The sequence below is a fragment of the Pseudomonas reactans genome, assembly GCF_013385825.1.
Classification (GTDB): Bacteria; Pseudomonadota; Gammaproteobacteria; order Pseudomonadales; family Pseudomonadaceae; genus Aquipseudomonas; species Aquipseudomonas reactans.
Genome location: NZ_JACAPG010000023.1, coordinates 112,341 through 160,366, shown reverse-complemented (window position 1 = coordinate 160,366; position 48,026 = coordinate 112,341). Strand labels below are relative to the sequence as shown.

General features: G+C 58.7%; 42 protein-coding genes. 15 read left to right on the top strand and 27 right to left on the bottom strand.

Annotated features, from left to right (window positions below; all coding sequences use genetic code 11):
* Positions 1-156 precede the first annotated feature (156 nt).
* The 8 genes from HX868_RS27230 to HX868_RS27195 all read left to right on the top strand — a co-directional run bounded on the left by HX868_RS27230 (position 157) and on the right by HX868_RS27195 (position 7,044).
* Positions 157-780, top strand: coding sequence for a CDP-alcohol phosphatidyltransferase family protein (locus HX868_RS27230; protein WP_061434689.1), 624 nt, complete (start codon positions 157-159; stop codon positions 778-780).
* An 11-nt stretch (positions 781-791) separates the two neighbouring features.
* Complete coding sequence (locus HX868_RS27225; RefSeq protein ID WP_177004978.1) at positions 792-2,540, top strand: bifunctional alpha/beta hydrolase/class I SAM-dependent methyltransferase; 1,749 nt, start codon at positions 792-794, stop codon at positions 2,538-2,540.
* A 2-nt stretch (positions 2,541-2,542) separates the two neighbouring features.
* Positions 2,543-3,841, top strand: a complete 1,299-nt coding sequence (locus tag HX868_RS27220; protein WP_177004977.1) for a phosphatase PAP2/dual specificity phosphatase family protein — start codon at positions 2,543-2,545, stop codon at positions 3,839-3,841.
* Positions 3,831-4,274 (top strand): hypothetical protein, encoded by a 444-nt coding sequence (locus HX868_RS27215; RefSeq protein ID WP_177004976.1) that lies wholly within the window; start codon positions 3,831-3,833, stop codon positions 4,272-4,274. Before HX868_RS27220 ends, HX868_RS27215 begins: the two co-directional genes overlap by 11 nt.
* Before the next feature lie 9 nt (positions 4,275-4,283).
* Positions 4,284-4,904 carry a lysophospholipid acyltransferase family protein gene (locus HX868_RS27210; RefSeq protein ID WP_061434693.1) on the top strand — a complete coding sequence of 207 codons (621 nt, stop codon included), beginning with the start codon at positions 4,284-4,286 and terminating at the stop codon, positions 4,902-4,904.
* A 1-nt stretch (position 4,905) separates the two neighbouring features.
* Positions 4,906-5,838: a phosphatidate cytidylyltransferase gene (locus HX868_RS27205; protein WP_177004975.1), complete on the top strand. Its 933-nt coding sequence runs from the start codon at positions 4,906-4,908 to the stop codon at positions 5,836-5,838.
* A gap of 163 nt (positions 5,839-6,001) precedes the next feature.
* Positions 6,002-6,466, top strand: coding sequence for a helix-turn-helix domain-containing protein (locus HX868_RS27200; RefSeq protein WP_177004974.1), 465 nt, complete (start codon positions 6,002-6,004; stop codon positions 6,464-6,466).
* Positions 6,457-7,044: a mobile mystery protein B gene (locus tag HX868_RS27195; protein WP_177004973.1), complete on the top strand. Its 588-nt coding sequence runs from the start codon at positions 6,457-6,459 to the stop codon at positions 7,042-7,044. Before HX868_RS27200 ends, HX868_RS27195 begins: the two co-directional genes overlap by 10 nt.
* Before the next feature lie 27 nt (positions 7,045-7,071).
* Here the strand turns inward: HX868_RS27195 and HX868_RS27190 are convergent, their stop codons facing one another.
* Positions 7,072-7,593: an Lrp/AsnC family transcriptional regulator gene (locus tag HX868_RS27190; RefSeq protein WP_177005078.1), complete on the bottom strand. Its 522-nt coding sequence runs from the start codon at positions 7,591-7,593 to the stop codon at positions 7,072-7,074.
* Positions 7,594-7,728: 135 nt separating this feature from the next.
* On the opposite strand from HX868_RS27190, the gene HX868_RS27185 reads away from it, so the two are divergent.
* The 3 genes from HX868_RS27185 to pbpC all read left to right on the top strand — a co-directional run bounded on the left by HX868_RS27185 (position 7,729) and on the right by pbpC (position 16,515).
* Positions 7,729-8,358, top strand: a complete 630-nt coding sequence (locus tag HX868_RS27185; protein WP_177004972.1) for a LysE family translocator — start codon at positions 7,729-7,731, stop codon at positions 8,356-8,358.
* A 77-nt stretch (positions 8,359-8,435) separates the two neighbouring features.
* Positions 8,436-14,234, top strand: a complete 5,799-nt coding sequence (locus HX868_RS27180; protein ID WP_177004971.1) for an MG2 domain-containing protein — start codon at positions 8,436-8,438, stop codon at positions 14,232-14,234.
* Positions 14,215-16,515 (top strand): penicillin-binding protein 1C, encoded by a 2,301-nt coding sequence (gene pbpC, locus HX868_RS27175; RefSeq protein ID WP_177004970.1) that lies wholly within the window; start codon positions 14,215-14,217, stop codon positions 16,513-16,515. Before HX868_RS27180 ends, pbpC begins: the two co-directional genes overlap by 20 nt.
* Here the strand turns inward: pbpC and HX868_RS27170 are convergent, their stop codons facing one another.
* From HX868_RS27170 to rpmH, 25 genes are all read right to left on the bottom strand, one after another.
* Positions 16,516-17,682, bottom strand: coding sequence for a hypothetical protein (locus HX868_RS27170; protein ID WP_177004969.1), 1,167 nt, complete (start codon positions 17,680-17,682; stop codon positions 16,516-16,518). It abuts the gene before it with no gap.
* Complete coding sequence (locus tag HX868_RS27165) at positions 17,679-18,260, bottom strand: LemA family protein (RefSeq protein WP_177004968.1); 582 nt, start codon at positions 18,258-18,260, stop codon at positions 17,679-17,681. Before HX868_RS27165 ends, HX868_RS27170 begins: the two co-directional genes overlap by 4 nt.
* A gap of 116 nt (positions 18,261-18,376) precedes the next feature.
* The gene (locus HX868_RS27160; RefSeq protein WP_246355600.1) at positions 18,377-19,579 is read right to left on the bottom strand and encodes a Fic family protein; all 1,203 of its coding nucleotides are present in this window, start codon (positions 19,577-19,579) and stop codon (positions 18,377-18,379) included.
* Positions 19,580-19,688: 109 nt separating this feature from the next.
* Entirely contained in the window at positions 19,689-20,072 is a 384-nt protein-coding gene (locus HX868_RS27155) for an avidin-fold protein (RefSeq protein WP_177004967.1), read from the bottom strand.
* Positions 20,073-20,132: 60 nt separating this feature from the next.
* Positions 20,133-21,965 carry a glutamine--fructose-6-phosphate transaminase (isomerizing) gene (gene glmS, locus HX868_RS27150; RefSeq protein ID WP_177004966.1) on the bottom strand — a complete coding sequence of 611 codons (1,833 nt, stop codon included), beginning with the start codon at positions 21,963-21,965 and terminating at the stop codon, positions 20,133-20,135.
* Between the two features lie 10 nt (positions 21,966-21,975).
* Entirely contained in the window at positions 21,976-22,743 is a 768-nt protein-coding gene (locus HX868_RS27145; protein ID WP_177004965.1) for a DeoR/GlpR family DNA-binding transcription regulator, read from the bottom strand.
* Between the two features lie 129 nt (positions 22,744-22,872).
* Positions 22,873-24,240, bottom strand: a complete 1,368-nt coding sequence (gene glmU / locus HX868_RS27140) for a bifunctional UDP-N-acetylglucosamine diphosphorylase/glucosamine-1-phosphate N-acetyltransferase GlmU (protein ID WP_095014085.1) — start codon at positions 24,238-24,240, stop codon at positions 22,873-22,875.
* A 123-nt stretch (positions 24,241-24,363) separates the two neighbouring features.
* On the bottom strand, positions 24,364-24,780 hold the full coding sequence (locus HX868_RS27135) for a F0F1 ATP synthase subunit epsilon (RefSeq protein WP_003177061.1): 417 nt from the start codon (positions 24,778-24,780) through the stop codon (positions 24,364-24,366).
* A gap of 44 nt (positions 24,781-24,824) precedes the next feature.
* Positions 24,825-26,201, bottom strand: a complete 1,377-nt coding sequence (gene atpD, locus HX868_RS27130; protein WP_010207684.1) for a F0F1 ATP synthase subunit beta — start codon at positions 26,199-26,201, stop codon at positions 24,825-24,827.
* Between the two features lie 27 nt (positions 26,202-26,228).
* On the bottom strand, positions 26,229-27,089 hold the full coding sequence (atpG, locus tag HX868_RS27125) for a F0F1 ATP synthase subunit gamma (protein ID WP_177004964.1): 861 nt from the start codon (positions 27,087-27,089) through the stop codon (positions 26,229-26,231).
* Positions 27,090-27,139: 50 nt separating this feature from the next.
* Entirely contained in the window at positions 27,140-28,684 is a 1,545-nt protein-coding gene (gene atpA / locus HX868_RS27120) for a F0F1 ATP synthase subunit alpha (protein WP_010207686.1), read from the bottom strand.
* A 21-nt stretch (positions 28,685-28,705) separates the two neighbouring features.
* The gene (locus HX868_RS27115) at positions 28,706-29,242 is read right to left on the bottom strand and encodes a F0F1 ATP synthase subunit delta (protein WP_010207689.1); all 537 of its coding nucleotides are present in this window, start codon (positions 29,240-29,242) and stop codon (positions 28,706-28,708) included.
* A gap of 12 nt (positions 29,243-29,254) precedes the next feature.
* A complete protein-coding gene (locus tag HX868_RS27110) occupies positions 29,255-29,725 on the bottom strand; it encodes a F0F1 ATP synthase subunit B (protein WP_008439543.1) in 471 nt (156 codons plus the stop codon).
* A 56-nt stretch (positions 29,726-29,781) separates the two neighbouring features.
* Complete coding sequence (gene atpE / locus HX868_RS27105; RefSeq protein WP_002555987.1) at positions 29,782-30,039, bottom strand: F0F1 ATP synthase subunit C; 258 nt, start codon at positions 30,037-30,039, stop codon at positions 29,782-29,784.
* A 134-nt stretch (positions 30,040-30,173) separates the two neighbouring features.
* On the bottom strand, positions 30,174-31,043 hold the full coding sequence (gene atpB, locus HX868_RS27100) for a F0F1 ATP synthase subunit A (protein WP_177004963.1): 870 nt from the start codon (positions 31,041-31,043) through the stop codon (positions 30,174-30,176).
* A 16-nt stretch (positions 31,044-31,059) separates the two neighbouring features.
* Complete coding sequence (locus HX868_RS27095) at positions 31,060-31,467, bottom strand: F0F1 ATP synthase subunit I (RefSeq protein ID WP_010565865.1); 408 nt, start codon at positions 31,465-31,467, stop codon at positions 31,060-31,062.
* 148 nt (positions 31,468-31,615) lie between these two features.
* On the bottom strand, positions 31,616-32,488 hold the full coding sequence (locus tag HX868_RS27090; RefSeq protein ID WP_016970690.1) for a ParB/RepB/Spo0J family partition protein: 873 nt from the start codon (positions 32,486-32,488) through the stop codon (positions 31,616-31,618).
* Between the two features lie 9 nt (positions 32,489-32,497).
* A complete protein-coding gene (locus HX868_RS27085) occupies positions 32,498-33,295 on the bottom strand; it encodes a ParA family protein (RefSeq protein WP_016978715.1) in 798 nt (265 codons plus the stop codon).
* Between the two features lie 18 nt (positions 33,296-33,313).
* Positions 33,314-33,958, bottom strand: coding sequence for a 16S rRNA (guanine(527)-N(7))-methyltransferase RsmG (gene rsmG / locus HX868_RS27080; protein WP_033900490.1), 645 nt, complete (start codon positions 33,956-33,958; stop codon positions 33,314-33,316).
* Entirely contained in the window at positions 33,955-35,847 is a 1,893-nt protein-coding gene (mnmG, locus tag HX868_RS27075) for a tRNA uridine-5-carboxymethylaminomethyl(34) synthesis enzyme MnmG (RefSeq protein ID WP_177004962.1), read from the bottom strand. The genes rsmG and mnmG overlap by 4 nt, the downstream gene beginning before the upstream one ends.
* A 551-nt stretch (positions 35,848-36,398) precedes the next feature.
* The gene (gene mnmE / locus HX868_RS27070) at positions 36,399-37,769 is read right to left on the bottom strand and encodes a tRNA uridine-5-carboxymethylaminomethyl(34) synthesis GTPase MnmE (RefSeq protein ID WP_016978718.1); all 1,371 of its coding nucleotides are present in this window, start codon (positions 37,767-37,769) and stop codon (positions 36,399-36,401) included.
* Between the two features lie 79 nt (positions 37,770-37,848).
* Positions 37,849-39,531 carry a membrane protein insertase YidC gene (gene yidC / locus HX868_RS27065; protein ID WP_177004961.1) on the bottom strand — a complete coding sequence of 561 codons (1,683 nt, stop codon included), beginning with the start codon at positions 39,529-39,531 and terminating at the stop codon, positions 37,849-37,851.
* Between the two features lie 2 nt (positions 39,532-39,533).
* The gene (gene yidD / locus HX868_RS27060) at positions 39,534-39,779 is read right to left on the bottom strand and encodes a membrane protein insertion efficiency factor YidD (protein ID WP_003213574.1); all 246 of its coding nucleotides are present in this window, start codon (positions 39,777-39,779) and stop codon (positions 39,534-39,536) included.
* Positions 39,772-40,176 carry a ribonuclease P protein component gene (gene rnpA, locus HX868_RS27055; RefSeq protein ID WP_016978720.1) on the bottom strand — a complete coding sequence of 135 codons (405 nt, stop codon included), beginning with the start codon at positions 40,174-40,176 and terminating at the stop codon, positions 39,772-39,774. Before rnpA ends, yidD begins: the two co-directional genes overlap by 8 nt.
* Positions 40,177-40,192: 16 nt before the next feature.
* Positions 40,193-40,327, bottom strand: a complete 135-nt coding sequence (rpmH, locus tag HX868_RS27050) for a 50S ribosomal protein L34 (RefSeq protein ID WP_003213577.1) — start codon at positions 40,325-40,327, stop codon at positions 40,193-40,195.
* 584 nt (positions 40,328-40,911) lie between these two features.
* Here rpmH and dnaA point away from each other — a divergent pair.
* Genes dnaA through gyrB form a run of 4 tightly spaced genes read left to right on the top strand, consistent with a single transcriptional unit; the run spans position 40,912 to position 47,111 of the window.
* Positions 40,912-42,423, top strand: a complete 1,512-nt coding sequence (dnaA, locus tag HX868_RS27045; protein ID WP_177004960.1) for a chromosomal replication initiator protein DnaA — start codon at positions 40,912-40,914, stop codon at positions 42,421-42,423.
* Between the two features lie 38 nt (positions 42,424-42,461).
* Positions 42,462-43,565, top strand: coding sequence for a DNA polymerase III subunit beta (gene dnaN / locus HX868_RS27040; RefSeq protein ID WP_016970682.1), 1,104 nt, complete (start codon positions 42,462-42,464; stop codon positions 43,563-43,565).
* Between the two features lie 20 nt (positions 43,566-43,585).
* Entirely contained in the window at positions 43,586-44,689 is a 1,104-nt protein-coding gene (gene recF, locus HX868_RS27035) for a DNA replication/repair protein RecF (protein ID WP_177004959.1), read from the top strand.
* Between the two features lie 4 nt (positions 44,690-44,693).
* On the top strand, positions 44,694-47,111 hold the full coding sequence (gene gyrB, locus HX868_RS27030) for a DNA topoisomerase (ATP-hydrolyzing) subunit B (protein WP_016978723.1): 2,418 nt from the start codon (positions 44,694-44,696) through the stop codon (positions 47,109-47,111).
* Positions 47,112-47,217: 106 nt separating this feature from the next.
* Here gyrB and HX868_RS27025 read toward each other — a convergent pair whose 3' ends face one another.
* Positions 47,218-47,940 (bottom strand): response regulator transcription factor, encoded by a 723-nt coding sequence (locus tag HX868_RS27025; protein WP_095014090.1) that lies wholly within the window; start codon positions 47,938-47,940, stop codon positions 47,218-47,220.
* Positions 47,941-48,026: the final 86 nt, after the last annotated feature.

Genomic DNA, 48,026 nt, shown 5'->3' with positions numbered 1-48,026 from the left:
CGCGAGCAAGCCCGCTCCCACATTTGTTCTTCAGCGCGTTCGATATCGTGACTAAACCCCCAGAAACACACGCCATCACTGGTGCAGGCCAGGCTGAATCGGGCACACTCCAGAACAGTTTTTCGCGGGTTCACGGACAAGGAAGCGTCACTCCCCATGATTTCGATCTATCAGCTCAAGCCGCGTTTTCAAAACCTGCTGCGCCCTCTTGTGCAGCGCCTCTATGACAATGGCACCACCGCCAACCAAATCACCGTGCTGGCCGGCGTGATTTCCTTACTGGTCGGCCTGTTGATCGCCAGCTTCGCCCAACACCTGTGGCTGTTTGCGCTGATCCCGCTGTGGATGATCCTGCGCATGGCGCTCAACGCCATCGACGGCATGCTTGCCCGTGAATTCGGCCAGCAGTCACGCCTGGGCGCCTACCTGAATGAACTGTGCGATGTGATCGCTGACAGTGCGCTGATCCTGCCGTTCGCACTGATCCCCGGCGTGAGCCTGGCGCCGGTGCTGCTGGTGGCGCTGCTGGCGGTGTTCAGCGAATACGCCGGCGTGCTGGGGCCGATGGTGGGGGCATCGCGGCGCTATGACGGGCCGATGGGCAAAAGCGATCGCGCGTTCGTGCTCGGCGTACTGGCCACTGGCGTGGCGCTGGGCTGGCTGGGCGCGGGTTGGGTCGATGCCGTTATGTGGCTGGTGGCTGCCCTGCTCGCCTACACCTTGGTCAATCGGGTGCGCCAGGGCCTCAAAGAACAACAAGAAACCTCACCGATTGCATAAGGATTTTTGCGATGCGCGAACAGCAACAGCACACCTTCAGTACCCATGACGGCGTCGAGCTTTTCTACCGGCACTGGCCGGCCACCGAGACTACCGGGCCGCGCAAGGCAATCGTGTTGTTCCATCGCGGCCATGAACATTCGGGGCGTATCGCGCACCTGGTGGATGAGCTGAACCTGCCGCAATTCGACTTCTTCGCCTGGGACGCCCGTGGTCATGGCCAATCTCCCGGCGAACGCGGTGACAGCCCCAGCTTCGCCACCAGCGCCCGCGATGTGCAGACCTTCTGCGACCACATCGGCGCCACCTATGGCATCGAGGAGGAGAACTTCGCCGTCATCGCGCAAAGCGTCGGCGCGGTGATTGCCGCGACGTGGGTACACGACTACGCGCCGAAGATTCGCGCGCTGGTGCTCGCGTCCCCCGCGTTCAAGGTCAAGCTCTACGTCCCCTTTGCGCGGACGGGCCTGGCGCTGATGCGCAAGTTCCGTGGCAACTTTTTCGTCAACAGTTACGTCAAGGCCAAGTTCCTCAGCCATGACCCGGAGCGCGTCGCCTCCTACGACAGCGATCCGCTGATCACCAAGGCCATTTCGGTGAATGTGCTGCTCGGCCTGTACGAAGCGGCCGACCGGGTTGTCGCCGATGCCCAGGCGATCCAGGTGCCGACGCAACTGCTGATCTCGGGTTCGGACTTTGTGGTGCACCGCAAACCCCAACAGCAATTTTTCGACCGCCTCGGCAGCCTGAAAAAAGAGCTGCACATTCTCCCCGGTTTCTTCCACGACACCCTGGGCGAACGTGACCGCGCCTCCGCTGTGAGCAGCGCCCGGCGTTTCATCCTGCAGAACTTCGAACACCCGCTGGACCGCGCCTCGCTGCTGGATGCCGACAAGCTGGGCGCTACTTGCGCCGAGTCCGAAGCCCTGGCCGCGCCGCTGCCGCGCAACTCCTTGCGCGACCTGTACTGGCGCATGACCCGCGCCAGCATGGGCCTGGGCAAGAACCTGTCGGACGGCGTGAAGCTGGGCTTCGACACCGGTTTCGACTCCGGCAGCACCCTCGATTACGTGTACCGCAACACGCCCACCGGCAAGGGCGGGCTGGGGCGGATGATCGACACCAACTACCTCAACTCCATCGGCTGGCGCGGCATTCGTCAGCGCAAGTTGAATGTCGAAGAACTGTTGCGCCTGGCGATGGCCAAGTTACGCGGGGAAGATCGCGAAGTGCGTATCGTGGATATCGCCGCCGGTCATGGCCGCTACATCCTCGAAGCCTTGCAGGGCGTGTCTCCGCTGCCGGAATCGATCCTGCTGCGTGACTACAGCGACATCAACGTACGCGACGGTGGTGCGCTGATTCGCGAAAAAGGCCTGGGCGACATCGCGCAATTCGTCAAAGGCGATGCTTTTGACCGTTTGGACCTGGCTGCGCTGGACCCCAAGCCGACGCTGGCGGTGGTGTCCGGGTTGTATGAGCTGTTTGCCGATAACGGCATGGTCGGCGGTTCGCTGGCGGGCCTCGCTGAGGCCGTAGAGCCCGGCGGCTATCTGGTCTACACCGGCCAGCCATGGCACCCGCAACTGGAGCTGATCGCACGCGCACTGACCAGCCACCGCCAGGGCCAGGCTTGGGTGATGCGCCGCCGCAGCCAAGCGGAAATGGATCAACTGGTGGAAGCCGCCGGTTTCCGCAAGATCACCCAGCGAGTGGATGAGTGGGGCATTTTCACCGTGTCCCTGGCACAGAAGATCTGAGCATGCGCGAACCCGGCTTATTGAAACCCGCGTTCCTGTGGCTACTGCTGTTGGCGCCGCTGTTTTTCAGCACCTACGGCTTTGCCACCTGGGTCACCAGCCAGCGCAGTGACGTCGGCACGCTGGTGTTCGGCTGGGAAACCCATATGCCGTTCTGGGCCTGGACCATCGTGCCCTACTGGTCCATCGACCTGCTCTACGGGTTTTCTCTGTTGCTACCCAACACTCGGCATGAACTGAAGCAACATGCGCTGCGTCTGCTGAGTGCCCAAGTGATCGCCGTGAGCTGCTTCCTGCTCTGGCCGCTGCGCTTCACCTTCGAGCGGCCGGAGCTGGACGGCGTATTTGGCTGGCTGTTTGCGGTGCTGGCGGGGTTCGACAAGCCGTTCAACCAGGCGCCGTCCCTGCATATCGCGTTGCTGGTGATCCTATGGGTCATGTACCAACGCCATACCCAGGGAATCTGGCGTTGGCTGGTGCATGGCTGGTTCGCGTTGATCGGCATTTCGGTGCTGACCACTTATCAACATCACTTTATCGACTTACCCACAGGCGCCCTCGCCGGGTGGCTGTGTGTGTGGTTATGGCCGCTGGAACATCCGAGCCCGTTGTTGAATGCACGGCTGACGCGGGATCCCAAGCGCTGGCGGTTGGGTGTGCGCTATGGCGTGGGCGCCTTGGCCTTGGCGATCCTTGCATTTGTGATGGGTGGCGCATGGCTGTGGATACTTTGGCCTGCGGTTTCCCTCGCCTTGATCAAGGCCAATTACTTCGTGCTCGGCGCTGCGGGCTTCCAGAAACGCGCCGACGGCCAACTTACACCTGCCGCGCGTTGGCTGTACGCGCCCTATCTGGCCGCTGCCTGGGTCAACTCGCGCCTGTGGACACGCAAGCATCCACAACCTGACCTGATTGTGGATAACGTCTGGCTTGGGCGTATTCCTACAACGAGCGAGCAAGAACCCTTCAAGGCCATCGTCGATCTCAGTGCCGAATTGCCGATTAATCCACAGGGCCGCGCTTACCAATTGATTCCCGTGCTGGACCTGATTGCCCCGAGCCCCACTGAATGCCTGCAAGCCGCGCAAGCCATCGAGCGATTGCGCGCAAGTGGCCCATTGCTGGTGTGCTGCGCTCTCGGCTACTCGCGCAGCGCCACTGCCGTCGCGGCCTGGCTACTGCACACCGGGCGCGCCGCGACGATAGAGGATGCGCTGTCTATCATTCGTACAGCGCGGGCCGATGTAGTCCTGCACACCGCACACCGTGAAGCTTTGGAGGGTTTACCCCATGCCCGCTGATATGGAACTGCAGGTTGTCGCCAGCTTGTTGCGTCGTGGTCGCTCGCTGGATCAGTTATCCACAGGCCTGACCCTGGTTGGCGTACTGTTCGGCCTGGCTCAACTGCTGATGGCGAGTATTGCGCCAATCTGCCTGCTGCTGAGCCTGTGGATGATTATCCTCGGACTGCTGCAAAAGTACTGGGCGCTGCGCGTGGCCTTCGACGCCGACCTGTTCGCGCTGCTGGCCCGGGACATCGACCGCACCCCGGACCTCGACCAGGCCTTGCAGACCCTTGGCCTGCAATCGGCCAAGCGCGTTGGCCGGCCCTGGACCGAGCGCCGTCGTGGCGCGCTCAAACTGTTGCGCAAACAAGCCTGGCTGCTGGGCGCGCAAGCGCTGCTGACCCTGGTCGTGATCCTCGCCAGCCCTTGGCTGCCTTTCGCCGGATAAGGAATCCCCATGTTCGAACCCGTGGTCGCCACGTTGATTACCTCCATGGCCCGCACCGTCACCGGTGCCCGCAGCCTGTGGCTGGGGTGCGCGCCGGTGCCGGTGCAACGCATCTACTTCGCCAACCACAGCAGCCACGGCGACTTTGTGTTGCTGTGGGCCTCGCTGCCGCAGAACCTGCGCAAATTCACGCGCCCGGTGGCCGGCAGCGATTACTGGAATACCAGCGCCCTGCGCCGCTACATTATTAACCGCGTGTTCAACGGCGTGCTGATCGACCGCGAACGCAAGGACCCTGTGGATAACCCTTTGCAACCCATGCTCAACGCCCTGGAAGGCGGCGATTCGCTGATCATCTTCCCCGAAGGCACGCGCAACCTTGAAGACGGCCTACTGCCGTTTAAAAGTGGCTTGTATCACCTGGCGAAAAGTTACCCACAGGCCGAATTGGTACCGGTGTGGATCGCCAATCTCAACCGGGTCATGCCCAAGGGCCGCGTGCTGCCGCTGCCCCTGCTGTGTACCACCAGCTTCGGCGCGCCGCTGCAATTGGAAGACGGCGAAGACAAAACCGCCTTCCTCGCCCGCACCCGCGACGCCCTGCTCGCCCTTGCCCCGGAGCCTGTCTGACATGGATAGCCAAACCCTGATGTTGTTCGGCGGCATCGGCGCCATCCTGGTGCTCGCCTCGCTGATCGGCCTGATCCTCAAGCTGCGCACCCGTGGCAGCCCCAATGCCGTCATCGAGAACCTCAACGCCCGCATCAACGCCTGGTGGGTGATGGTGGTGGTGATCGGCATCGCCTTCTGGCTCGGCACCGGCGCGGTGATCCTGCTGTTCTACGCGGTGTCATTCTACGCCCTGCGCGAATTCCTCACCCTCACGCCCACCCGCCGCAGCGACTACCCGGCGCTGGTCGCCGCGTTCTACCTGGCGCTGCCGCTGCAATACCTGCTGATCTACTCGGATTGGTACGGGCTGTTCTCGATTTTCATCCCGGTGTACGTGTTCCTGCTACTGCCGATCCTTGCCTCCCTGGGTGGCGACAGCACGCACTTCCTGGAACGCGCGTCGAAAGTGCAGTGGGGCCTGATGATCGCAGTGTTCTGCGTATCCTTCGTGCCCGCCCTGCTCACCCTCGACATCCCCGGCTACGAAGGCCGCAACCTGCTGCTGATTGCCTACCTGGTGATCGTGGTGCAACTGTCGGACGTCTTGCAGTACGTGTGTGGGAAATTGTTCGGCAAGCACAAGATCGCGCCGAACCTTTCACCGTCGAAAACCGTGGAAGGCTTTGTCGGCGGCATCCTGCTCTCATCCCTGATCGGCGCGGCGCTGTGGTGGACCACGCCGTTCAACCCGTGGCAGTCGTTCTTGATTGCACTGCTGATCAACCTGCTCGGGTTTGCCGGCGGCATCGTGATGTCGGCGATCAAACGCGATCGCGGCGTGAAGGATTGGGGCCATATGATCGAAGGGCACGGCGGGATGTTGGATCGGTTGGATTCGGTGTGCTTTGCAGCGCCGATTTTCTTTCATCTTGTGCGGTATTGGTGGACGTAAATTTCGTTGCCATTAACAATTTGAACGAATTTGTAAGCCTATAGGCAAACAAAATTATGTATTTTGTTAGCCCATAGGCTTATTTTTTAATTTATTTGTATGCCTATAGGCTAATATTAATTACAAACTCGATAGCCTATAAGCTTACAAAAGGTCATTCACCATGAGTGCTTCCAAGCTCTACAAACTGCGCCTTTCTCAGGTAGAACGTGCCATTGCGCCGTTTAATAACGTTAAAAATGCGGCGGTTCCACCAGGCGGTTGGCTGCGGGCTATCCGAGAATCATTAGGCCGCTCATTAAAAGCGCAGGCCGAAATTGCCGGCATATCCTCAGGGACGTTGACCAAGTCCGAGCGCTCCGAGGCTGAAGATCGGATATCACTCGCACAGCTAAGAAAGCTAGCAGCAGCACTGGACTGTGAACTCGTCTACGGCCTGGTCCCCAAGAAGCCCCTGCACGAAGTCATCCAAGACCGTGCCGAACTCATGGCAAAGCAAGAAATCCTAGGCGTTGCACATTCCATGAGCCTCGAAGACCAACGCCCCTCTGATGCGTTCATCGAACGTCAGATTGATGAACGCCGCAGAGAACTACTCGACGGTTCGTGGGCCCGCCTATGGCAATAGAACTGGAACTGAAACCAGGCCAAACGCCTCTCGATCCCGACGAAGCCGCTGGCCTGAAACCGAGGCATATCGCCACCCAGGGCGAACTGGATGAATGGGAGGCGCAGAACATCCTCAAAGCCTCACGTTGGATAGCGCGGCAAAAAAAGCTGAATGTACTGAACGACCATTTCTGCCGTGAGCTTCACGTGAAAATGTTCGATGACACTTGGAAATGGGCCGGTACCTTCCGCAAATCCGATAAGAATATCGGCTGTGATTGGACGCAGATCGCCGTCAACTTACGGCAGTTGCTCGACAACATGGCTTACTGGCTGGAACACAATGTCTTCCCGCCAGAAGAGGTTGCCGTGCGCTTTCACCATCGACTTGTTTGGCTACACGCCTTTCCGAATGGCAACGGTAGACATGCTCGCCTCATGACCGACTGCCTGCTGAGGCAATGTGGTCTTGCTCCCTTCTCCTGGGGTCGCGGTAACTTGGTGACCGCTAATGAAGTGCGCCAACGCTACATCCAAGCGCTTCGCGCTGCCGACAACAATGATTACACGCTACTGTTGGCATTCGTGCGCAGTTGAAACGCCGCTTGAGGATAACGGGCAACGTTAGGGTGAATCGTGAATCCGCTGTAACCCTGTGGCGAGGGAGCTTGTCGAACCCGGCAAATGCCCCAGTGGCAACCCCCCCGGGGTTTTCACGGTCTGAATCGCGAAGTTGCTGCGGATATCCCTCACCCCCGGCAGCTTCAGCAAACTACCCGTGACGAACCGCTCATAGCCGCGCAAATCCGGCACCACCACCTGCAACAGAAAGTCCGACTCCCCCGACACCAGGAACGCCGAGATCACCTCTGGCAACGCCGTGACCGCCTCACGGAACGCGTTGGCCTCGGTATCGTTATGCCGCTCCACCTTTACGCCCACGAACACCATCATCCCCAGGCCCACTTCATCGCGATCCAGCGTGGCCTGGTAGCCGCGAATCACGCCGGCTTCTTCCAGCAGGCGCACGCGCCGCAGGCAGGGCGAGGCAGACAACCCGATCTCGTCGGCCAGTTGCACATTGCTCAGTCGGCCGTCGCGCTGTAGGGCTTCGAGAATCTTTCGGTCAAAAGCATCGAGTTTCAGATTTGGCATAAGTGGATGGCTTACAGAGTAATAAGTGGCAGATAGTGCCAAGAATAGACGCTTTTCTGGCTGACTACGCAAGCACCTGCCCTGCCCTTCGGCCCTAGAATTGGCCGACACACAAGGGGGTGGAACATGGCGGAACTCTGGTTGTTTCTCGTGGCTCTTTCGGTGGCGTATCTGCTGCCAGGGCCGGACATGATCCTGCTGCTGCAGACCGGCGCGCGCCAGGGCAAGGCCCTGGCGCTGACCACGGCGATTGGCCTGGGACTGGCCCGCGCCTGCCATGTGGCCCTGGCAGGCATGGGCTTGGCGACCTTGTTCAAAGTGGCGCCCTGGACCTTTGATGTGGTGCGGCTGGGTGGCGCGGCCTATCTGTTATGGCTGGGGGTGCAGTGCCTGCGGGCAAATATGCTGCCGACGCTCGATACGGCCAACGCCACCCTGAAAACCCACGCCTGGCGTGCCGCACTGCAACGCGGCTTGCTGACCAACCTGCTCAACCCCAAGGCGCTGCTGTTCTGTTCGGTGCTGCTGCCGCAATTCATCGACCCGCAAGCTGGCCCCGTGGCGGCGCAATTCGCGTTGCTGGGCGTGATCCTGGTCGCGGTCGGTTTCGCCTTCGACTGTTGCTACGCCTTGGCCGGCGCGCGCATTGGCCATTGGCTGGCACGCAATCGCTCGGCGCAACGTATGCAGCAATGGCTATTCGGCAGTCTTTTGATCGGTTTTGCGGTGCGCCTCACTTTTGTGCAACACGCCTAGCAGTGCGGCGTATCGGCGTCATCTTTTGTATCAAAGACGCGTGTAAGATACGCCGCACTTAGCCAGGGATGCTCACCATGTTCGATTCGTTCAAAGCGATCAGCCGCCGTATTGTCGGTGCGTTATTGACTGTGGTGGGGGCCGTCTTTGGTCAATGGCATCCGCCGTTCTGGCTGCGCGCCATCGGCCGTGGGCTGGCGAACCTGGGCAGCAAGGCGCGCGCTTATCCGCGTCAAACCGGTGCCGGCTTAGTGGGCCTGGTGTTGCTGGCCGCCGCTGGTTTCTACGGCTGGCACTGGTATTCCAACCTGCCACAGCCGCATACCGCGAGCTACTCGCTGCATAAACCCAACCTCACCGACTACACCCAGCAAACGCCGGTTGTGGATAACTTGCAGGTGCGCTTTGGCGAATCCGTGGCTCCGTTGTCGGCCATCGGCAAACCGGTCACCGAGGGTATTACCCTTAAACCTGCGGTGGCGGGCACCTGGCGTTGGGCGGATGACCGCAGCCTGTTGTTCGTTCCGGAAAAAGACTGGCCCATCGACGCCCATTACACCCTCGACATAGCGAAGAAAAACCTGCTCGCCGACGGCGTGTTGCTGGACCAGTACAGCACGCAGTTTTCCACCCAACCGTTCCGCGCCACCCTGGCGCAAAACGAGCTGTATCAGGACCCGTCCAACCCGACGCTGAAACAGCTGGTGGCGACCTTCCATTTTTCCCACCCGGTGGACGAAGACAACCTACGCAAGCGCGTCACGGTAACCCTCGGCAAAGGCCTGGCCTACCGCGACGCCCAGTTGCCCAACCGCCCGGAACTCACCTTCGACGAGAAAAAACTCAACGCGTACGTGCGCTCCGCCGCCCTGGCCACGCCACTGGAAAGCACGCCCGTCAGCGCCAAGCTCGACGAAGGCATCAAGGCCCGCGATGGTGGCAACGCCAGCACCGCGCCGCTGGTGTCGGAAGTCACTGTGCCCGGGCGCTATCGCCTGACCTTTACCGGCGCCGAAGTGAGTTTTGTCGACAACGAGCGTGGTGAACCAGAGCCGGTATTGATGTTCAGCAGTTCCAGCGCGGTAGCCGATGAGACCATCGCCGGTAAGGTCCAGGCCTGGTTGTTGCCGGAAAAAGCCCAAGACGACACGCGCCCCTACAACAGCAACGACATCGACGACGCCCTGCTCGCCCGCAGCACCAAGCTCAACCTGACCCACGTGCCCAGCGTCGAACCGCTGAACACCCTGCACGCGTTCAAATTCAAGGCCCCGGCCGGGCGCGCGGTGTATGTGCGCGTACCCGCAAACCTGGAGGCCATCGGCGGCTATTTGGCGAAGAATCCTACGGCGTCGCTGATCAGCATGCCGGCTTACCCACGCACCTTGCAGTTCCTGTCTGACGGCGCCTTGCTCAGCCTCAATGGCGAAAAACGCCTGGGCTTCATGGCTCGCGGTGTGCCTGGCGCCCATGTGGAAATCGCCCGCCTGCTGCCCAACCAGTTGCAACATCTGGTGGACCAAAGCAGCGGCAGCTTTGCCCGGCCGAACTTCGGCAACGAATATTTCGACCGCATGGTCGAGCGTCAATCGCTGGATATCCCGCTGTCATCCAATGACCCGGCGGAAACCGTCTACGACAACGTGGACCTCAGCCACTACCTCACCGCCAATGGCGGGCGGCGCGGCATTTTCGTGCTCAAGCTGAGCCCGCAGGATGACCCAGCCCAACGCACTTTCGAGTACGACCGCAGCAGCACCAGCGACCTGCGTTTTATCGTGGTGACGGACCTGGGCATCATCGCCAAGCGCTCCAGCGATGGCAGCCATGACGTGTATGTGCAGTCCATCGGCAACGGTTCGCCGGTGTCCGACGCGCAAGTCGACATCATTGGGCGTAACGGTCTGCCGGTGAGCAGCGGCCGCACCGACGCCGAAGGCCACGCGCACTTCGCCAAGCTGGATGAACTGCGCCGTGAGAAAACGCCGCTGATGTATGTGGTCACTCGCGGTAATGACCAGTCGTTTTTGCCGATCGCCCGTCAGTCCCAGCAACTGGATCTGTCGCGCTTCGATGTAGGCGGTTTGGAAGAAGACGGTGCGATCGATCGCCTCAGCGCCTACCTGTTTACCGACCGCGGCCTGTACCGTCCGGGCGAAACCGCGCACCTGGGCATGATCGTGCGCAGCGGCAACTGGAAAGGCGCCCTGCTGGGCCTGCCGGTGGAGCTGCAAATCACCGACCCCCGTGGCCTGGAAGTGATTCGCCAACCGTTGAAGCTGTCCGCCAGCGGTTTTGAAAGCTTTGATTTCCCCAGCAGCGAAGTCGCCCCCGCCGGGGAATACACCGCGACCTTGCAGTTGATCGGCCAGAAGCAGACCCGCACCGACCTGGGCAGCGTGAGCTTCAAGGTCCGCGACTTTGAGCCGGACCGCATGAAGGTCAGCCTGAGTTTGCACGACTCGCCTGTGCAGGGCTGGATCCCACCGGATCAAGTGGTGGCCAAGGTCACCGCGATGCATCTGTTTGGCGCCCCAGCGTCCGGCCGTCGCGTGACCGCCAAAATGTCCCTGAGCCCGACGCTCGCGGCGTTTGATCGTTACCCGGATTTCCGTTTCCGCCTCAACGACTCCCTGGAAGACGCCACCACTGAAGACCTGGCCGAAACCACCGTCGACGACAACGGCCAGGCCGTGCTCGACCTCAACCTGCAACGCTTCGCCAACAGCACCTATCGCCTGCAGGTGATGAGCCAGGTGTTCGAAGCCGAAGGCGGGCGTAATGTAGCGGCGCAAAGTGCCTTGCTGGTGTCGTCAGCGCCCTACCTTGTGGGTGTGAAAAGTCAGGATTCGCTGTCGTACGTCGCCAAGGATGCGCCGCGCCAGGTGCAATGGCTGGCCGTCGCGCCGGACCTTTCGCCACTGGCGGTGAACGGCCTGACTACAGAGGTGGTCGAGCACCGTTATGTGTCGGTGCTGGTGAAACAATCCAACGGCACCTACAAGTACGAGTCGCGCATCAAGAACATCAGCCAGCCGGCCTCACCGCTGGTGATGACCCAGGAAGGCGCCAAGCAGGCCTTGAACACCGGCACACCGGGTGACTTCACCCTGCAACTCAAGGACGCCAACGGCAACCTGCTCAACCAGATCGACTACAGCGTGGCCGGACGAGGCAACACCTCACGCTCGCTGGAACGCAATGCCGAGCTGCAACTGCGCCTGGATAAACGCAGCTACGCCACCGGTGATGAAATTGCGATCAGCATCCGCGCGCCGTATACCGGTGCGGGCTTGATCACCATCGAGCGGGACAAGGTCTACACCCAGCAGTGGTTCAAGGCCGACAGCACCAACAGCGTGCAACATATCCGCGTGCCTGCGGGGCTTGAGGGCAATGCCTACGTCAACGTGCAGTTTGTACGGGATATGGGTTCGGCCGAGGTGTACATGAGCCCGCTGTCCTATGGCGTGGTGCCCTTTAGCATCAACCTGGATGCGCGGCGCATGGCGCTGAAGGTTGAAGGCCCGGCGAAAATCGAGCCGGGGCAGATGCTCGACATCAAGGTCAACGCCGACCGCCCAGGCCGCGCGGTGGTTTATGCGGTGGACGAAGGCATCCTGCAAGTGGCGCGCTACCAGACGCCGGACCCGCTGGGCTTCTTCTTCCAGAAACGTGCGCTGGAGGTCGGCACCAGTCAGATCCTTGACCTGATCCTGCCGGAATTCAGCCGTCTGCTCAGTGGGGCAGCGCCCGGTGGCGATACGGAAGGCGCCCTGGCCAATCACCTCAACCCGTTCAAGCGTAAACACCAGCCGCCTGTGGCTTGGTGGTCTGGACTGGTCGACCTGCCCGCTGGCGAAACCGTACTGCATTACCAGGTGCCGGACAGCTTCAACGGCAAGCTGCACCTGTTTGCGGTGGCGGTGGATAGCGACAGTGTCGGTGTCAGCGAAGCCAATACCGATGTGCGTGGCCCAATCGTGATCACGCCAAACGTGCCGGCCTTTGTGGCGCCGGGGGATGTGTTCAACGTCAGCGCCGGGGTGTTCAGCAACCTCGACGCGGCGGCAGAGGTGAAGTTTGAACTGCAGACCAGCGATGGCCTGAAGGTACAGGGCGACAAGGGCGGCACGTTGTCCCTGCAACCGCGCAAGGAAGGCACCGCCGAGTTCAAGATCAAGGTTGGCGAGACCCTGGGTTCAGCGGACCTGCGATTTGTCGCAGTGCTGCCGGACGGCAAACGTATCCAGGTGGCCGAGACCACTTCGATCCGCCCACTGAGCGAACATCGCGTCGCCCTGAGCCTGGGCCGCTTTGAGAGCGCCAGCAAAGAGCTCAAACCTACCCGCGAATTGTTCAGCCAATTGCGCGACGTACAGTTGGGTGTGGCGGCCTCGCCGCTGGTGTGGGCCAACGGCCTCAAGCATTACCTGGACGATTACGGCTACGCCTGCACCGAGCAACTGGTGTCCAAGGCCATGCCGGCGCTGATCTGGGGCGGCAACGCACCTGAAGCCGAACAGGCCTTCGGCAGCGCAGTGCGCATGCTGCGCCAGCGCCAGAACCAGGCCGGCGGCTTTGGTTTGTGGGCAGCCAACCCGGACGTAGCACCGTACGCCAGCCTGTACGCCACCGACTTCCTGATCGAAGCCAAGGAGCGCGGCTTGCCGGTGCCGGAAGACCTGTTGGTGCGTTCGAATGCGTATCTGACCGACCTGGCCAATGGTCCTAGCGAAGGCCTGTCGGAATTGCGCAACCGCGCCTACGCCAGTTACCTGCTGAGCCGTCAGGGGATTCTGGTAAGCGGCGCCTTGAGCGATATCCGCGAGCGCTACGAGGGCTACTTCAAGGACAGCTGGCAGAACGACCTGGGCGCCGCTTACCTGGCGGCCAGCTACAAGCTGCTCAAGCAGGATCGTCAGGCTGACACGCTGTTCCGCAAAATCCCCTGGCGTTCGCTTGTGGATAAGTGGGACAGCGACGGTTTGTACTACGACCCGCTGGTGCACGACGCCGAACACCTGCACCTGCTGGCCCGACATTTCCCAGAGCTGATGGACGATGTGCCTACAGCGCTGCTGGATAAACTCGGTAAGCGCCTCAACGAGCAGCGTTACAACTCTCTGTCGGCCGCCCTGCTGTTGCGCGCCTTGGACAACTACGGCCAGCGTGCGCAAAGCGACATGACGCTCAAGGCCACCGCCTGGCTGGGGGACAAGCACCAGCAATTGCTGGAGATGGCCGGCCAACCACCCCGCGCCGCCGTGCCGGGTGCGACGCAGAAGCTGGTGATGGAAAAATCCGACGGCCCGGCGGCGTTCTTCATGCTCAGCGAAGCCGGTTTCGACAAGGGCGCCAAGCTCAAGCCGATCACCAATGGCCTGGAGATCATTCACGAATACCTCGACCTCAAGGGCGACCCGGTGAGCAAGGTCGCGGTAGGCGATGAATTCCTGGTGCGCTTGCGCCTGCGTGCGACCGACCGCGACCAGGTGCAGCAAGTGGCCGTGGTCGACCTGCTGCCCGGTGGCGTCGAGCCTGTGTATAACTTGCCGCCGGAGCCGGAAGCCGCCAGCAGCGAGGAAGGCGAAGAGTCTGAGTACGTGGAAGAGGACAGCCAGGAAGAAGAAAGCTGGCAAGCCCCCATCGGCGAAACCGAACTGAGCAACTGGCAGCCGGAGTACGTCGATGTGCGTGATGATCGAGTGGTGTTGTACGGCACCGCGCTGCGTGATGTAGGCACTTTCGTGTACCGCGTGCGCGCTACCAACGCGGGCACTTTCAATACGCCACCGGCCTACGCCGAAGGCATGTACGAAACCACCCTACAAGGGCGCGGCAAAGTAGGCCAGCTTGAAATTACCAAGCCTTAAGCGCCTGACACTGCCGCTGTTCGCAGCGGCGGTGGTCCTGGTGGGGCTGCGATTGTGGCCCCATGCTCCGCTGGAACAGACGGTGACCTCATCGCGGGTGGTGTTGGCCGATGACGGCGCGCTGCTGCGCATGACCTTGGCGGATGACGGGCAATACCGACTTTGGCTACCGCTGGAGCGGATTTCTCCTTCATTGGTCGAAGCCTTGCTGCTCAAGGAAGACCGCAATTTCTACTGGCACCCGGGAATCAATCCCCCGGCGTTGCTTCGCGCGGCCATGGCCACCTACAGCGGTGGCCAGCGCCAGGGCGGCTCGACCTTGAGCATGCAATTGGCACGGCGCCTGTGGAATTTGAACACCCGCCAGGTGCCGGGCAAGTTGCAGCAGATGGTGTTGGCACTGTGGCTGGAGGCGCGCTACAGCAAGCACGACATCCTTGAGGCCTATCTGAACCTGGCGCCGATGGGCGGCAATATCGAAGGTGCCGAGGCGGCCAGCCGTATTTACTTCGGCAAGTCGGCGACGCAGTTGTCGCTTTCCGAGGCGTTGGCGCTGGCGGTGATCCCACAACAACCGGGTCGACGCGCGCGCTTCGGCCCGTCGCTGCAACAGGCGCGGCAGCGCTTGATGGCTGACTGGCGCGAGACTTATCCACAAGACCCGCGCAATGACAGCTTGTTGGACTTGCCCCTGGAAGCACGCAGCCGCCAGCAGATTCCGTTCCTGGCGCCGCATTTGAGTGAACAACTGCTGGCGTCCCAGCCCGGTAATGAGCTGAACAGCACCCTCAACCTGCCGCTGCAACAGTTGCTCGAACGCCTGATCACCGGCTTCATCGCCGAACGGCGCAGCACGGGTGTGGAAAACGCCACGGCGATCCTGATCGACAGCCGCGACCAGAGCGTCAAGGCATTGGTCGGGTCGGCGGATTACTTATCCACAAGCCTTCACGGCCAGGTCAATGGCGTGCTGTCGCGGCGCTCACCAGGGTCGACACTCAAGCCGTTCCTGTACGGGCTGGCGCTGGACCAAGGGGTGATCCACCCCATGAGCATCCTCAAGGACCTGCCGAGTAACTTCGGCTACTTCCAACCGGAAAATTTCGACGGCAGTTTTGTCGGGCCACTGACGGCGCGGGACGCACTGATCCGTAGTCGCAACATCCCGGCGGTATGGCTCGCCAGCCAGGTCAAGTCGCCCTCCCTGTATGGACTATTACAACGCGCCGGGATCAAAGGCCTGCGTGACGAAAGCCATTACGGCCTGGCCCTGGCCCTCGGTGGCGGTGAAATGACCCCGGAAGAATTGGCGCGTCTGTACGTGATGCTGGCCGGGGACGGGCATCTGCGGCCTTTGCGCTACTTGCAGGAACAGCCCCAGACCACCGGCGCCCCACTGCTGACGCCCCAGGCGGCGTTCATGGTTCGCGATATGCTGCGCCGAAACCCTCGTCCGGATGGCCTGCCTGGACGTCACTGGCGCACCGCCTGGAAAACCGGCACCTCCTGGGGTTTTCACGATGCGTGGAGTGCAGGACTGGTCGGCCCCTACGTGCTGGTGGTGTGGGTGGGCAACTTCGATGGTCGTCCAAACCCAGCCTTCATCGGGGCCAAGACCGCCGCGCCGTTGTTCTTCCGCATCGCCGACGCATTGCCTTTGGCTTTGCCCAACGTGGTGATCAAAGCCGACAAACCGCCCGCCGGATTAGTGCGCATTGATGTCTGCGCCGCGTCCGGTGAGTTGCCCAACCGCTGGTGCCCGCAAACCCGCAAGACTTGGTACATCCCCGGAGTATCGCCGATTCGCGTGTCGAACCTGCACCGCCCGGTGCTGATCGACACCCGCACCGGCAAGGCCGCCTGCCCGCCGTTTGACGCGCAATACACCCGCGAAGAAGTCTTCGAATTCTGGCCCAGCGACGTGCAACGCCTGTACCGCGCCGCCGGCCTGCCGCGACGTACTCCGCCAACTGTGATGAAAAACTGCCAGCCCAACCGCCTCAGCGACCAGAGCGAAGCCCCGCAGATCCGCTCGCCGCTGACCCAGGTGAGCTATCAATTGCGCCTGTCCCACCCCCAGGAAAGCATCCCGCTGAATGCCAACGCCGCCAGCGACGCAGCGATGCTGTACTGGTTTGCTGATCAAACCCTGATCGGCCAGGGCCCACCGCAAAGCACACTGAATTGGCGGCCGGGCAAGTCGGGGGAGTATCGGTTGCGGGTCAGTGATGATCAGGGACGCAGTACGAGTCGAGGGTTGAAGGTGGAGTTTGTGCCCTGATCAGGCATCTTCATCGCTGAAACTGCCCTTGCTCACGCGTTTGGCAAAATGCCTGTACGCAACCCCCATTTTTCGCTGCTCAAACAACGAGAACACCAGGGTGCCCAGTAGGATTAGCATCCACACCAGAAACTGTTTCAGCGCATCCACATGGGCGACGAACAGCAGCAGGGTAACCACGCCGCCAATCACCATGCCCAACGCCATCCAAGCGCCAAGCACACGGCCTACCGCCAGGCGCATGCTTTTGGGCAGCAACAGCCGGGTCCATATCAACACCACGAAAATCGTCAGCATGAAACCGAACGCGGCCATGAAGGGGATCGGAAAACCACCCTCGCGGTACAGCCAGGCCAGCAGCTTATACACAGGGCCAAGTGACTCCATCTGTTGATAAGTGTCCGGGCCCGGCAACTGCAATTGGGCAAAATGCGCGGGGGTCATGGCCATCACGCCAACCCCGAGCATCGCCACCACCGCGCCGTAGAAGCTACCGACACGCCACAACGGCGCCAATACCCGGCGGTTTTCCACGTCCTCGGTCAGTGCCACGCCGAATACAGCCTTGGACTGTTTGCCCTGGGCGATCACGGTCTGGCCATCGCGCTCGCAGGCGTCGCCGATCAGCATCACGTCCAAGTCCTGGACCAGCAGGATTTCGCCTTGGCGGCGCGAGCTGCCGATCAGTTCATAGTCGTCCGGTGATTTGTTGCCGAACAGGTCGATGCCTTCGGCGATGACGCGGATTTCTCCCGTGGCATCCTGCACACGGAAGTCGTTGCAGCGCGCCTCACTCTTGGCTCGGCTCCAACTCCAGCGCCCGTCGTCGTCCTTTTCGCCCTCTTCGATGATCCACACGTAGCCAGCGCAGGGCTTACCGTGCACCGGGGACAACAGCGGTTTATCCACAATCACCTTGCCACGGATTTCCACCAGGCCCATGGCCAGAGAACGTATCTGGCTGGTGGCCAGTCGTTGTTCGGTCTTGTAGAAGTTAGGGCCGAAGCTGGCCAGCAGGCACACCAGGGCGAATACCGGGAAAAACATTGCCACTACGGTCATCGGTGCGTAGACCATCAAGCAGGCAAACCCTGCCAGGCTCAACAGCGCCAGCAGGGTTTTCCAACGCGACTTCTTTTTCTCTTCGCCCGCCTGCGTGGTTTTCATGCCCCTGGCACCTCAAGCTTCACGCCTTCGTAACGGGTTTCTTCGGCACTGATGGCCAGCAGTGGAATGCGCTGGTAGCTGAGCATCCGCGCGAAAAACAGGTCGGGGAACACCGCGATAGCGATGTTGTAGAGATTGACCGACTCATTGAAGAATTCACGACGGTCGGCGATGCGCTCTTCGACAGCCGAAATAGCCTGCTGAAGCTCGACCATATTGGGACCGGAAATCAGCGTCGGGTAACCTTCCGCCACCGCAATCACCGACTTGAGCGCCGCGTTCAACTGGTTGGACGCGTCAACCTTGTCATTCAGGCTACTGGCGCTTAGGTATTGCTGGCGCGCGTCACTGAGGCGGGTAAACAGCGCGTGCTCATGGTTCATCGCGTTCTGCACCACACGCATCAGGTCCGGGATCTGATCCGCTCGTTGCTTGAGCAGTACATCGATGTTGGCGAAGGCCTTGTCCACATCGTTACGCCGCATCACCAGGCCGTTGTAGACGCCGACCATCCAGCCGACCAGGCCGACAACAATGATCAGCACGACGATGCCGGCGATTAGGAGTTCGATGTTCATGGTGAAGGTATCCCTGGCTGAGTTATCCACAGGGTCGCATTTTAGGGGTAAAGCGCGGCGCCCTATGCGGAATTAGTCCACAAAAGGGACAGAAGGCCCACACCTACTTTTGCCGTTTAATAAAAGCGCCGATGGAGATCCGGAAAGATCATCTGCGCAAACCACACGGGAAGCCCAGGATAGATCGAACGTGACTTGGCCGACGGCGCCTCGACCACGCCCATATCAATCAATTTTTTGAGCTGATCACTCGCCACTCGATCATGAAGCCCAGAAAAGGTCTTGAAATCTGCACGGGCAACCTCGCCTTGAGTCAGCAAGATATGAATAGCCTTGGCCATATCCTGCTTTACCCCGGACTCTAGAAAGCGACTCTCGAGTCCAATCACTCTTTCAAGTCGCTGGCGCAAGCTGACAAGCCCCATGGATTGCTCTACGTAATCCATTTGGTCGATACATACTTGCAGCATGAACTCTACAAACTCGAACAACCCACGTTGGGTCAACTGACCTCGACCATCGAGATCACCTCGACGAGGCTGATCAGCAGCTCGCAGGCGCCCATAGTATTCATCCTGTTTTCGTGCCAGCCCTCGAGAAAGCGACCAAAGAGGCGACGCAAGCCCAAGTCGCATCACCTGCAAATGCGTGACCATGCGGACCACTCGGCCATTGCCATCCTCAAATGGGTGAACAAATGCGAGACGATGGTGGTAAGCCAGTGCGCTGATAACTCGGGAGGTCAGGTCGGGTTGCCCGCCGTATACCTGCTGCAGGCGTTTGAGCATTGGCGTGACGGACTCCCAAGCAGGCGCAGCATGGTCACCTACCAGCACGTTGCGTTGTGCTACATCCCGCAACTGACCGGGTACAAGTAGCCGGCCATCACTGAGCCGCAAATCTTCATCACTGGCATTAGCAAAAAGATGGCGATGAATGACAGATATGAGCTCAGGGGCAAAGAAATCACCCCAAGAGGCTTCGATTGATTTTGGCCGACGTACCGCGCGTTCCAACAACTCCTGAACACCGATATGACTTTCGGCCAGCTCACGCAGTTGTTTGGAGTCACGCCGGGGGACTCGCGCAGACAACGTTGCAGGCTCAGTAAATTGGCCTTCAATGAGATTGCTGTAATAGCTGTTGGTGATTCGCATCAGGCCGCCGATCCGGATGGCGGTATTTTCGGGAAGTAGACCCGTGAGTTTCCCTGCACGAAACGAAAGCGTTTCAGCCGTACGTAAAATTGACGCAGGGAAACCAGGAGATGGCCAGCAAGGTTCCAACCAGTGGTTTCCGGAGATGAATTGCTGCATCATTTTCCGCACCTTTTTCCGATTTATTTTCGGATCTATTTTTCCTTTGAGCCCAATATTAACGGGATATACAGACAGTTTTATACAACTATTTCAGGGAAGATTTTCCGATTTATTTTCTGATTTTTTCAACTGACTCAATGAGCTCCACATAGCTGGACTCCCCTCCACCCGTCGCCCCCGACAACCAACCCCAAACAAAGCTCAGCGTGGTTACCCCGGCAGCATCCAAACCGACCGTGCCACCCGACCAACCGGACAACAGCTCACCGTCCAAGGTCAGGCACTGAAACAGCAATTCGATAGTGTCTGGGCCTGTCACTCGCCCCACTTGCGTGCCCAGGCGAATGCGCCCGCCCTGGTAAGTGCCGGAGATGGCATCACCCTCGACAAGGTAATGAAACACCGTGCCCGAGCCGGAAAGCCCCTGGGCGTTGTTGGCGACGGTGAAGCGGCGGTTGTTCAAGCGCTGGTGGAGCTGGGAGGGGGTTTGCATCGAGGGCGCGTCCTTTCGCGGGAGCCTGGAGACCCGGGCGGGCCTCCAGGATGTGGCGGATTACTCCACGGTCACCGACTTCGCCAGGTTACGCGGCTGGTCGACGTCAGTACCCTTGAGCACGGCGACGTAATACGAGAGCAACTGCAGCGGGATGGTGTAGAGGATCGGCGACAGGGTGTCGTTGATGTGCGGCATGTTGATGACGTGAGTGCCTTCGCCGTTGGTCATGCCAGCTTTTTCGTCGGCGAACACCACCAGTTGACCGCCACGGGCGCGGACTTCCTGCAGGTTGGACTTGAGCTTTTCCAGCAGCTCGTTGTTCGGCGCCACGGTGACCACCGGCATGTCGTCATCCACCAGGGCCAATGGGCCGTGCTTGAGTTCGCCGGCCGGGTAGGCTTCGGCGTGGATATACGAGATTTCCTTGAGTTTGAGCGAACCTTCCATCGCCACTGGGTATTGCGCGCCACGGCCGAGGAACAGGGTGTGGTTCTTGTCGGCGAACAGCTCGGCGACTTTTTCCACGGTGCTGTCCATGGCCAGGGCTTCGCCCAGGCGGGTTGGCAGGCGGCGTAATTCTTCGACCAGGGTGGCTTCGACGCCTTCGGCCAGGGTGCCGCGCACTTGACCCAGGGACAGGGTCAGCAGCAGCAAACCCACCAACTGGGTGGTGAAGGCTTTGGTGGATGCCACGCCGATTTCGCGACCGGCTTGGGTCAACAGGGTCAGGTCGGATTCACGCACCAGGGAGCTGATGCTGACGTTGCAGATCGCCAGGCTGGCCAGGAAGCCCAGCTCCTTGGCATTGCGCAGGGCGGCCAGGGTATCGGCAGTTTCGCCGGACTGGGAGATGGTCACGAACAGGGTGTCGGGCTGCACCACCACCTTGCGGTAGCGGAACTCGCTGGCGACTTCGACCTGGCACGGGATGCCGGCCAGTTCTTCCAGCCAGTAACGCGCAACCATGCCGGCGTGGTAGCTGGTGCCGCAGGCGACGATCTGCACGTTGCGCACTTTGGCGAACAGCTCGGCGGCCTGTGGGCCGAAGGCGTTGACCAGCACTTGGTTCTGGCTCAGGCGACCTTCCAAAGTGCGCTGCACCACGGACGGTTGCTCGTGGATTTCCTTGAGCATGAAGTGACGGTATTCGCCTTTGTCGGCGGCTTCGGCGCCGTCGCGGTATTGCACGGCTTCGCGCTCGACGGATTGACCGTTGACGTCCCAGATCTGCACGCTTTCACGGCGGATGTCAGCGATATCGCCTTCTTCCAGGTACATGAAGCGGTCGGTGACCTGGCGCAGGGCCAGTTGGTCGGAGGCAAGGAAGTTTTCTCCCAGGCCCAAGCCGATCACCAACGGGCTGCCACTGCGAGCGGCAACCACGCGGTCCGGTTGGCTCGCACTGACCACGGCCAGGCCATAGGCGCCGTGCAGTTCTTTGACCGTGGCCTTGAGGGCGGTGGTCAAGTCGCTATGATCCTTGAGCTTGTGATTGAGCAAGTGGGCGATGACTTCGGTGTCGGTGTCCGAGGTGAACACGTAGCCCAGGCCTTTCAGTTGTTCGCGCAACACTTCGTGGTTTTCGATAATGCCGTTGTGCACCACGGCGAGGTCGCCGGAAAAGTGCGGGTGAGCGTTGCGTTCGCACGGCGCACCGTGGGTCGCCCAACGGGTGTGGGCGATACCCAGACGGCCAACCAGCGGCTCGCCGGCCAGGGCCTGCTCCAACTCGCTGACCTTGCCCGGACGGCGCATGCGCTCCAGCTTGCCGGCGTTGGTGAAGACCGCCACACCGGCGCTGTCATAGCCGCGGTATTCCAGGCGCTTGAGGCCTTCGATCAGGATCGGGGTAATGTTGCGTTCAGCGACTGCGCCTACGATGCCACACATGGTGTTTCTCCTAGATGATTGCCGCGCATATCAGCGTAATGCCGCGGGCTTGGATCTGGTCGCGGGCCTCAGGCGGCAGGCGATCATCGGTGATAAGGGTATGGACGCTGCTCCAGGGCAGTTCCAGGTTGGGAATCTTGCGGCCGATCTTGTCGGATTCGACCATGACCACCACTTCCCGGGCGACCTCGGCCATGACGCGGCTCAAGCCCAGCAATTCATTGAAGGTGGTGGTGCCGCGTTGCAGATCGATGCCATCGGCGCCGATAAACAGCTGGTCAAAATCATAGGAACGCAGCACTTGCTCGGCGACCTGGCCCTGGAACGAGTCCGAATGCGGGTCCCAGGTACCGCCGGTCATCAGCAGCACCGGTTCGTGTTCAAGTTCGCTCAACGCGCGGGCGACGTGCAGGGAGTTGGTCATCACCACCAGGCCGGGCTGGTGGCCCAACTCGGGAATCATGGCGGCGGTGGTGCTGCCGCTGTCGATGATGATGCGCGCATGTTCACGCAGACGCATCACGGCGGCACGGGCGATGGCGCGCTTGTACACCGAGATGGGTTGGGTTGCGTCGCCCACCAGTTCTTGGGGCATGGTGATGGCGCCACCGTAGCGGCGCAGCAACAGGCCGTTACTTTCGAGGGCGGCCAGGTCCTTGCGGATCGTAACTTCCGAAGTTTCGAAACGCTTGGCCAACTCGTCCACGCTGACTTCGCCCTGTTCATTGAGCAAGGTCAGGATGTTGTGGCGTCGTTGGGGGGTATTTCGTTTCGACATTTTGGCTTTAAGTTTCGTTTCGAAAGATAACGAAGGCAATCAAAACCTATTCGGAGAAAATCGTCAATATGCGGGTATAAAAAAACCTGTGGGTGGTTAAGCCAACAGGTTTCAGTGAATGTGGATAACTCAGGTCTTTTTGATTTTTACCGGACGCTTCCAGCCGTCGATGTTGCGTTGGCGGGCGCGGGCTACGCCGAGCTGCAAGTTATCCACATCCTGATTGATGGTGGAACCGGCGGCCGTGGTGGCGCCGTCGCCCACTGTCACCGGGGCAACCAGCGAATTATTCGAGCCGATGAACACGTCTTCGCCCAGCACGGTCTGGTGCTTGTTGGCGCCGTCGTAGTTGCAGGTGATGGTGCCGGCGCCGATGTTGGTGCGCGCGCCGATGACGGCATCGCCCAGGTAAGTCAGGTGACCCGCCTTGGCGCCTTCGCCCAGGTGAGCATTTTTCAGCTCGACGAAGTTACCCACATGGGCCTTGGCTTCCAGCACGCTGCCGGGGCGCAAGCGCGCAAATGGACCTGCATCGCTGCCCTCACCCATCACTGCGCCGTCTAGGTGACTGTTGGCCTTGACCACCACGCCTTTGCGCAGGGTGCTGTCCTTGATCACACAGTTCGGGCCAATCACCACGTCGTCCTCGATGATCACGCGGCCTTCGAGGATCACGTTGATGTCGATCAGCACATCGCGGCCAACGGTCACTTCACCCCGTACATCGAAGCGTGCCGGGTCGCGCAACGTCACGCCTTGGGCCATCAGGCGGCGACCTTCGCGCAATTGGTAGTGACGCTCCAGTTCGGCGAGTTGCTTGCGGTCGTTGGCGCCCTGCACTTCCATCGGGTCGTGAGGCTGTTCGGTGGCGACCAACAGGCCATCGCTTACCGCCATCTCGATGACGTCGGTCAGGTAGTACTCGCCCTGGGCGTTGTTATTGGACAGACGGCTCATCCAATCGCCGAGCTTATCGGCAGGGACCGCCAGGATCCCCGTGTTGCCCTCGGTAATGGCGCGCTGGGCTTCGCTGGCATCTTTGTGCTCAACGATAGCGGCAACCTTGCCATCAGCGTTACGCACGATGCGCCCATAACCGGTGGGATCATCCAGTTCAACCGTCAGCAGGCCCATCTGGCCAGGCACGACGTGCTTGAGCAGGCGTTGCAGGGTTTCGACTTCGATCAGCGGCACGTCACCGTAGAGAATCAGCACGGTGTCGGCGCTGATGAAGGGCACGGCTTGAGCGGTGGCGTGGCCGGTGCCCAGTTGTTTGTCTTGCAATACGAAATTCAAATCGTCCGCGGCGAGGCGTTCACGCACCGCATCGGCACCGTGACCGATCACCACGTGAATGCGCTGTGGGTCGAGCTGCCGGGCGCTGTGGATAACATGGCCCAACATGGAATTGCCGGCAACCGGGTGCAGCACCTTGGGCAGGGCCGAACGCATACGGGTGCCCTGGCCTGCGGCGAGAATGACGATTTCAAGAGACATGAGTGGCTACCAATCCTAGGCGGTCCGGCTTCAGACCAGAGAAGTGTTTTGCAAAAAAAGAAAAAGGGTAGCCGAGGCTACCCTTTTTAATCAATCGCGCTTGAAGCATGACGGCATGGCCGCTTACTTCTTGCGGATCTGCTGGAGCGTGCGCAGCTGAGCTGCAGCCTCGGCCAGACGTACAGCAGCAGCGCTGTAGTCGAAGTCCGCACCCTTTTCATTCAGGGCCTTCTCAGCAGCCTTGACGGCTTCCTGAGCGGAGGCTTCATCCAGGTCGCCAGCACGTTGCACGGTGTCGGCAAGTACCTTGACCATGTTCGGCTGAACCTCGAGGAAACCACCCGAGATGTAAAACACCTCTTTTTCCCCGCCTTGCTTGGTCAGAGTGATCGGACCTGGCTTCAAGCTGGTGATCAACGGCGCGTGACCCATGGCAATACCAAGGTCACCGAGTTCGCCGTGTGCAATCACCATCTCTACCAGACCGGAGAAGATTTCCCCTTCCGCGCTGACGATATCGCAATGGACTGTCATAGCCATCTGATTGCCTCAACCTGATGAGCGCCCGTTTCCGGGCGCCTGGATTACAGTTTCTTGGCTTTCTCGATCGCTTCTTCGATGCCGCCGACCATGTAGAACGCTTGTTCTGGCAGGTGGTCGTAGTCACCGTTGAGGATGCCTTTGAAGCCAGCAATGGTGTCTTTCAGGGAAACGTATTTACCCGATGCACCGGTGAAGACTTCAGCCACGAAGAACGGCTGCGACAAGAAACGCTGGATCTTACGAGCACGGTTTACCAACTGCTTGTCGGCTTCCGACAGCTCGTCCATACCCAGGATCGCAATGATGTCCTTCAGTTCTTTGTAACGCTGCAGCACGTACTGAACGCCGCGAGCGGTGTCGTAGTGCTCCTGGCCGATCACGTTCGGGTCCAGCTGGCGCGAAGTCGAGTCGAGTGGATCGACCGCTGGGTAAATACCCAGGGAAGCGATGTCACGGGACAGAACGACGGTGGCGTCCAAGTGGGCGAAGGTGGTCGCTGGCGACGGGTCGGTCAAGTCATCCGCAGGTACGTATACCGCTTGGATCGACGTGATCGAACCTTCCTTGGTCGAAGTGATACGTTCTTGCAGAACGCCCATCTCTTCAGCCAGGGTCGGCTGGTAACCTACTGCGGAAGGCATACGGCCCAGCAGTGCGGATACTTCAGTACCGGCCAAGGTGTAACGGTAGATGTTGTCGACGAACAGCAGAACGTCGTTACCTTCGTCACGGAACTTCTCGGCCATGGTCAGGCCGGTCAGTGCTACGCGCAGACGGTTACCCGGCGGCTCGTTCATCTGACCGTAAACCAGTGCCACTTTGTCCAGAACGTTGGAGTCCTTCATCTCGTGGTAGAAGTCGTTACCCTCACGGGTACGCTCACCCACACCGGCGAACACGGAGTAACCGCTGTGCTCGATGGCGATGTTACGGATCAGTTCCATCATGTTTACGGTCTTGCCTACACCGGCACCACCGAACAGACCGACTTTACCGCCTTTGGCGAACGGGCAGACCAGGTCGATAACCTTGATGCCGGTTTCCAGCAGGTCGTTGCCGCCAGCTTGTTCCGCGAACGAAGGTGCTGGACGGTGAATGCCCCAACGCTCTTCGGTGTCGATCGGACCCGCTTCGTCAATCGGGTTGCCCAGTACGTCCATGATCCGGCCCAGGGTCGCTTTACCGACCGGTACGGAGATGGCTGCGCCAGAGTCGACAACGTCCAGACCGCGCTTCAAGCCTTCGGTGGAACCCATCGCAATGGTACGAACTACGCCGTCGCCCAGCTGCTGCTGAACTTCCAGAGTAGTGTCCGCGCCTTGTACTTTCAGCGCGTTGTAGATGCTCGGTACGCTGTCGCGTGGAAATTCCACGTCGATAACGGCGCCGATGATTTGAACGATACGTCCGCTACTCATAGCTGGATCCTCTGAATATTTGAACCGTTAAACCGCGGCAGCGCCGCCGACGATTTCCGAGATCTCTTGGGTGATCGCAGCCTGACGCGCCTTGTTGTAGATCAGCTGCAAATCGCTGATCAGATCACCGGCGTTATCGGTAGCGTTTTTCATCGCGATCATCCGCGCCGCTTGTTCAGCTGCGTTGTTCTCGACCACCGCCTGGTACACCTGCGACTCCACGTAGCGCACCATCAAGCCGTCAAGCAGCTCTTTGGCGTCTGGTTCGTAGAGGTAGTCCCAGTGGTGCTTGAGTTCCTGATCCGGAGTCGCCACCAGTGGAATCAATTGCTCCACGGTTGGCTGCTGGGTCATGGTGTTGATGAACTTGTTGGATACCACGGAGAGGCGGTCAATCCGGCCTTCCAGGTATGCATCCAGCATCACCTTCACACTGCCGATCAAATCATTGATCGACGGCTCTTCACCCAGGTGGCTGATAGCTGCTACGACGTTACCGCCGAAGTTGCGGAAAAAGGCCGCACCCTTGCTACCAACAACACACAGATCGATCTCGACGCCTTGTTCGCGGTTTACCGCCATGTCCTTGACCAGGGCCTTGAACAGGTTGGTATTCAAACCACCGCACAAACCACGGTCACTGCTCACAACCACATAACCCACACGCTTTACTTCGCGCTCGATCATGAAGGGGTGGCGGTATTCCGGGTTGGCGTTGGCCAGATGCCCAATTACCTGGCGGATACGCTCCGCATAAGGACGGCTAGCAGCCATGCGCATTTGTGCCTTGCGCATTTTGCTGACCGCCACTTTTTCCATGGCGCTGGTAATTTTTTGCGTGCTTTTGATGCTCGCAATCTTACTGCGAATCTCTTTTGCGCCTGCCATGTAACACCTATCAGGTTAGCAAGCGGGAGCCTTGCGGCTCCCGCTGCGGCTTACCAGGTTTGGGTGGCCTTGAACTTCTCGATACCGGCTTTGAGGCCAGCGTCGATTTCGTCATTGAAGTCACCCTTCACGTTGATCTTGGCCAACAAGTCGGCGTGATCGCGGTTGAAGTAAGCAATCAGCGCTTGTTCAAAGCTGCCGACCTTGGCGATTTCGACGTCAGTCAGGAACCCACGCTCAGCGGCATACAGCGACAACGCCATGTCAGCGATCGACATTGGGGCGTATTGCTTCTGCTTCATCAGCTCGGTAACGCGCTGACCATGCTCAAGTTGCTTACGGGTCGCTTCGTCCAGGTCAGAAGCGAACTGGGCGAATGCCGCCAGTTCACGGTACTGAGCCAGAGCGGTACGGATACCACCGGAGAGCTTCTTGATGATCTTGGTCTGAGCGGCACCACCCACACGGGATACCGAAACACCGGCGTTCACTGCAGGGCGGATGCCCGAGTTGAACATGGCCGATTCCAGGAAGATCTGACCGTCGGTGATGGAAATCACGTTGGTCGGAACGAACGCGGAAACGTCGCCAGCCTGGGTTTCGATGATCGGCAGTGCGGTCAGGGAACCGGTTTTGCCGGTCACTGCGCCGTTGGTGAACTTCTCTACGTACTCTTCCGAAACGCGGGATGCGCGCTCCAGCAGACGGGAGTGGAGATAGAACACGTCGCCTGGGTAAGCTTCACGGCCTGGTGGACGGCGCAGCAGCAGGGAAATCTGGCGGTAAGCCACTGCTTGCTTGGACAGATCGTCATAAACGATCAGCGCGTCTTCACCGCGGTCGCGGAAGAATTCACCCATGGTGCAACCGGCATACGGTGCCAGGTATTGCAGTGCAGGCGATTCCGAAGCACTGGCAGCCACGATGATCGTGTTTTTCAGTGCGCCGTTCTCTTCCAGCTTGCGAACCACGTTGGCGATGGTCGATTGCTTCTGACCGATGGCTACGTAGACGCAGAAAATGCCGCTGTCTTTCTGGTTGATGATCGCGTCGATCGCCAGAGCGGTTTTACCGATCTGACGGTCACCGATGATCAGCTCACGCTGGCCACGGCCGACAGGGATCATGGCATCGACAGCCTTGTAGCCAGTCTGTACAGGCTGGTCTACCGACTTACGCCAGATCACGCCTGGAGCAACTTTCTCGACCGCGTCGGTCTCGGTGTTGCCCAGCGGACCTTTGCCGTCAACAGGGTTACCCAGTGCGTCGACTACGCGACCCAGCAGTTCCTTACCAACCGGAACCTCCAGGATGCGGCCAGTGCACTTGGCGCTCATGCCTTCAGCCAGAGACTGGTAAGCGCCCAGGATAACGGCACCTACGGAGTCCTGCTCCAGGTTGAGGGCCATACCGAAGACGCCGCCCGGAAACTCGATCATCTCGCCGGACATTACGTCGGCCAGACCGTGAATCCGCACGATACCGTCAGATACGCTGACGACAGTGCCTTCGTTACGGGCTTGGGAGGTCACATCGAGCTTGTCGATGCGGCCCTTGATAATTTCACTTATTTCGGAAGGATTGAGTTGCTGCATTGCTCTGCTGCCCCTTCAAACTCAAGATTTCAATGCTTCGGCAAGATTCGCGAGTTTGCCGCGAATCGAGCCATCGATAACCAGGTCGCCGGCGCGAATAACAATGCCCCCAATGAGGGACTTGTCTTCCGCAACTTGCAGGCGCACTTCCCGGTCGAGTCGTGCACTGAGAACCTTGGCGAGTTTGTCTTGCTGTTCTTGGTTCAATGCGAAAGCACTGGTCACTTCAACGTCTACCGACTTCTCTTGCTCGGCCTTGTACAGGTCGAACAGAGCGGCAATCTCCGGCAGAAGCAGGAGACGGTCGTTTTCGGCAACGACGTGGATGAAGTTCTGCACTTTCACATCGAACTTGTCGCCGCACACTTCAATAAAAGTGGCGGCCTTGTCTGCGCTCGTCAGTCGCGGGGCCTTGAGCACGCGCTGCATGGTGTCGTCTTGCGACACTGCTGCAGCCAGGCCGAGCATGGCTGACCAAGAGGCCAGCTGCTGGTGGGCCTGGGCGTGCTCGAAGGCTGCCTTAGCGTAAGGTCGGGCCAACGTGGTCAATTCTGCCATGATCGCCCTCGCTTAAATTTCAGCAGCCAGTTTGTTTACCAGCTCCGCGTGCGCGTTTTGATCGATTGTGGCACCCAGGATCTTCTCAGCACCGCCGACGGCCAGAGCACCCAGTTGGGCACGCAGCGCATCTTTGACACCGTTCAGTTCCTGCTCGATCTCGGCCTGAGCCTGAACCTTCACACGGTCAGCGTCGATACGGGCTTTTTCAACAGCCTCTTCAACGATCTGGTTACCGCGTTTCTTGGCTTGCTCAATGATTTCGGCTGCTTGAGCTTTCGCTTCGCGCAGTTGTTGACCCGCTTTATCTTGGGCCAACTCCAGGTCGCGAGCTGCTCGTGCTGCAGCGTCCAGCCCATCCGCGATCTTCTTTTGACGTTCGTGCAGAGCTGCGATGACCGGAGGCCATACGAACTTCATGCAGAAAACGACAAAAATCAAGAACGCTAAGGACTGACCAATAATGGTTGCATTAATGTTCACGCCAATACCTCGCTCATTCGTTGCACAACACACCAATCACTCGAAAAGACGAGTAATTAACCGGCGAGTTGACCAACGAAAGGGTTCGCGAAGGTGAAGAACAGAGCGATACCAACACCGATCATGGTCACGGCGTCGAGCAGGCCGGCGACGATGAACATTTTAACTTGCAGCATTGGAACCATTTCTGGCTGACGCGCTGCGCCTTCCAGGAACTTGCCGCCCAGCAGGCCGAAACCAATGGCAGTACCCAGGGCGCCCAGGCCGATCAACAGTGCAACAGCGATAGCGGTTAGACCAACTACAGTTTCCATCTTTCCTCCCGACTTTTACGTCGTATGGTTTAGGTTTTTTAGATTTTAAAGCGGTAAAACAAATCGTTTCATAGCCCGGTAGGGCCTACCTTCCCGTTTGACCGGGAAGGACATCAGACTAGTCGAGACTGGTCTTAATGGTTCTCTTCGTGCGCCATCGACAGGTAGACGATGGTCAGCATCATGAAGATGAAGGCCTGCAGGGTGATGATCAGGATGTGGAACACAGCCCACGCCCACTGCAGAACAATGCCCAGGCCGCTAAGCCAGAGCAGGCCGCTGCCGAACATCACAGCGATCAGAATGAACACCAGCTCGCCGGCATACATGTTGCCGAACAGTCGCAGGGCCAGGGAAATCGGCTTGGCGATCAGGGTCACGAATTCCAGCAGGAAGTTCACCGGGATCAGCAGGGCTTGAACGAAGATGTTCTTGCTGCCGAACGGGTGCAGGGTCAGTTCGCCGATGAAGCCGCCGATGCCCTTGATCTTGATGCTGTAGAAAATGATCAACGCGAAGACCGACAGGGCCATGCCCAGGGTAGCGTTCGGGTCAGTGGTCGATACGGCACGGAATGGAATGTGCGGGTCGCCGCTGATCGCCATGGCCAGCTGAGGAATCCAGTCAACCGGGATCAGGTCGACGGCGTTCATCAGGAACACCCAGACGAAGATGGTCAGTGCCAGCGGTGCAATCACCGGGCTACGGCCATGGAAGCTGTCTTTCACGCTGCCATCGACGAATTCGACCAGTACTTCAACGAAGTTCTGCAAAGCACCTGGCTGACCGGAAGTCGCCTTCTTTGCCGCTATGCGGAAAATGAAGACGAAGATCAGACCCAATGCGACCGACCAGCCCAGAGTGTCCAGGTGGAAAGCCCAGAAGCCCATTTCTTTGGCCTCTGCTGCGGAGTGGGCAAAGCCCCAGCCGCCATTAGGAAGCTGACCGAAGGTCAGGTTCTGCAAGTGGTGCTGGATATAGCCCGAAGCGGTTGTTTCTGCCATGGTTGCCTCAAACGCCCTAAGGTTTCGAAAGTCTTGTTTTCATTAGCAGGGGAGCGAACCAGCTGACCAGTTGGGTCAACACGAAGACGCCGAATACAGCCAGCGGCGCCAATGGCTTCACACCTGCAAAGGTCAGTGCAAACAGCACTGCCGTCAAAATCAGTTTCCCTGCCTCGCCGGCATAAAATGACCGGACGATAGCCTGGGCTGCTCGGGCGCCGGAAAACCGAAAGGCCCTGTGAGCAAAATACATATTGGGCAGCAAGGCTATCAGGCCTCCGCAAAGTCCTGAATATCCGGCAACGACTCCATGCCAATACCAAAGCGCCAATGCGGCGATCAGCAAAATGACAAATTGAGCCAATAAAACCGGAAAAACGGCCAAGCGATGGAACGGCAACGTGTTTGGCGTGCGGGTTTCCATCACTCTTGCTCCTCAATGGTCGGCTGCCGGAAATCAATAACTTGGCATAATTTGTGCCGACAAAATGCGCGCAGAGTATAGGGGCGGTTCTGCCCCTATTCAACTGTCGGGTAGTGATTTCCGATCACACGCTACATAAGCAAATGTTTCAGCGGATGTGGGCAAGGACGCCCTGAAGCTCATCAAGCGAGTTATAACCGATGACCAATTGCCCTTTGCCTTTCTTGCCGTGGCGAATCTGCACCGCAGAGCCCAGGCGCTCGGCCAGGCGTTGCTCGAGACGGGCGATGTCCGGATCAGGTTTGGCCGTTTCGACCGGTGCAGGTTTGCCGCTGAGCCACTGGCGAACCAGCGCCTCGGTCTGGCGAACCGTGAGCCCCCGTGCGACAACGTGTCGCGCCCCTTCAACCTGTTGATTTTCCGGCAAACCGAGCAAAGCACGGGCGTGGCCCATCTCCAGATCGCCGTGAGACAACATGGTCTTGATAACTTCCGGCAGCGCGATCAGTCGCAGCAAGTTGGACACGGTTACGCGGGATTTACCCACCGCCTCGGCCACTTGTTGCTGGGTCAGCTGGAATTCCTGCTGCAAACGCTGCAGGGCGATCGCTTCTTCGATCGGGTTGAGGTCTTCGCGCTGGATGTTCTCAATCAGCGCCATGGCGATGGCGGTTTCATCCGGCACGTCGCGCACCATCGCCGGGATGGTTTCCTTACCGGCCTGCTGGCTGGCGCGCCAGCGGCGCTCACCGGCGATGATTTCAAAGCGGCCGCCGCCAATCGGGCGCACCACGATTGGCTGCATCACGCCCTGGGCCTTGATCGAATTGGCCAGCTCTTCCAGCGCCTGCGGGTCCATGTCCCGGCGTGGCTGGTATTTGCCCCGCTGGATCAGGTCCAGCGGCAGGTGCTGCAGCTCGCGCTCGTCGGCCTGCACCGCTTGTTCTTCAAGCGATGTGACGGTCGGACCACTCAACAGTGCATCCAGTCCACGTCCGAGACCTCGTTTCTTGACGGCCATGGGGATTCCTTAAGTTGGCTGGGCTGCAGCGGTGCGTGAGTTGCGACGTTGGCGACGAACCATCTCGCCGGCCAGGGCCAGGTAGGCAATGGCACCACGGGATGACTTGTCGTACGCCAGCGCGGGCATGCCGTAGCTGGGCGCTTCGGCCAAACGAATGTTGCGCGGGATCACGGTGTCGTAAAGCTGATCGCCAAAATGTTCCTTGAGCTGCGCCGACACATCGTTCATCAGGCTCAAGCGCGGATCGAACATGGTCCGCAGCAGGCCTTCGATCTGCAGGTTCGGGTTGAGTAACTCGGCGATGCGCTTGATGTTATCCACAAGGTCGCTCAAACCTTCCAGTGCGTAGTACTCGCACTGCATGGGGATAATCACCCCATCGGCGGCCACCAGCGCGTTCAAGGTCAGCATCGACAGTGACGGCGGGCAGTCGATCAAAATGTAGTCGTAATTCTCGCGAATCGGCGCCAAGGCGCTGCGCAGACGGCTTTCTTTCATCTGCATTTCCAGCAGCACCACTTCCGCCGCAGTCAAATCGCGGTTGGCCGGCAGCAGTTGATAACCGCCGTGTTCGGAGTAATGCATGGCCTGGGCCAGGTCACACTCGCCAATCAGCAAGTCGTAGACCGAGTTTTCCAGGCCGTGTTTATCCACACCGCTACCCATGGTGGCGTTGCCCTGTGGATCGAGATCGATCAACAGCACCCGGCGCTTGGTGGCGACCAGGGATGCTGCGAGGTTAATGCAGGTGGTGGTTTTGCCCACGCCACCTTTCTGGTTCGCTATCGCGAATACCTTAGCCATTCTTGCTTGTGTTCCCAATCATGCCGTGCGGCGCAGTATCAGCAGATGGCGTTGGCCTTGGCAACCGGGTACGGCCAAGGCGTGTTCGCTATCGAGGTGGAAGTCTGCCGGCAATGCTAACAGCTCATCGCTTGGATGGACGCCCTTCATTGCCAGCCAGCGGGTATCGCGGTCGCCAAGGTGGCGAGTCCAGTTGCTGAAGTTCTCCATGCTGCTGAAGGCCCTGGAAACAATTCCGTTGAATGGCTGTTCAGGCGTGAAGGCTTCGACGCGGCTGTGGATAACGTGCAGGTTATCCAGCTTGAGTTCGAGTTTGACCTGGGTCAGGAAGCGGGTCTTCTTGCCGTTGCTGTCCAGGCAGGTCACTTGCGACTCTGGAAACAGGATGGCCAACGGAATGCCAGGCATGCCGCCGCCGCTGCCCACGTCCAACCAGCGGCCGTTTTCGATGAATGGCATCACGCTCAAGCTGTCGAGCAAGTGACGGGACACCATTTCGTCGGGGTCACGCACCGCGGTCAGGTTGTAAGCCTTGTTCCATTTGATCAACAACGCCAAATACCCCAACAGCAACTCATGCTGGGTTTCGGTCAGGTCGACGCCCAACTGGCGTGCACCTGTGGATAACTCTTCTGCGTGTTGCGAGGTGACCAACGAACTCAAGCGCTTTGCTCCAACTGACGGCCCGCGCCGCGTTTTTTCAAATGAATCATCAACAGCGAAATGGCTGCCGGGGTGACGCCGGGAATACGTGAAGCCTGGCCCAATGTCTCGGGACGAGTTATCCCCAGCTTGCTTTGGATTTCTTTCGACAAGCCGGAAATCCCGGTGTAGTCGATATCCACAGGCAACTTGGTGTCTTCACTGGCGCGCAGGCGAGCGATCTCGTCCTGTTGGCGGTCAATATAACCGGCGTATTTGGTCTTGATTTCGACCTGCTCGGCGACCTGTGGATCTTCCGCGCCCTGGCCGGTCACTTCGACCAGACCAGCGTAGTCGATTTCCGGACGGGACAGCAGGTTGAGCAAGTTGTACTCGTGGGTCAGCGGCGTGCCGAATTTTTCAGCGATCGCGTCGCCTTGTTCGGTGCCAGGGCGAACCCAGGTGCTTTTCAGACGCTGTTCTTCCAACGCAATGCTTTCGCGTTTTTTGCAGAAGGCTTCCCAGCGCACATCATCGACCAGGCCGAGTTCGCGACCTTTTTCGGTCAGGCGCAGGTCGGCGTTGTCTTCGCGCAGGATCAAACGGTATTCCGCCCGGGAAGTGAACATCCGGTACGGTTCCTGGGTGCCCAGGGTAATCAGGTCATCGACCAATACGCCGATATACGCTTCGTCGCGACGCGGGCACCAGCTGTCTTTGCCCTGTGCACGCAATGCGGCGTTGGTCCCGGCCAGCAAACCTTGGGCGCCGGCTTCTTCGTAACCGGTGGTTCCGTTGATTTGGCCAGCGAAGAACAGACCGCCAATCACTTTGGTTTCCAGGCTGTACTTCAGGTCGCGCGGGTCGAAATAGTCGTATTCGATGGCGTAGCCCGGACGCAAGATGTGTGCGTTTTCCATGCCGCGGATCGATTGCACGATCTGGATTTGCACGTCGAACGGCAGGGAAGTGGAAATGCCGTTCGGGTACAGCTCATGAGTGGTCAAGCCTTCGGGCTCGATGAAGACCTGGTGGCTTTCCTTGTCGGCAAAGCGGTGGATCTTGTCTTCGATCGACGGGCAATAACGCGGGCCGATGCCTTCGATCACCCCGGAGTACATCGGCGAACGATCGAGGTTCGCGGCGATGATTTCGTGGGTGCGGGCATTGGTGTGGGTAATCCAGCAGCTCACCTGTTTCGGGTGCTGTTCTTTGGAGCCCATGAACGACATGACCGGGATCGGCGTGTCGCCGGCTTGTTCGGTCATCACCGAGAAATCCACAGAACGCCCGTCGATACGCGGCGGAGTCCCGGTTTTCAGGCGGCCGACACGCAGCGGTAATTCACGCAGGCGTTTTGCCAAAGCAATCGACGGCGGATCACCAGCGCGACCGCCGGAATAGTTTTGCATACCGATGTGGATAAGTCCGCCGAGGAACGTGCCGGTGGTCAACACCACGGATTCCGCGAAGAAACGCAGGCCCATTTGCGTGACAACACCGCGCACCTGGTCTTGTTCGACGATCAGGTCATCCGCGGCTTGCTGAAATATCCACAGGTTCGGTTGGTTTTCCAGGGTTTCGCGCACAGCAGCCTTGTACAGGATGCGGTCGGCTTGAGCCCGGGTAGCCCTTACGGCTGGGCCTTTGCGGCTGTTGAGCACACGAAACTGAATACCACCCTTATCGGTAGCCATGGCCATCACGCCGCCAAGGGCATCGATTTCCTTGACCAAATGGCTTTTGCCGATCCCACCAATGGCGGGGTTGCAACTCATTGCTCCGAGGGTTTCCACGTTATGCGTCAACAACAGGGTTTTTACGCCCATGCGTGCTGACGCCAGTGCTGCCTCGGTACCGGCATGACCGCCGCCGATGACGATCACTTCAAAACGGGAAGGGAAATCCACCACGCACCTCGTGCCTGCTTATGTAGGTAATCAGGAATTGTCTGTTGAAAGAGTTTTAGAGCTTTGGCGGCAAGTATAGGGACTTAGCCCTTCCTAAAGAACCCTTTGCACAAAATTTAACCAGCTGTGGATGAATCACAGACAATAGAAATTAAAAGAGAGAAATTTACTAGATCTTTGTTTTTATGTTTATTTCTATGTAGCTACCTTTCTGTGGATAGATCTCTACAGGCCTTTGTTTACCTTGTGTACAGCGATTAAAAAGTCTGTGGTCATGTGCCAATGAGGGGCTTGGATAAGTGCTTTAAGCCTGTGGATTAAACAGGCGCTTATCCACAGGCGGGTTTTTACTCAGGTTTCAGGCCCTGTTATCAACTGGGCACAGAGGCGGTTATTCACAGGGCTTAATCCACAGAAAAGTGCCAACACGACCAAATAACGCCCACGCAAAAGCCGCCACAACTTGGGTGGTCATTCAAAAAATGGCTTGGAATGCCCTGAAGTGGGCGAAATAGACAGGCGCGAATGGCCTGTCTATGGGAAACGAGGGGTTATTTACCGATGCAGAAGCTGGAAAAGATCCGCCCCAGTAAATCGTCGGAGCTGAATGCACCGGTGATTTCACCCAATAGCTGCTGCGCCTGACGTAAATCTTCAGCCAGCAGCTCCCCTGCGCCCGCCAAGGTCAGCTGTGCCCGGCCGTGCTCCAACGCTGCGCTCGCATGACGCAACGCCTCCAGATGCCTGCGGCGCGCACTGAAGCTGCTTTCTGAGGTCTGCTCGTAGCCCATGCAGGCCTTAAGGTGCTCGCGCAGCAGTTCCAGGCCATCCCCCGCTGCTTTAGCGCTCAGGCTGATGGTGACATGGCCATCCGTACTGGTTTCCATGGCAATGGCTTCCCCGGTCAGGTCGGCCTTGTTACGGATCAAGGTGACTTTGGCGGGGTCCGGCCGTTGCTCGAGGAATTCCGGCCACAGTGCAAAAGGATCCACAGCCTCGGGCGCGGTGGCATCGACCACCAAAAGCACTCGATCCGCTTCGCCGATGGCTTTGAGCGCACGTTCCACGCCAATCTTTTCCACCTGGTCATCGGTATCACGCAAGCCGGCGGTGTCGACCACGTGCAGGGGCATGCCATCGATGTGGATATGTTCACGCAAGATATCCCGGGTCGTACCGGCAATCTCAGTAACGATCGCCGCTTCGCGCCCCGCCAGAGCATTGAGCAGGCTGGATTTGCCGGCATTGGGCCGACCGGCAATCACCACGGTCATGCCATCGCGCAACAAAGCACCCTGCCCGGCCTCACGCAGTACTGTGGATAACTCATCGCGCACTTTATCCAGCATCGCCAAGACGTGGCCATCGGCGAGAAAGTCGATTTCTTCCTCCGGGAAATCAATCGCCGCCTCGACGTAGATACGCAGGCTAATCAACTGCTCGGTCAAGTTATGCACACGCAGGGAAAATGCGCCCTGCAGTGAGCGCAGTGCATTGCGTGCCGCCTGTGCAGAGCTGGCTTCGATCAAGTCAGCGATGGCTTCGGCCTGGGCCAGGTCAAGTTTGTCGTTCAGAAAGGCGCGCTCACTGAATTCTCCTGGCCGCGCCAAGCGACAGCCCAATTGGAGGCAGCGCTGCAGCAACATATCCAATACAACCGGGCCGCCGTGTCCCTGCAATTCCAGGACATCTTCACCGGTGAATGAGTTTGGCCCCGGGAAGTAAATCGCCAGCCCCTCATCCAACACACTTTTGTCGGCATCGAGGAAGGGTCCGTAATGGGCATATCGCGGCTTCAACTCGCGGCCGCTGATAGCCTCGGCCGCCTTACCGGCGAGCGGTCCGGAGATACGAACGATACCGACACCGCCGCGACCTTGAGCGGTAGCGACAGCAGCGATGGTTTCACGAGGAGCGCTCATCAGCAGGTTCCAGAACTAAAGGGACGGAAAGCAAAACGCCCCACTAGGGGGCGTCTTGAGTGGTTATCCACAGAGTAAATTACGCAGAGGCTTTTGCGGTAGCCGCTTCGATTTTACGTGTGATGTACCACTGTTGAGAGATCGACAATACGTTGTTGACCACCCAGTACAGCACCAGACCAGCAGGGAACCACAGGAAGAAGAAGGTGAAGATGATTGGCATCATTTTCATTACCTTGGCCTGCATCGGATCCGGCGGAGTCGGGTTCAAACGCTGCTGGATGAACATGGTCGCGCCCATGATGATCGGCAGGATAAAGAACGGGTCTTTGATCGACAGGTCAGTTATCCACAGCATGAACGGTGCCTGGCGCATTTCCACGCTTTCCAGGAGTACCCAGTACAGCGACAGGAATACCGGCATCTGCACCAGAATCGGCAAGCATCCACCCAGCGGGTTGATCTTCTCTTTCTTGTACAGCTCCATCATGGCCTGCGACATTTTCTGCCGGTCATCGCCATGTTGCTCTTTCAGCGCCGCCAGTTTCGGGGCCACGGCACGCATGCGCGCCATCGACTTGTAGCTGGCTGCCGACAGAGGGAAAAAGATCCCCTTGATCAGCATGGTCAGGAAGATGATCGAGAAGCCCCAGTTACCCACAATGCTGTGGATATGTTGCAGCAACCAGAAAATCGGCTGGGCGATGAACCACAGGAAGCCGTAATCCACAGTCAGTTCCAGACCTGGGGACAACTCTTTCAGCACAGCCTGGCTTTTCGGGCCGGCGTACAGGGTGGCGCTGGTTTCAGCCTTGGCACCTGGTGCGACGGTCAACGCCGGGCCAGTGAAGCCAATGATGTAGTTGCCTTGGCTGTCCTTGCGGGTTTGAACCAGGTTCGCGTCACCCTTGCTCGGGATCCAGGCGGTCACAAAGTAGTGTTGCAGCCAGGCAACCCAGCCACCTTGGACGGTTTCTTTCAGCGAGCCCTTGTCGATATCTTTCATCGACACTTTTTTGTACGGCTCGTTACTTGTCCACAGGGCGGCGCCCAGGTAAGTCGCGGTGCCGGTGGCAGTGCTGGAAGAAGGATCGGAACTGGCATCACGCTTGAGCTGGGCAAACAGGTTGCCGCTCCATGGTTTGTCGCTTTCGTTGTCGATCAGGTAAGTGACCTTCAAGTCGTACAGACCACGGGTAAAGCTGAAACGCTTGATGTAGTTGACGCCGTCGAGGCTGAATTTGAGGTCAACGTTCAACTGGTTCTGGCCATCGGCCAGTTGATAAGTCTTCTGTTCGGTCGAATAAACCGGACGACCGGTAGCACGAGCATCCGGACCATTGGTGCCGGTCAGGCCACTTTGCGCCAGATAAGTACGTTCACCACCGTTATCGAACAGTTGGAACGGAACATCCGGATGGTCTTGGCGACGTGGATACAGCGGCAGTTTCAACTGCGCGATATCACCACCTTGTGGGTCGATAGCCAGGTCGAGCACATCCGTTTTGACATGGATGAGGTCTTTATTGGTGATCACTGGCGTTTCTAAAGGGGCGCTTGTCTCGCCATTCGCGCTGGGAACATCGGCACTCGCGGACGCATTGTTACCCAGCGGGGTGTCCGGAATAGCCGGCGCAGCCTGATTGGTAGCAACATTCTGAGTCGGCAGGGCAGCCTGGCCGTAGTCCTGGTTCCAGTTAAGAACCATGACGTAGGACACGATTGCCAGGGCGACGATCAGGATCGTGCGTTTAATATCCATGATTACTCGGCCATCGAAGAAGAACGGGAGGTAGGGATAGGCGGAACCGGGTCATAACCACCGGGATTCCACGGATGACAGCGACCTAAACGACGAAAGGTCAGCCAGCCACCGCGCAGAAGACCATGATTTTCTATGGCCTCTAACGCGTAGCAGGAACAACTGGGGTAGAAACGACAGTGGTTGGCCATCAGAGGACTAATGGCATAGCGATAAAACTGGATCGGAACGAGGGCCAGTTTACGCATCGGTACTGTCTACCCCTACAGTTTCGGTGTTGGCTACTGGAGCTGGTTTGTTGGTACGCGCCAGACGTTTCCAGAGCTTGCCGAAATGCTGAATCAATTCGGGGTTTTCTACATCACCCAAGCCTTTGCGCGCGACGATAACAATATCCCAACCAACCAGAGTGTCCTGGTGGAGGCGAAACGATTCGCGCATCAGACGCTTGAGGCGATTGCGCTCAACGGAGAGCTTTACGCTCTTCTTGCCGATCACCAACCCGAGACGGGGGTGATCAAGATCGTTGTTACGCGCAAGGAGCAGGAGATTTTTCCCCGGAACCTTGCCGGTGGGGGAGTCAAAGACTGCCTTGAAATGCCGGGGGGTTAGCAGACGCTTTTCCCGACTGAAGTCCTGACTCACCACCAGTACCGGATTATCAAACTGCCAGACGCGCACGACCTTTGGCGCGGCGACGCGACAGGACAGCACGGCCGTTCTTGGTGGCCATGCGAGCACGGAAGCCGTGGGTACGGGCGCGTTTGATGGTGCTTGGTTGGAAAGTACGTTTCATGGCGTTGTTACCTGGTTCGTCCACAACGGGCCGGAATGGCCCCCGTTTTAAGAGACCGGCGATTCTAGAGAAAGCAAGCCTCTAGGTCAATTTCCAACCAGCTTTTCCTTTAATTAGATATCTACCGCCCATCTGCCTTTTCTGTCCGCTCGGCTTTCCAAGGTCAGGGCATAGATATAAAAATAAAGAAGGAAGTTATTTAAAGCTTTTCTGTAAAGCTTATAAAAGCTAGGCAGGACTTTCTCTGTGGATAACTACCTTGAGGCCATATTCCACCTGATGTACAGAGAATGACAACACGGGGGAGAAACGGTGCTCTGCCTGTGCTGCACTACCGGATAAGCTGTGTGTGGAATGGGTTGTTATCCACAGGCCAGTTACCCACAGACTTTCGACCCCACTTGTACAACGACCTTAGGTAGGCTTATCCACAGAGCTTATGCACAGACCATTGGTCGCCTTTATTACCGTTAAGACGTTGATTTTGGCCGGCCTGTGATCAAGCTACATGTGGATAAGTGGGCGGCTCGCCGCTACAATGGCGGCTGTTTTTGCCTCACCGGCTTTCAACTTAGGGGATATCCGTGTCAGTGGAACTTTGGCAGCAGTGCGTGGAGCTTTTGCGCGAAGAGCTGCCTGCCCAGCAATTCAACACCTGGATCCGTCCGCTACAGGTCGAAGCCGAAGGCGACGAGTTGCGTGTCTACGCGCCCAATCGTTTTGTTCTCGACTGGGTCAACGAGAAGTACCTGAGCCGCGTTCTCGAATTGCTCGATGAACATGGCAACGGCCTTGCGCCCGTGCTCTCCTTATTAATAGGCAGCAAACGTAGCTCGGCGCCTCGCGCTGCACCGAATGCGCCACTGGCCGCGGCTGCGTCGCAAGCCCAGGCGGCGGCGGCACCTGCTGTCAGTGCGCCGGCGCCTGCACCCTCCAAAGCATCTGCGCAAAAAAACGCAGCAGAGAGTGAAGAGCCGTCCCGCGACAGCTTCGACCCGATGGCAGGCGCAGCCTCCCAGCAAGCCCCGGTCCGTGCCGAACAGCGCACCGTGCAGGTCGAAGGCGCGCTCAAGCACACCAGCTACCTGAACCGTACGTTCACCTTCGAGAACTTCGTTGAAGGTAAATCCAACCAACTGGCTCGTGCAGCCGCTTGGCAGGTAGCCGATAACCCCAAGCACGGTTACAACCCGCTCTTCCTTTATGGCGGCGTTGGCTTGGGTAAGACCCACTTGATGCACGCTGTGGGTAACCACCTATTAAAGAAGAACCCGAATGCCAAGGTCGTGTACCTGCACTCGGAGCGCTTCGTGGCTGACATGGTCAAGGCCTTGCAGCTCAACGCCATCAACGAGTTCAAACGGTTCTATCGTTCGGTTGATGCGTTGCTGATCGATGATATTCAGTTCTTTGCCCGCAAAGAGCGTTCCCAGGAAGAGTTCTTCCACACCTTCAACGCCCTGCTCGAAGGTGGCCAACAGGTCATCTTGACCAGCGACCGTTATCCGAAAGAAATCGAAGGCCTGGAAGAACGTCTGAAATCACGCTTCGGCTGGGGCCTGACCGTTGCGGTAGAGCCGCCGGAGCTGGAAACCCGCGTTGCGATCCTGATGAAAAAGGCCGACCAGGCCAAAGTCGATTTGCCGCACGACGCAGCGTTCTTCATCGCCCAGCGTATCCGCTCCAACGTGCGTGAGCTGGAAGGCGCACTCAAGCGGGTCATCGCGCACTCTCACTTCATGGGCCGCGATATCACCATCGAGCTGATTCGCGAATCCCTGAAGGACTTGCTGGCACTGCAGGACAAATTGGTGAGTGTGGATAACATCCAGCGCACCGTGGCCGAGTACTACAAGATCAAGATTTCCGACCTGCTGTCCAAGCGCCGTTCGCGCTCGGTGGCACGTCCTCGGCAGGTGGCCATGGCACTCTCCAAAGAGCTGACCAACCACAGCCTGCCGGAAATCGGTGATGTGTTTGGCGGACGCGACCACACTACGGTCTTGCACGCGTGCCGCAAGATCAATGAACTTAAGGAATCCGACGCGGATATTCGCGAGGACTACAAGAACCTGCTGCGTACACTGACCACTTGATGACACCAGCGCAGCTTATTAAGGCAAGGGACTAGACCATGCATTTCACCATTCAACGCGAAGCCCTGTTGAAACCCCTGCAACTGGTCGCAGGCGTCGTCGAGCGCCGACAGACCTTGCCGGTGCTTTCCAACGTATTGCTGGTAGTCGAAGGCCAGCAATTGTCCTTGACCGGTACTGACCTGGAAGTCGAGCTGGTCGGTCGTGTACAGCTGGAAGAGCCTGCCGAGCCGGGCGAGATCACCGTACCGGCGCGCAAGCTTATGGACATCTGCAAAAGCCTGCCGAACGACGCGCTGATCGACATCAAGGTCGATGATGCGAAGTTGGTGGTCAAAGCCGGCCGCAGCCGTTTCACCCTGTCCACGTTGCCGGCCAATGATTTCCCGACAGTGGAAGAAGGCCCTGGCTCGCTGACCTGCAGCCTGGAGCAGAGCAAACTGCGTCGCTTGATCGAGCGCACCAGCTTCGCCATGGCTCAGCAGGACGTGCGTTACTACCTCAACGGCATGCTGCTGGAGGTGTCGGAAGGCATCATTCGCGCCGTGGCCACCGATGGTCACCGTCTGGCCATGTGCTCGATGCGCGCCGATATCGGTCAGCCAGACCGCCACCAGGTGATCGTACCGCGCAAAGGTATCCTTGAACTGGCGCGCCTGCTCACCGAGCCGGAAGGCAACGTCAGCATCGTGTTGGGCCAACACCACATTCGTGCGACCACCGGCGAGTTCACCTTCACTTCCAAGCTGGTTGACGGCAAGTTCCCGGATTACGAGCGCGTGCTGCCTAAAGGTGGCGACAAGCTGGTACTGGGTGATCGTCAGGCGCTGCGTGAAGCGTTCAGCCGTACCGCGATTCTTTCCAACGAGAAGTACCGTGGTATCCGCCTGCAACTGGCCAACGGTCAGCTGAAAATCCAGGCGAACAACCCGGAGCAGGAAGAAGCGGAAGAAGAAGTGGGCGTCGACTACAACGGCGGCTCCCTGGAAATCGGCTTCAACGTGAGCTACCTGTTGGACGTACTGGGTGTGATGACCACCGAACAGGTTCGCCTGATTCTGTCGGACTCCAACAGCAGCGCCCTGGTGCAGGAATCTGACAACGACGACTCGGCTTACGTTGTCATGCCGATGCGCCTGTAATCATGCTCAGCAGAAGCTAGATGTCCCTCAGTCGCGTCTCGGTCACCGCGGTGCGCAATCTGCACCCGGTGACCTTCTCCCCCTCCCCCCGCATCAATATCCTCCACGGCGCCAACGGCAGTGGCAAAACCAGCGTGCTGGAAGCCATTCATCTGCTGGGGCTCGCCCGATCCTTTCGCAGTGCTCGTTTGTTACCGGTGATTCAGTACGAGCAATTGGCGTGCACTGTGTTTGGGCAGGTCGAACTCGCTGAGGGTGGGCACAGCAGCCTGGGGATATCCCGTGATCGCGGCGGAGAGTTCCAGATTCGCATTGACGGGCAAAATGCGCGCAGTGCAGCGCAGTTGGCCGAGATCCTGCCGCTGCAATTGATCAACCCCGACAGTTTCCGTCTGTTGGAAGGTGCGCCAAAAATCCGCAGGCAATTCCTCGATTGGGGAGTGTTCCACGTGGAACCGCGTTTCATGGCCACTTGGCAGCGCCTGCAGAAGGCCCTGCGGCAGCGGAACTCATGGCTGCGGCATGGTACACTTGACGCCGCTTCGCAAGCGGCCTGGGACCGGGAACTGTGCCTTGCCAGCGACGAAATAGATGAATACCGCCGTGCCTATATCAAAGCCTTGAAACCAGTCTTTGAACAGACCTTGAGTGAGTTGTTGGATCTCGAGGGTCTGACGCTGAGTTACTACCGTGGTTGGGATAGAGAACGTGAACTGAGTGCAGTGCTCGCGACGTCCTTGCAACGGGATCAGCAAATTGGTCATACCCAGGCCGGACCCCAACGGGCTGATTTGCGTCTTAGATTAGGCGCTCACAATGCTGCGGACATCTTGTCCCGTGGCCAGCAGAAGTTGGTGGTGTGTGCGCTGCGTATCGCCCAGGGCCATCTGGTTAGCCAGGCCCGACGCGGTCAGTGTATTTATCTGGTGGATGACTTGCCGTCGGAACTCGACGAGCAACACCGCCGCGCGCTATGCCGCTTGTTGGAAGAATTACGCTGCCAGGTGTTTATCACCTGTGTAGACCACGAATTATTGAGGGAAGGCTGGCAGACGGAAACGCCAGTCGCTTTGTTCCACGTGGAACAAGGCCGTATCACCCAGACCCACGACCATCGGGAGTGAAGGCATGAGCGAAGAAAACACGTACGACTCGACCAGCATTAAAGTGCTGAAAGGTTTGGATGCCGTACGCAAACGTCCCGGTATGTACATTGGCGACACTGATGACGGTAGCGGTCTGCACCACATGGTGTTCGAGGTGGTCGACAACTCCATCGACGAAGCTCTGGCCGGTCACTGCGACGACATCAGCATCATCATCCACCCGGATGAGTCGATTACCGTGCGCGACAACGGTCGCGGCATCCCGGTAGACGTGCACAAAGAAGAAGGCGTTTCGGCAGCAGAGGTCATTATGACCGTGCTCCACGCCGGCGGTAAGTTCGACGACAACTCCTATAAAGTTTCCGGCGGTTTGCACGGTGTAGGTGTGTCGGTAGTAAACGCCCTTTCCGAAGAGCTGATCCTGACCGTTCGCCGCAGCGGCAAGATCTGGGAACAGACGTACATCCACGGTGTTCCGAAAGAGCCGATGAAAATCGTTGGTGACAGCGAAACCACCGGTACTCAGATTCACTTCAAACCTTCGGCTGAAACCTTCAAGAATATCCACTTCAGCTGGGACATCCTGGCCAAGCGGATTCGTGAACTGTCCTTCCTGAACTCCGGTGTGGGTATCGTCCTCAAGGACGAACGCAGCGGCAAGGAAGAGCTGTTCAAATACGAAGGCGGCCTGCGTGCGTTCGTTGAATACCTGAACACTAACAAGACTGCGGTCAACCAGGTGTTCCACTTCAACATCCAGCGTGAAGACGGCATCGGCGTGGAAATCGCCCTGCAGTGGAACGACAGCTTCAACGAGAACCTGTTGTGCTTCACCAACAACATTCCTCAGCGCGACGGTGGTACTCACTTGGTGGGTTTCCGTTCCGCACTGACGCGTAACTTGAACACCTACATCGAAGCCGAAGGCTTGGCCAAGAAGCACAAAGTCGCCACCACCGGTGACGATGCGCGTGAAGGCCTGACCGCGATTATCTCGGTAAAAGTGCCGGATCCCAAGTTCAGCTCCCAGACCAAAGACAAGCTGGTGTCTTCCGAAGTGAAGACTGCCGTGGAACAGGAGATGGGCAAATACTTCTCCGACTTCCTGCTGGAGAACCCGAACGAAGCCAAGCTGGTCGTCGGCAAGATGATCGACGCCGCACGTGCCCGTGAAGCCGCGCGTAAGGCCCGTGAGATGACCCGCCGTAAAGGCGCATTGGATATCGCTGGCCTGCCAGGCAAACTGGCTGACTGTCAGGAGAAGGACCCTGCCCTCTCCGAACTTTACCTGGTGGAAGGTGACTCTGCTGGCGGTTCCGCCAAGCAGGGTCGTAACCGTCGCACCCAGGCCATCCTGCCGTTGAAAGGTAAGATCCTCAACGTCGAGAAGGCTCGCTTCGACAAGATGATTTCTTCCCAGGAAGTCGGCACCTTGATCACGGCATTGGGCTGCGGTATTGGCCGTGACGAGTACAACATCGACAAACTGCGTTACCACAACATCATCATCATGACCGATGCTGACGTCGACGGTTCGCACATCCGTACCCTGCTGCTGACCTTCTTCTTCCGTCAGTTGCCGGAGCTGATCGAGCGTGGCTACATCTACATCGCTCAGCCGCCGTTGTACAAAGTGAAAAAGGGCAAGCAAGAGCAATACATCAAAGACGACGACGCCATGGAAGAGTACATGACGCAGTCGGCCCTTGAAGATGCCAGCCTGCACTTGAACGACGAGGCGCCGGGTATCTCCGGTGAGTCGCTGGAACGCCTGGTAAACGACTTCCGCATGGTGATGAAGACCCTCAAGCGTCTGTCGCGCCTGTACCCTCAGGAACTGACCGAGCACTTCATCTACCTGCCGGCCGTCAGCCTGGAACAGTTGGGTGATCATGCAGCAATGCAGGATTGGCTGGCTCAGTACGAAGTGCGCCTGCGTACCGTCGAGAAGTCTGGCCTGGTGTACAAAGCCAGCCTGCGTGAAGACCGTGAACGTAACGTGTGGCTGCCAGAGGTCGAGCTGATCTCCCATGGCCTGTCGAACTACGTCACCTTCAACCGCGACTTCTTCGGCAGCAACGATTACAAAACCGTGGTGACCCTGGGCGCACAACTGAGCACCCTGTTGGACGACGGTGCTTATATTCAGCGTGGCGAACGCAAGAAGCAGGTCAAGGAATTCAAGGAAGCCCTTGATTGGCTGATGGCGGAAAGCACCAAGCGCCACACCATCCAGCGATACAAAGGTCTGGGTGAAATGAACCCGGATCAACTGTGGGAAACCACCATGGACCCAGCCCAGCGTCGCATGTTGCGCGTGACCATCGAAGACGCCATTGGCGCGGACCAGATCTTCAACACCCTGATGGGTGATGCGGTCGAGCCTCGTCGTGACTTCATCGAAAGCAATGCCTTGGCGGTTTCCAACCTCGACTTCTGATCCCGGTAAGCCTGCCAAACCAAAAAGGCCAACGCTTAGCGTTGGCCTTTTTTATTGGGTGAAAATCAGCGAATTTGAAAATGCTCCACGTGGAACATCAGCGTAATCAGCCTTGAGAAGCTGCCGCTACACTCTCCAATCGATACCCATACCCATAGATCGTCAGCAACTGCCAACCCCGATCCGCCGTCAGCCCCAGCTTGTTTCGTAGTCGGTAGATATGCGTATCCAGCGGCCGTGAAGACACCATTTCTTCATGGGTCCAGAACCGCTCGTAGAGGTACTCGCGAGAAAGGGGGCGTGCCAGGTTGGCAAACAGGCAGCTAGCCAAACGGTACTCACGCTCCGTGAGGTTGATCGGTTTGCCCGCGCGGGTCACGGTCAATTCAGCATCATCAAAGGTCAAGTCATTGAAACTCTGCACTTCGTGGGTGGCAGACTTTTGCAGTCCATGCCGACGCAGAACCGCGGTGACCCGTGCTTTCAGTTCATTAGGACGGAAAGGTTTGCTGACGTAATCATCTGCGCCGCTGTTGAGCGCGGTGACGATATCGCTCTCGGCATCACGGCTGGTGAGCATGATGACGGCGGGCGGCGACTCCATGTGTTCGCGGGTCCAGCGCAGCAATGCGATCCCGGTGATATCCGGCAGTTGCCAGTCGAGTATCAGCAGGTCGAAGGTTTCCCGGCGCAGTTGGCGGAGCAGGTCTTCTCCACGTTCGAAGCAGTGCAGGGACCAGGGCTGTTCGGTGGTGCTGGGGATTTGTCGCAGTGTCTGTTCCACCCGGCGCAGTTCGGCGGGCTCGTCATCCAGTATTGCGACACGCATGGGTGGGTCCTTTCATTTGAAGAGTGCGGCAGCCGTCGGCCAGTGTTTGAATCTGAAGAATTGTGCGCAGATTCATCGACCCCTCG

Excerpts from the sequence above, each read along its gene's own strand:
- yidD (WP_003213574.1), bottom strand. The coding sequence starts at position 39,779 with ATGCGTAAACTGGCCCTCGTTCCGATCCAGTTTTATCGCTATGCCATT.
- HX868_RS27155 (WP_177004967.1), bottom strand. The coding sequence starts at position 20,072 with ATGCAAACCCCCTCCCAGCTCCACCAGCGCTTGAACAACCGCCGCTTC.
- HX868_RS27220 (WP_177004977.1), top strand. The coding sequence starts at position 2,543 with ATGCGCGAACCCGGCTTATTGAAACCCGCGTTCCTGTGGCTACTGCTG.
- HX868_RS27180 (WP_177004971.1), top strand. The coding sequence starts at position 8,436 with ATGTTCGATTCGTTCAAAGCGATCAGCCGCCGTATTGTCGGTGCGTTA.
- glmS (WP_177004966.1), bottom strand. The coding sequence starts at position 21,965 with ATGTGTGGCATCGTAGGCGCAGTCGCTGAACGCAACATTACCCCGATC.
- HX868_RS27135 (WP_003177061.1), bottom strand. The coding sequence starts at position 24,780 with ATGGCTATGACAGTCCATTGCGATATCGTCAGCGCGGAAGGGGAAATC.
- HX868_RS27165 (WP_177004968.1), bottom strand. The coding sequence starts at position 18,260 with ATGAACATCGAACTCCTAATCGCCGGCATCGTCGTGCTGATCATTGTT.
- atpA (WP_010207686.1), bottom strand. The coding sequence starts at position 28,684 with ATGCAGCAACTCAATCCTTCCGAAATAAGTGAAATTATCAAGGGCCGC.
- atpD (WP_010207684.1), bottom strand. The coding sequence starts at position 26,201 with ATGAGTAGCGGACGTATCGTTCAAATCATCGGCGCCGTTATCGACGTG.
- atpB (WP_177004963.1), bottom strand. The coding sequence starts at position 31,043 with ATGGCAGAAACAACCGCTTCGGGCTATATCCAGCACCACTTGCAGAAC.
- dnaN (WP_016970682.1), top strand. The coding sequence starts at position 42,462 with ATGCATTTCACCATTCAACGCGAAGCCCTGTTGAAACCCCTGCAACTG.
- glmU (WP_095014085.1), bottom strand. The coding sequence starts at position 24,240 with ATGTCTCTTGAAATCGTCATTCTCGCCGCAGGCCAGGGCACCCGTATG.
- HX868_RS27215 (WP_177004976.1), top strand. The coding sequence starts at position 3,831 with ATGCCCGCTGATATGGAACTGCAGGTTGTCGCCAGCTTGTTGCGTCGT.
- HX868_RS27195 (WP_177004973.1), top strand. The coding sequence starts at position 6,457 with ATGGCAATAGAACTGGAACTGAAACCAGGCCAAACGCCTCTCGATCCC.
- yidC (WP_177004961.1), bottom strand. The coding sequence starts at position 39,531 with ATGGATATTAAACGCACGATCCTGATCGTCGCCCTGGCAATCGTGTCC.
- HX868_RS27095 (WP_010565865.1), bottom strand. The coding sequence starts at position 31,467 with ATGGAAACCCGCACGCCAAACACGTTGCCGTTCCATCGCTTGGCCGTT.
- rpmH (WP_003213577.1), bottom strand. The coding sequence starts at position 40,327 with ATGAAACGTACTTTCCAACCAAGCACCATCAAACGCGCCCGTACCCAC.
- HX868_RS27230 (WP_061434689.1), top strand. The coding sequence starts at position 157 with ATGATTTCGATCTATCAGCTCAAGCCGCGTTTTCAAAACCTGCTGCGC.
- HX868_RS27145 (WP_177004965.1), bottom strand. The coding sequence starts at position 22,743 with ATGTCGAAACGAAATACCCCCCAACGACGCCACAACATCCTGACCTTG.
- HX868_RS27085 (WP_016978715.1), bottom strand. The coding sequence starts at position 33,295 with ATGGCTAAGGTATTCGCGATAGCGAACCAGAAAGGTGGCGTGGGCAAA.
- HX868_RS27090 (WP_016970690.1), bottom strand. The coding sequence starts at position 32,488 with ATGGCCGTCAAGAAACGAGGTCTCGGACGTGGACTGGATGCACTGTTG.
- HX868_RS27225 (WP_177004978.1), top strand. The coding sequence starts at position 792 with ATGCGCGAACAGCAACAGCACACCTTCAGTACCCATGACGGCGTCGAG.
- HX868_RS27210 (WP_061434693.1), top strand. The coding sequence starts at position 4,284 with ATGTTCGAACCCGTGGTCGCCACGTTGATTACCTCCATGGCCCGCACC.
- recF (WP_177004959.1), top strand. The coding sequence starts at position 43,586 with ATGTCCCTCAGTCGCGTCTCGGTCACCGCGGTGCGCAATCTGCACCCG.
- HX868_RS27170 (WP_177004969.1), bottom strand. The coding sequence starts at position 17,682 with ATGAAAACCACGCAGGCGGGCGAAGAGAAAAAGAAGTCGCGTTGGAAA.
- HX868_RS27160 (WP_246355600.1), bottom strand. The coding sequence starts at position 19,579 with ATGATGCAGCAATTCATCTCCGGAAACCACTGGTTGGAACCTTGCTGG.
- HX868_RS27185 (WP_177004972.1), top strand. The coding sequence starts at position 7,729 with ATGGCGGAACTCTGGTTGTTTCTCGTGGCTCTTTCGGTGGCGTATCTG.
- HX868_RS27200 (WP_177004974.1), top strand. The coding sequence starts at position 6,002 with ATGAGTGCTTCCAAGCTCTACAAACTGCGCCTTTCTCAGGTAGAACGT.
- HX868_RS27115 (WP_010207689.1), bottom strand. The coding sequence starts at position 29,242 with ATGGCAGAATTGACCACGTTGGCCCGACCTTACGCTAAGGCAGCCTTC.
- HX868_RS27205 (WP_177004975.1), top strand. The coding sequence starts at position 4,906 with ATGGATAGCCAAACCCTGATGTTGTTCGGCGGCATCGGCGCCATCCTG.
- HX868_RS27025 (WP_095014090.1), bottom strand. The coding sequence starts at position 47,940 with ATGCGTGTCGCAATACTGGATGACGAGCCCGCCGAACTGCGCCGGGTG.
- gyrB (WP_016978723.1), top strand. The coding sequence starts at position 44,694 with ATGAGCGAAGAAAACACGTACGACTCGACCAGCATTAAAGTGCTGAAA.
- mnmE (WP_016978718.1), bottom strand. The coding sequence starts at position 37,769 with ATGAGCGCTCCTCGTGAAACCATCGCTGCTGTCGCTACCGCTCAAGGT.
- atpG (WP_177004964.1), bottom strand. The coding sequence starts at position 27,089 with ATGGCAGGCGCAAAAGAGATTCGCAGTAAGATTGCGAGCATCAAAAGC.
- atpE (WP_002555987.1), bottom strand. The coding sequence starts at position 30,039 with ATGGAAACTGTAGTTGGTCTAACCGCTATCGCTGTTGCACTGTTGATC.